Below are 56,432 nucleotides of genomic sequence, written 5' to 3' on the forward strand. Positions count from 1 at the left end.
GTGTTGCGGCGGGTACGCGCACCCGGGCCTGGCGCCGCGGTACAAGGTCGAGTCCCCCCGCCGGGGGGGCCCCCGGGGCCCCGCCCCCCCGGGGGGGGGCGCCCCGCGGCCCGCGCCCCCGCCCGGCGCCGCGCCCATGTCCCCGTCGAGGCCGTACCGCGCGAACAGCTCCGACCGCAGCCGCGTCCAGGGCATCGGGGCCCCCGGCAGCAGCACCGCCACCACCGCACCCATCAGCAGCGCCCGCAGCAGCGGATAGTCCGTGTCCACGTCCTCGGAGCCGTACCGCTCCACCGTGTCGCGCAGCAGGAAGGCGAGGCGCTGCTGCTCCTCGCACCGCACGAAGCCCTCGGCCTGGAGGATGCCCGCCATGTGGGTCCGCATCAGGGTCGGGCGGTCCACCGCGAGCCCCAGGATCGCGTCGATCGCGCGGGCCAGGCGCTCCCGGCCGTCCTCCGTGCGCGGCTCGCGTTCGAGCGCCGCCTCCAGCGTGAGGTGCATCAGCCGGTGCACCGCCGACTGGAGGAGCTGCCGCTTGCCCGGGAAGTAGTACGAGATCAGCCCCCGCGCCGTGCCCGCCCGCTCCGCGATGTCGCCGAGCGTGGTCGCCTCGTAGCCCCGCGTGTCGACCAGCTCCACGGTGGCCTGCAGAATGCGCTCCCGCGACCGGCGCCGGAGCTCTTCATTGACCGATGGGCTACGCGGGGACATGCTGGACTCCTGCGTTGACTGGCTGCCGGCCAATATACTCGGCGCATCCCGTCGGCCTGCCCCCGTGGCGGACCGCCGGGGAGGCCGTCTGTTCTGGGCGACACGGGGGATCGTCCAGAACAGGCGGCTTCATCGTTCTCCGTCCGTTCTGCTCCCCCCGCCCTCGCCGCCGTTCCCGGGGGCGGTCCGCGCCCGGCGCCGCTCGCTCCGGCGGTGCGCGAGGACCGCCACGGACACGCAGAACCAGCCCAGGAGCCAGCCCTCGACGATGTCCGAGGGCCAGTGGACGCCCAGGTAGGCCCGGGTCCAGCCCACCCCGAGCACGGACACGACCGCGGCGCTCGCGAGCGCCGCCCAGCCGCGCCACTCGTCCCGCCAGTGCAGCGCGAGGACCCACAGCAGCAGTCCGCAGACGACCGCCGCCGTCATCGCGTGTCCGGACGGGAAGGCCGCGTAGTGCGCCCGGTCGACCGGATCGGGCCACTGCGGCCGCTCCCGCCCCACCAGGGCCTTCAGTCCCTGCTGGAGGAGCAGGGCCAGGACGCTCGTTCCGGCCACCCACAGGGCGAGCCGCCGTGCCCCCCGCCACCACAGCAGCACCGCCGTGCCGGCGGCCAGGGCGCGCATCGTCAGCGGGTCCCACACCCAGTCGCTCAGGACGCGGTTGACCCGGGTGAGGCCGGGGTGGGCGACGGCGCTGCGGTGCAGCTCCTCGGCGACCGCCCGGTCGAAGGAGAGCAGGGGCGACCACCCGACGGCGACGAGCGCGAGCAGCAGGGCGGACAGGACTCCGGAGACCACGGCGGAGGAGCGCATGGGGCGATCCTGCCCCAGGATCACCGCCGCATGATTCCTCACACGCCCCGCGTACTCCGCGCGCCTCCCGGGGCGCCCCGCGGGTCAGGGGGCTAGCCCAGCGCGCGGAGGGCGGGGACGAAGGCCACGAGCACCGGGACCACCGGCACCAGGGACGCGGCCGCCGTCAGGCGCAGCCGGCGTCCGGCCGTGAGCCGGGGTGCCGCGGTCAGGAGCCGGTTCACCCGCTGGGGCAGGCCCCCGCCCGGGACCGGACCGGGCCCGAACGCCCCGCGGTCCTCGTTCAGTTCGACCAGCGCGAGCGCGATCGTCAGCCGCCCGAACCGGCGCGAGGCCACGTCGTCGGCGGCCAGCTCCACGAGCCGGTGCATCTCCTCGCGGAAGGCCGTGAAGACGGGGACGCCGGGGAAGCCGGCGGCCAGCGCCGCCGAGCAGTGCAGCAGCCAGTCGTGCCGGGCCCGGGCGTGGCCCTGCTCGTGCGCCAGGACCGCGTCGAGCTGACGCCCCTTCAGGCGGCGCAGCGCCGCCGTGGTGATGACCAGCTGGGGCGTGGGTCCCGCCAGCCACCAGGCGTCCGCCCGCTCGCCCTCCAGGACGACCAGGCGCTCGCCGCCCGGCTCCTCCCCGGGCATCAGGGGCGCGCGGACGAGGAGGTCGCAGCGGCGCTGCCGGCGCCGGGCGCGGGCCTGTCCGATCTCCCGCCCCAGCATCGCCCCGGACCACACCCCGCCGGCCGCGAGGGCCACCGCGAGCACCGCGGACCAGGGGCCGCTCGTGCCGAGCTCGTAGGCCTCGATCACGGCGCTCGGCGCGGGCGCGAAGACCTGGCCCCGCACGGCCTGCCAGGCGGCCGACGCGCTGAACGTCATGGAGAGCGCGAAGCTCAGCAGGACGGCGGCCACCGCGCACTGCCACACCCACAGGGCCACCACGGGTTCTCGCTCGGCCCAGTCCGCCCTGGACAGCAGCCGGGGAGCCACGAGGGCGGTCAGGAGACCGAGCAGGAACAGCGCGAGGGAGACCCACATGGCGCCAGCCTATGAGCGGGGTACAGGTCGGGGGTACGGGCGCGGAGAGCAAGTGACGTACGCCACGGTTTCGTTGCCCGCCCGGATGCCCGGATGCCCGGATGCCCGGATGCCCGGAAGCCCGGCCGCACGTACGAGCGCCCGTCCACGGGAGCACCCGCCCGCCCCGCCCCGCCCCCCGTCCCGCTCAGAGCGTCACGAGCATCGCCACCATGCCCAGCGCCATCGACAGACGGCACGCCAGCGTCATCTCCGGCCCGCCCGCCCGGGCCGCCCCGCCTGTCGGTGCGGAGCCGCCCAACGGGCCGCCCGCGGTCGCCGCCACCGGGACGAGCCGCGCCCCCGCGCGCAGCACGTACACCGCGTAGTAGAGGAGGAGCCCGCCCGTGAGCAGGGGTACGCCCCCCGCGCCCGCCGCCGCGTGCCCCGCGTGCGCCCCCGGCGCGCCGGGGGCGGCCATCGCCACCGCCATGTAGACCATGGCGAGCGAGCCCACCAGGTGGTGCAGGTGGTGGGCGCCGTGCCGGACGGCGAGCAGGCCGTGCAGCGCCGTCGCGCCGAACACCGCCGCGTACGCCGCCCAGCTCCACCCCGGCGGCGTCAGGACCGCCGCGGGCAGCGCCATGAACGCCATCCCGAACCCCATCACCGCCTCGCCGCCCGCGGCCCGCCGCTCCCGCCCGGCGCACGCGCGCATCCGCAGCAGGCAGTACACGCCCGTCGCCGCGCACAGGGCGACCAGCAACCACCCGGACAGAGCCGGTCCGTGCACGGCACACCTCCCCCTCGACACCCGTCCCCTCCGGGGAGGGATGCCCTCCGCCCCGGGGCGGTACGCGGGCGCACGGTTGCGCACAGGCGTACGAGGGGGAGCGAAAGGTGCGCGCGTTAGGCTCGGGGCGATCGCGCACGCCGATCGCCGAAGCCCGAGGGGAGCCCCGTACATGGACACCGCCACGTCCCAGGAGACCGGCCGGATCGCCTACCGCGAAGCGGTCCTGGAGGACGTCCCCGTCCTCGTCCCGCTGGTGGAGTCGGCCTACCGGGGCGACGCCAGCCGGGCCGGCTGGACCACGGAGGCGGACATCCTCCAGGGGCAGCGCACCGACCCCGAGGGCGTGGCCGCCGTCATCACCGCCCCCGGCAGCCGCCTCCTGGTCGTCGAGCGGGACGGCGGGACCGTCGCCTGCTGCCAGCTGGAGCACCGCGGGGAGGCCGCCTACTTCGGCATGTTCGCCGTCCGCCCCGAGCTCCAGGGCGCGGGCCTCGGCAAGCTGATCATCGCGGAGGCCGAGCGCCGGGTGCGCGAGCTGTGGGACGTGCGCGAGATGCACATGACGGTGATCTCCGTGCGCGAGGAGCTGATCGCCTGGTACGAGCGGCGCGGCTACCGGCGGACGGGCCGGACGACGCCGTTCCCCTACGGCGACGAGCGCTTCGGCCTGCCCCAGCGCGACGACCTGGAGTTCGAGCTGCTCGTCAAGCCGCTGGTGTGAGCCGCCGGGTCGGGGGCGGACCCGGGACGAAAGCACCCGAATGGCGGAAGCGTGGCCCCACCCCCCGGTGACAGGAAAAACTTCTGTCGACAGGGGGGTCGCGCAGGATAATTTCCCTTGCTCCTCTTGTGGGGGAGAAGCGTCGATGTATACGGTGTCTTGACGCGAGGTTCTCCTGTGGAGGAAGAGGCATGACGGAAATTCTTGTGCAGGACGTGACCGGTGGGGGGATAACCACCGACGCCCGGGTCGTCGACCACCCGGCCTGGCCCGAGCTCAAGAACGCCGTGGAGGAGATCCGCGCCTGGCAGAGCGCGGACGGCTCCGTCGACTTCGACGCCGAGGACGCCCCGGCCCGCTCCCTCGTCGAGCAGACCCTCGACCGGGTCGTCGCCGCGGTCGAGCTGCTCGCCCCCCTCCTCCCGCACGACGCCGCCTACCACCGCGCCCTCGTCTCCGACCTGCGCAAGTGGGCCGCGAGCGGCTTCGCGGTGCCGGACTTCCTGGACGCGCTGCTCGCCTTCCAGCCGGCCGCCGACCGCGCCGACGGGCTCCAGCACCTCGTGCTCTTCCCGATGTACACGCAGAACGGCAACCCGGACCGCAATCTCGAAGCGGTCGTGCTCCGCATGGTCTGGCCCGAGTGGCTCGCCGAGCTGGAGCGCACCCGCTACGACAACCCGCTCTTCTGCGGCATCACCTTCGAGGACTTCACCGCCGGGTACGACACCAACTCGGCCGTCCTCTTCCCGGAGACCATCGCCGTCCGCGAGGCTCCCGAGCGCTTCACCTGGGGCGGCATCTTCTGCGACCGCGAGGCCGCCCGCTTCCGCAAGGTCACCGAGGCCGCCGTCGACACCCTGGGCATCGAGCTGCCCGCCGACATCGCCGCGATGATCGGCGACCAGGAGCGCTGCGAGAAGGCCTTCGTGCTCTGGGACATGGTCCACGACCGCACCCACAGCCACGGCGACCTGCCCTTCGACCCCTTCATGATCAAGCAGCGCCAGCCCTTCTGGATGTACGGCCTGGAGGAGCTCCGCTGCGACCTCACCGCCTTCAAGGAGGCCGTGAAGCTGGAGGCCGAGGGCAACACGCACGGCCGTGACGTGCAGTACGCCGTCCTCTTCGACCGCATGTTCCGCTTCCCGCTCTCCGGCGACCGGAACCGCAACTACGACGGCCTCGGCGGCCAGCTCCTCTTCGCGTACCTCCACAGGCACGACGTGGTGCGCTGGACGGACAACACGCTCAAGATCGACTGGCAGCGGGCCCCCGAGGTCACCAACCAGCTCTGCGCCGAGATCGAGAAGCTCTACCGCGACGGCATCGACCGCCCCAAGCTCGTCCACTGGTTCAAGGCGTACGAGCTGGTCTCCACCTACCTCGCCCCGCACCCGGGCTCGAAGTGGGCCAAGGGTCCCGACGCCCTCGACCTGTCCCTGCCGCCGCGCAAGCTCGTGGACGACGTGCTTCCGGACGAGTTTCCGCTCAGCATGTTCTTCGAGGCCCTCGCCAAGAAGCTGAAGGGCGTGATCGCCGACACCAAGGGGATCACCGCCGCCGGCGCCCCCCGCACCGAGCGGGCCGCCGCGTGAGCGCTCCTGCCGAAGGACCGGGGAACGCCGAGCGCACGGAGGAGACGGTGTCCATGAACGCCGAAGGAAACGGCGGGCCGCTCGACGGCGCCGTCATCGCGGTCGCCGGAGCGGCCGGCCCCGCGGGCCGCGCCACGCTGCTGCGGCTCGCCGAGGCGGGCGCGACCGTGGTCGCGTCCGACGCGGACCCGGCCCGCCTCGCGGAGGCCGTCGACGCGGCCCGCTACGCGCACGGCGGCGCCACGGTCGTCGGCGACACCGTCGACCTGCTCGACCCCGCGGCCACCCGCGACTGGGCCGCGAAGACCGAGGGCGAGTTCGGCCGGATCGACGGCCTGGTCCACCTCGTCGGCGGCTGGCGCGGCAGCCCCTCCTTCACGGAGACCGAGCTCAAGGACTGGGACTTCCTGGAGAAGCTCCTGATCCGCACGGTCCAGCACACCTCGCTCGCCTTCCACGACCCGCTGCTCCGTGCGGGCGGCCGCGGCCGCTACGCCCTGATCAGCCAGGCCGGCGCCCACAAGCCGGTCGCGGGCAACGCCGCGTACAACGCGGGCAAGGCGGCGGCCGAGGCCTGGACCCTCGCCATGGCGGACTCCTTCCGCAAGCTGGGGGGCGACGACGGCCCGCAGGCGGCGGCCGCGATCCTGGTGATCAAGGCGTTGGTGCACGAGGCGATGCGCGCCGAGCGCCCCCACGCGAAGTTCGCGGGCTTCACCGACGTCGACGACCTGGCCGCAGAGATCGCCGGCCTGTGGGACAGGCCCGCCCGGGAAGTGAATGGACAGCGCCTGTGGCTGACCCCCGCGCCGTGACCGCGGCCATCGGCCCCAGGACCGACGCGCGTCGTCACCACGACCCGTCGGTCCGGGGCTTCGCCAGCGACAACTACGCCGGCGTCCACCCCGAGATCCTCGCGGCCCTGGCCCTCGCCAACGAGGGCCACCAGGTCGCCTACGGCGAGGACCAGTACACCGACCACCTCCAGCGGATCGTGCACAGCCACTTCGGGCCGGGCGCCGAGGCGTTCCCGGTCTTCAACGGCACCGGTGCCAACGTGACCGCCCTCCAGGCGCTCACCGACCGCTGGGGCGCCGTCGTCTGCGCCGAGTCGGCCCACATCAACGTGGACGAGGGCGGCGCGCCGGAGCGGATGGGCGGCCTCAAGCTGCTCACCGTGCCGACCCCGGACGGCAAGCTCACCCCCGAGCTGATCGACCGGCAGGCCTGGGGCTGGGACGACGAGCACCGGGCCATGCCCCAGGTCGTCTCGATCACCCAGAACACCGAGCTGGGCACCGTCTACACGGTCGACGAGATCCGCGCGATCGTGGAGCACGCCCACTCCAAGGGCATGAAGGTGCACCTCGACGGGGCCCGGATAGCCAACGCCGCCGCCTCGCTCGACGTGCCCATGCGCGCGTTCACCAACGCGGTGGGCGTGGACGTGCTCTCGTACGGCGGGACCAAGAACGGGATGATCTTCGGCGAGGCCGTGATCGTGCTGAACCCGGACGCGGTCAGCCACATGAAGCACCTGCGCAAGCTGTCCATGCAGCTCGCGTCGAAGATGCGGTTCGTGTCGGTGCAGCTGGAGGCGCTGCTCGCGAAGGACCTCTGGCTGCGCAACGCCCGCCACGCCAACGCGATGGCCCAGCGCCTCGCGGCCGGGGTGCGCGCCCTCGACGGGGTGGAGATCCTCTACCCGGTCCAGGCCAACGCGGTCTTCGCCCGCCTCCCGCACGAGGTGAGCCGCCGGCTCCAGGAGCGCTTCCGCTTCTACTTCTGGGACGAGGCCGCCGGCGACGTGCGCTGGATGTGCGCCTTCGACACCACGGAGGACGACGTGGACGCCTTCCTCCAGGCCCTGAAGGAAGAGCTGGCCCGCTGATCCGGAGTGCATGAATATACGGCCGGACGGAAAGTCATTGACTCCGTCCGGCCGTCTCCCTAGGGTCGTCCCGCATGGAACTCATCCAGCAGGACCCGGACATCGACGCCTACCTCGCCGCGGGCGAGGCCGTCGACCACGAGCACCCGCGCGTGCGGGAGGTGGCGGACCGCCTCTCCGCCGGGCACCCCGGCGCCCGCGGGTACGCCGAGGCGGCCTTCGCGTACGTGCGCGACGCGATCCCGCACTCCATGGACTCCGGCGACCCCCGCGTCACCTGGCGCGCCTCCGACGTCCTGGAGCTGCGCACCGGCATCTGCTACGCCAAGACCGTCGCGTACGCGGCGCTCCTGCGGGCCCGGGGCATCCCGGCCGCCCTCTGCTACCAGCGGCTCGCCGACGACGACGGATCCCACCCCGTGGTGCACGGCCTCACCGCCGTCCTGCTGCCGGGGGAGCGGGCGTGGGCCCGCCAGGACCCGAGGGGCAACCGGCCGGGCGTGGACACCCGGTTCTCCTTGGGCGAGGAGCGGCTCGCCCGGTCCGTACGGCCGGAGCTCGGCGAGGTGGACTACCCGCTGCTCCACGCCGAGCCGCACCCGGCCGTCCTGGCGGCCCTGAGGGCCGCCCGCGACCGGCCGCACCTGGACCGGATCCTTCCCGCCGCGCTGGAGCCGATCGCGCTGGAGCCGATCGGGCCGGAGCCGGTCAGGCTTCCTTGACCTGGGCCGGCGTCGGAGCCGTACCGCCGAGGTGCGCGGGCACCCACCAGGTGTCGCCGGCGTCCTTGGGGCGGACCGGATAGGCGCGCTGCGCGGCCTCCAGGAGCTCCTGCACGCGCTCGCGCAGCCGCCGGGTGATGGCGCCCGCGTACTGGTCGGCGGGGGCCTCCACGGCCTCGCCGACGCGGATCGTCACCGGGATGTGGTTCCGCTTGAAGTTCCGCGGCCGGCCCTTCGTCCAGACCCGCTGGGTGCCCCACAGCGCCATCGGGATCAGCGGGACGCCCGCCTCCTGCGCGAGGCGCGCCGCGCCCGTCTTGAAGCCCTTCAGCGTGAAGGACTGGGAGATGGTCGCCTCGGGGAAGACGCCGACGATCTCGCCGGACCGCAGCGACTCCAGGGCGTGCCTGTAGGCGTGCTCGCCCTGCGAGCGGTCCACCGGGATGTGCTTCATGCCGCGCATGAGCGGTCCGGAGATTTTGTGCCGGAAGACCGAGTCCTTCGCCATGAAGCGCACCAGGCGCTTCTGCGGCAGCGCGGCGAGACCGGTGAAGATGAAGTCCAGGTAGCTGATGTGGTTGCTGACCAGGACGGCTCCGCCGGTCCGCGGGATGTGCTCCGAACCCTGCGTGTCGATCTTCAGGTCCAGCGCCTTGAACATGGTCAGGGCGGCGCCGACGACCGGCCGATAGACGAGTTCTGCCATCGGAGAGGAACCCCTTCTTCCTGCTTGTCCGGGGAGGGTTCTCCCGGCGAAGTTACGCGGCCGTAGGTTTTCGGCTTTGGGCAGATCGTGCCCCATGAGGGACGCTGTGACCAGCCTGAGCGGGCTTGCGAGGGGAGATTCTCGTCACTCGCGGTGGCCGGAACGGGAATCGGATACCCGTCCCGCGGCGCTGTATTCCGTGGCGCGCGCGACGGGCGCGCGCGGACGAAGGGGAACGGAGAGCGATGAGCGAGGTCCTGGGGCCGGAGGCGCTCGGCGCCGAACTGGGGGAGCGGGCCACGCTCGTCCAGTTCTCGACCGCCTTCTGCCAGCCCTGCCGTGCCACCCGCCGCACCCTCGCCGAGGTCGCCGCGATGGTGCCCGGCGTGGGACACGTCGAGATCGACGCCGAGGCGCGGCTCGACCTCGTGCGCGCGCTCGGCATCGCCCGCACCCCCACCGTGCTCGTCCTGGACCGGACCGGGCGCGTCGTCCGCCGGGCCGCCGGGCAGCCCCGCAGGGCGGACGTCATCGCCGCCCTGGGACGGGCGGTCTGACGCGGTGACACCTCCCCCGGCCCGCACGCCCGCACCCCGCCCGCCCCGTGCGGCGGAACCCCTTCCCCCGGGCCTCCGCGCGACGGAGCCCCTTCTCCTTCCCCTCCGCCCCCGCGCGACGCGTCCCCTCCCCCTCCGCGCGGCGGAACCCCTCCCGGTCCGGGCGGTGACGCTCCTCCCACATCGCGGTACGCACTTGACTGCAACCGCCACCGATCGTCACCCTGGCGGAGTGACTCTGGAACTCCTTCTCTACGGCCGGGCCCACGTGGACCTGGCCCGCAACGCGAGCGCGCGCTGTCCGGGCGTCTGACCCACCCCAGGACTCCTCCATGCCGCCCTCGCAGAAGGACAATTCCATGACGGTTTCGCCCGAGCTCCGCACCGTTCCCACGATCGGCGCCCCCCGGCAGGCCTCACCCGATCTGCTCCGCTCCGTCTTCCGCCGGCACGCGGCCGGCGTCGCGGTCGTCACCGCGCACGGCGAGCGCCCCGTGGGATTCACCGCGACCTCGCTCAACTCCGTCGCCGCCGACCCGCCGCTGGTCTCCTTCGGCGTCGGCACCTCGTCCTCCTCCTGGCCGGTGGTCTCCGAGGCCGAGTTCATCGGCGTGCACATACTCGGCGAGCACCAGCAGGACCTGGCCGCCACCTTCGCCCGCAGCGGCGCCGACCGCTTCGGCGAGGGGACGGGCTGGAGCGTCGGCCCCGAGGGCGTGCCCGTGCTCGACGACGTCCTCGCCTGGCTGGTGTGCCGCGTGGTGGCCAGGGTGCCCGCCGGGGACCACCGGATCGTGATCGCGGAGGCGGTAGCGGGCGACCCGGACGGGGCGGGCCGGCCCCTCCTGTACCACCACGGACGCTTCAACGCGCTGCGCGACTGAGAGTTCCCGCGCGCGCCGCTCTCCGCGCGTTGGGAAGGTCACACGGCTGAGCGGTTGCTCAGCGGTAACGAACTGGGTGTACTGGCGAGTAATATTTCGGGCGGGGCGTACGGCGCCCCGACCGGAAACCCGCCCTTCAGGCGCCTATGCTGCGAGCAACAAGGCAGCCCAGTTATGACGATGCAGTAGGAGAGCCGGCGTGAGCTTGAGGATCGTTGTCTGTGTGAAGTACGTGCCCGACGCCACCGGCGACCGGCACTTCGCCGATGACCTGACGGTGGACCGCGACGACGTCGACGGCCTGCTGTCGGAGCTCGACGAGTACGCGGTCGAGCAGGCCCTGCAGATCGCGGAAGAGGCGGACGACGCCGAGGTCACCGTGCTCACGGTCGGTCCCGAGGACGCCAAGGACGCGCTGCGCAAGGCGCTCTCCATGGGCGCCGACAAGGCCGTCCACGTCGAGGACGACGACCTGCACGGCACCGACGTCATGGGCACCTCGCTGGTGCTCGCCAAGGCGATCGAGAAGACCGGCTACGACGTGGTCATCACCGGCATGGCCTCCACCGACGGCGTCATGGGCGTGCTGCCCGCGATCCTGGCCGAGCGCCTGGGCGTCCCGCAGGTCACGCTGCTCTCCGAGGTCAAGATCGAGGACGGCAGGGTCACCGGCCGCCGCGACGGCGACGCCGCCTCCGAGCAGCTGGAGGCCTCCCTGCCGGCCGTCGTCTCCGTGACGGACCAGTCGGGCGAGGCGCGCTACCCGTCCTTCAAGGGCATCATGGCCGCCAAGAAGAAGCCGGTGGAGTCCCTGGACCTCTCCGACCTCGACCTGGAGGCCGAGGAGGTCGGCCTGGAGGGCGCGTGGACCGCGGTCGACTCCGCCACCGAGCGTCCGGCCCGCGCGGCCGGCACGATCGTCAAGGACGAGGGCGAGGGCGGCAAGCAGCTCGCCGAGTTCCTCGCGGGCCAGAAGTTCATCTAAGACTTCAGCCGCGCGAGCCGGACGCGCGTCCGGCGATCCGCGCGAGCCGCCTCAGACCTCCCCCTCACCTTCGCAGGAGATTGAATCCCCATGGCTGAGATCCTCGTCTACGTCGACCACGTCGACGGAGCCGTCCGCAAGCCCACCCTGGAGCTGCTGACGCTCGCCCGCCGTCTGGGCGACCCGGTCGCCGTCGCGCTCGGCAACGGCGCCGCCGACACCGCCCCGGTCCTCGCCGAGCACGGTGCGGTCAAGGTCCTGACCGCCGACGCGCCCGAGTTCGCCGAGTACCTCGTCGTCCCCAAGGTCGACGCCCTCCAGGCCGCCCACGAGGCCGTCTCCCCGGCCGCCGTGCTCGTGCCGTCCTCGGCCGAGGCCAAGGAGATCGCGGCCCGCCTCGCGGTCCGCATCGGCTCCGGCGTCATCACCGACGCCGTGGACCTGGAGGCCGGTGACGAGGGCCCGGTGGCGACGCAGTCCGTGTTCGCCGCATCCTTCACCACCAAGTCCCGCGTCTCCAAGGGCACCCCGGTCATCACGGTGAAGCCGAACTCGGCCCCCGTCGAGGCCGCCCCGGCCGCCGGTGCCGTCGAGGCCCTGTCGGTCTCCTTCGGCCCGCTGGCCACCGGCACCAAGGTCACCTCGCGCACCCCGCGCGAGTCGACCGGTCGCCCGGAGCTGACCGAGGCCGCGATCGTGGTCTCCGGCGGCCGCGGCGTCAACGGCGCCGAGAACTTCGCGATCATCGAGGCCCTCGCCGACTCGCTCGGCGCGGCCGTCGGCGCCTCCCGCGCCGCGGTGGACGCCGGCTGGTACCCGCACGCCAACCAGGTCGGCCAGACCGGCAAGTCGGTCTCGCCGCAGCTGTACATCGCGTCCGGCATCTCCGGCGCGATCCAGCACCGCGCGGGCATGCAGACCTCGAAGACGATCGTCGCGATCAACAAGGACGCCGAGGCGCCGATCTTCGAGCTCGTCGACTACGGCGTGGTGGGCGACCTCTTCGAGGTCGTCCCGCAGCTGACCGAAGAGGTCAAGACCCGCAAGGGCTGACCTGCGGTTCTGTCGGGCCGGGGGCCGCACGGTGAACTCTCACCGTGCGGCCCCCGGCCGTTTCGGACACCCATTGACGCGGGTCCCGGCCGCCCGTTAACTTCGCCATACGGATTGTTGATTCCGTGCAGCGGAAAACAGGAGGGTAGTGGGATGGGTCAGCAGGAGAAGGTGTCGACGAGCCTCGCGGGGACGGTCAGCGAGGGCATCAGTGCCTCCCTCGCCGCCGTGGACGCCGAGCTGGACCGCCGCTACCCGGGGGACCCCGGCACCCGCCAGCCCGTCCACACCGTCTACGTCCCCGGCAACCTCTTCGACGCCGGCACCGTCCGCTCCTGGGGCGACCGGGCCCTCGCCGCCCTCGACGAGCACGCCCCCGACGCCGCATCCTTCGCCGCCGTCCTCGGCCTCCCCGACGACCTCGCCGAGGACGTGTACGGCCGCGTGCGGACCAAGCTGGAGCGCGAGCCGATCGAGGACCTCCGGATCGACTTCGAGGACGGCTACGGCGGCGACGACGAGGACCGGGACGCGGCCCGCGCCGCCCGGCTGGTCTCCGAGGCGTACGCCGGGGGCGCCTCCCGGGCCGCGGGCACCGCCGCCCCGTACACCGGCATCCGGATGAAGTGCATGGAGTCCGCCGTACGCGACCGGGGCATCCGCACCACCGACGTCTTCCTCACCGGCCTCCTGGAGCACGGCGGCCTCCCCGAGGGCCTCGTCCTCACCCTCCCCAAGGTCACCTACCCCGAGCAGGTCACCGCCTTCGTCCGCCTCCTGGAGGCCTTCGAGAAGGCCCACGGCCTCGACGCCGGCCGCCTCGGCTTCGAGATCCAGATCGAGACCAGCCAGGCCATCCTCGCCGCCGACGGCACCGCCGCCGTCGCCCGCATGATCGGGGCCGCCGAGGGCCGCGCCACCGGGCTGCACTACGGCACCTTCGACTACAGCGCCTGCCTCGGCGTCTCCGCCGCCCACCAGGCCAGCGACCACCCGGCCGCCGACCACGCCAAGGCGATCATGCAGGTCGCCGCCGCCGGCACCGGCGTCCGCGTCTCCGACGGCTCCACCAACGTCCTGCCGGTCGGCCCCACCGCGCACGTCCACGAGGCCTGGCGCCTGCACTACGGCCTCACCCGCCGCGCCCTCGCCCGCGCCTACTACCAGGGCTGGGACATGCACCCCGGCCACATCCCCACCCGCTACGCCGCCGTCTTCGCCTTCTACCGCGAGGGCTTCGAGGCCGCCGCCAAGCGCCTCTCCGCCTACGCCAACCACGCGGGCGGCGACGTCATGGACGAGCCGGCCACCGCCAAGGCGCTCAGCTCCTACCTCCTGCGCGGCATCGACTGCGGCGCCCTCGACACCACCGAGGTCGACGCCCTCACCGGCATGACCCGCGCCGACCTGGACCGCTTCGCGGCCCCGCGCCGCGGCGACCTCACGGCCTCCGCCGAGTAGCCGCCCCCGGAGGGCCGGCCGCCCGGCGGGGCGACGGAGGGGACGGCCTTGCCGGTGGTGCGGCCGGTCTCGCCCGGGGCGTGGGCCCGCGCCGCCTCGTCGAGGGGGAACACGCCCTCGACGACCACCCGCGGCCGGTCGCCCCCGACCGGCGCGGCGATCCCGCGCAGCCCCGCGTGATCGGGCTCGACGAGCATGAAGACCGCCCGCGCCCCGGCCCGTTCGGCCTCCTCCGCGGGGAAGGAGCCGTCCGGCGGCAGGAGCGGGACCGGCGCGCCGCCCGACCGCAGCCTCCGGGCCCGGGCGGGGCCGCCGAGGGGGTCCGGGACGACGCCGACGTCACGGACGGCCCCGGCGGTCCGTGACGCGGTGGCCGACCGGCCCGTCGGCGCCCGGCGGGCGCGGCACTCCGTGTTCGGCCGCGCCCGCCGGGCCGATGACGTGCGCGCCCCGGGCCTCGGCGATCCGCACGGTCAGGTGCCCCACGCCGCCGGCGGCCGCGTGGGAGACCGGCCGGGCCGGAGCCGGTACGGGGGTCTCCCCGCGCCGGCACCTCCGCGCCGCCCTCGGGGTCGCGCCCCGGGCCCCGCCGCCGCACGTTCCGCCCGGAGGCCGCGACGACCTGACGCGCGCGGCCGCACGGCGCGCGTGTCCGCGACCGCACGGCGCCCACCGGGCTCCTCCGCCCGCTGTCAGACGGCCGGCGGCGCGATCTCGCCCGACCCCCGGGGGAGGAGCGTCGTGCCGAGGACCACCCGCTCGGGCGCCCCGTCCGCCCCGTCCAGGCGCCGGAACAACCGCTCCGCCGCCGTCCGGCCGAGCGCGGCGGCGTCCTGCGCGACGACCGTGATCCCCAGGAGGTCGGCCAGCTCGATGTCGTCGAAGCCGACCAGGGCGACCGGCCGGTCCTGCCCGGCGAGGGCGCGGACGGCCGTGACGGTGACCCGGTTGTTCCCCGCGAACAGCGCCGTCACCGGCTCCGGCGCGGTTAGCATCCCCCGTACCGCCGCGTCCACCCGCTCCGGGTCGGTCGGGCCCGGCGAGACCCACTCCTCCCGGACCGGGAGGCCCGCGTCCTCCATCGCCGCGCGGTAGCCGCGCAGCCGCTCGGCCGCCGTGTGGATGCACGGGCGGTCGCCGACGAAACCGATCCGGCGGTGGCCGTGCGCGATCAGGTGGGCCGTACCGTCGCGCGCGCCCCCGAAGCTGTCGGAGAGCACCGCGTCGGCGTCGATCCGCCCGGCGGGCCGGTCGACGAAGACCGTGGCGACGCCCGCCCTGATCTCGGGCTCCAGGTACCGGTGGTCGTCGCCGGCCGGGATGACGATGAGGCCGTCGACCCGGCGCGCGCACAGCGCGAGCGCCAACTCCTGCTCCCGCTCGGGGTCCTCGGCGCTCGACCCGTTGATCAGCAGGGCCCCGTGCGCCCGCGCGACCTCCTCGACCGCCCGGCTCAGCGGACCGTAGAAGGGATCGGCGAGGTCCTCCAGGACCAGCCCGACGGTCGCGGTCCTGCCCTTGCGCAGGACCCGCGCGCTGTCGTTGCGCCGGAAGCCGAGGACCTCGATGGCCTCCTGCACCCGCCGCTCGGTGTCGGGGGTGACGCCCGGCTCGCCGTTCACCACCCGGGACACCGTCTTCAGGCCGACGCCCGCCTTGGCGGCGACGTCCTTCATCGTGGGCCGGTTGCCGTAGCGGTGATCGGGGCGGTGGGCGGTGTCGGCCACGGTCTGCGGTTCCTCCGTCGTGTCGGGACCCCGCCGTGGCCGGGCCGTCTTTCGGACTCCGGACGAGCATAGGGCCTGGACAACGTTGTCAGGCCGCGTGAGACCATACGGAACGCCCGACCGTTCCCGGCCGTCACCGGAGGTTCCCCGCCCATGCACACCGACCTCGCCACGGGCCTCGTCGCCGCCCTCGACATCGGGGGCACCAAGATCGCCGGTGCCCTGGTCGACGGCGAGGGGCGCGTCCGGGCCCGGGCCCGGCGGCCCACGCCCGCGCGTGAGGACGGCGAGACGGTGATGGCGGCGGTCGAGGGCGTCCTCGGCGACCTCGCCGCCTCCCCGCTGTGGGAGGCCGCCGACGCCGTCGGCATCGGCAGCGCGGGCCCGGTCGACGCGGCCCGGGGGACCGTCAGCCCCGTCAACGTCCCCGGCTGGCGCGACTACCCGCTCGTCGAACGGGCCCGCCGGGCCGCCGGCGGACGGCCGGTCACCCTCGTCGGCGACGGCGTCGCCATGGCGGCGGCCGAGCACTGGCTCGGAGCCGCCCGGGGCTACGACAACGCCCTCTGCCTGGTGGTCTCCACGGGCGTCGGCGGCGGTCTCGTCCTCGACGGGCGCCTGCGCACGGGCCCCACCGGCAACGCCGGTCACCTCGGGCACATCGTGGTCGACCTGGACGGCGAGCCCTGCGCGTGCGGCGGACGCGGCTGCGTCGAACGCCTCGCCAGCGGCCCGCACCTGGCGCGCCGCGCCCTGGAGAACGGCTGGCGGCCGGGGCCCGACGGCGACGCCTCCGCCGCCGCGGTGGCCGCCTCCGCGCGCGCCGGGGACCCGGTGGCCGTCGCCTCGTTCGAGCGCGCGGCCCAGGCGCTCGCGGCGGGCATCGCCGCCACGGCGGCCCTCGTCGAGATCGACGTCGCGGTCGTCGGCGGCGGGGTGGCGGGCGCGGGCGAGGTCCTCTTCGCCCCGCTCCGGCGCAGCCTCCGCGGCTACGCCGCCCTCTCCTTCGTACGGGACCTGAAGGTCGTCCCGGCCCTCACGGGCACGGACGCGGGCCTCCTCGGCGCGGCGTCGGCCGCCGCGCGGGCGCGGGAACCGGGGGCGCGCGCCGACGCGAACGTGGTTGCCGGCGGCGGTTCCTGAGGCCGTACGGCGTCATGGTGCGGAGGGGCACGACGGTTCTCCGCGGCTTCGGGCCCTTGTGGCCTCGCGCCCTTGCGGCTTCGGTTCCTCGCAGCCTCAGGTCCTCACGGCCTCGCGCCCTTGTGCCTTCGAGTCCCTGTGAATTCGGGCCCTTGTGGCTTTCGGGTCCTTGTGGACCCGGACCCGTGCGACTTCGGGGACCGGCTCCCCCGTACCTCTTCGCTCCCGCGTCCGGGGGGCTACTCCCGCGCCCGCTCGGACCTCCTCTGGCCGATCAGTCCGCCTTCGGCCTTCCTGCGCTCCGGCGGTCTCTGTTCGACGACCACCAGGAACGCGTCGGACTCCAGGTCCATCACGACCCGGGCCGGCACGCCCTCGTCGCGCCGCGCGCCGGCGAACTCCTCGGCGGGCCAGCTGCCCCGCGGGCCGCCGGCCGGAAAACGTTCGAGAACCGTACGACTCATCTCCACACCCCTCGTGCTTGCCGTTCCCAACGACGGTTTCCCCGAAGTGTCACGCGCATGCCGGTCCCGCCGCCGATCCATACGATCGTGGTTTCCGTGGCAGGGTGTTGCGGGCAAGCCACAGGGGGCTACCGAAGAGGGGGAAACGTGATCGTCTGGATCAACGGGGCGTTCGGCGCGGGAAAGTCCAGCACCGCGCGTGAACTGGTCGATCTGATCCCGCACAGCACCCTGTACGACCCCGAGCTCACCGGCGGCGCGGTGCGCCGGCTCCTTCCGGCCAAGCGGCTCGCCGAGGTCGAGGACTACCAGGACCTGCCGATCTGGCGGCGGCTCGTCGTCGACACCGCCGCCGCCCTGCTCGCCGAGGCCGGCGGCGTCCTGGTCGTCCCCATGACCCTGATCCGCCAGGAGTACCGGGACGAGATCTTCGGCGGCCTCGCCGCCCGCCGCATCGAGGTGCGCCACATCCTGCTCACCCCTGAGGAAACGATCCTGCGTCAGCGGATCGACACCCGGGCGGAGTACGGCGATCCCGACGTCGACGCCCGCGTCCGCGAGTGGTGCCACGGGCACGTGGATCCGTACCGCGCCGCCCTCGACTGGCTCGCCGCCGACGCCTACGCCGTCGACAACTCGGCGCTCACCGCGGCCGAGACCGCCCGGACCGTCGCCGACGCGCTCCGGGACGGACGCGCCGCCCCCTGCGGCATCGTCCAGACGCCCGAGCCGACCGGCGAGACCGTCGCCGCCGGCGTGCTGCTCTTCGACGAACGGGACCGCTTCCTGCTCGTGGACCCCACCTACAAGCCCGGCTGGGAGTTCCCCGGCGGTGTCGTGGAGCCGGGCGAGCCCCCGGCGCGGGCCGGGATGCGGGAGGTGGCCGAGGAGGTCGGCCTCGCCCTCGACGCCGTGCCCCGGCTGCTGCTCGTCGACTGGGAGCGGCCCGCGCCGCCCGGCTACGGAGGGCTGCGGCTCCTCTTCGACGGCGGCACGCTCGGGCCGGCCGACACCGAGCGGCTGAGCCTTCCCGGCGCCGAACTGCGGGACTGGCGCTTCGTCACGGAGGAGGAGGCCGCCGAACTGCTGCCGCCCGTCCGCTACCAGCGCCTCCGCTGGGCCCTGCGCGCGCGGGAGCGGGGCACGGTGCTCAACCTGGAGGCCGGGATGCCGGTGGGGTGACCGGCCGGGGCGGGCGGCGACACCCGGGGCGCCCCGGCCGGGGCCGCTCAGGTCGGGACGACCGCCCCGGCCGTCGCCGCCGCCCTCAGCCGGGCCGCCGTGTCCGTGACCACCGGCGCGCCGTGGCCGCAGCACAGCACCGACGGGTCCAGCTCCGCCAGCCTCCGCATCGACTCCAGGGCGAGGGCGCGGTCGACGTGGAACACGCCGAAGGTCACCTCCTGGACCGAGGCCACCGTGTCCCCGGCGAACAGCACGCCGTGGCGGGGGAGGTGCACGGCGATCGAGCCCGGGGTGTGACCGGGGACGTGGACCACCACGGCCCCGTCGCCGAAACCGAGTTCCTCGCCGTCCTCGACCTCCTGGTCCACCCGGGTCGGCGGCGCCTCCGGCACGGTCAGACCGTGCTCGTACAGCGGGAGTTCCCAGTCCAGGAGGTCGGGCTCGGGGACCGGGGCCTCGCCCCGCACCACCGGCGCGTCCAAGCGGTGCGCCACGATCTCGGCCCCGTGGCGCTCCGCCAGCTCCCCGGCCGCACCCACGTGGTCCCGGTGGCAGTGGGTCAGCACGATGCGGCGCAGCCGGTCCGGGTCCAGGCCGGCCGCCCGTACGGCCGCCGCCGTCGCGTCCGCCGTACCCGCCCAGCCCGCGTCGATCAGGGTCAGCTCCTCCTCGTCCCGCCAGAGGTAGGCCTGGCCGACGGAGTGGTCGAGCAGGTGCAGCCGCGGGGTCACCGTGATGGGGTCCATGCGGCGAACCTACGCGTCCGCGCAGGCCCGCCGCCCGGTTCTACGCTCTCGGCGAGCTTCGCCGAACGCTGAACCCGATCGGGAACCGAAGGGGCGTCAGGCCCGCTTCGAGCGCGCGTAGTTGAGGAGGAAGTGCGCCTCGGCCACCGACAGGCGCTCCAGCTCCTCCGGCGACACGGACTCGTTGGGCGCGTGGATCTGCGCCTCCGGCTCGCTCAGGCCGATCAGCAGGATCTCCGCCTCCGGGTACAGCGAGGCCAGCGTGCTGCACAGCGGGATCGAGCCGCCCAGACCGGCCGTCTGCATCTCCTGGCCGGGGTACGCGACCTCCATCGCCTCGGCCATCGAGGCGTACGCCGGGCTCGACGTGTCCGCCTGGAAGGCCTGGCCCTGGCCGACCTGCTCCATGGTCACCCGGGCGTTCCACGGGGTGTGGTTCTCGATGTGGGCGAAGAGCAGCTTCGTCGCCTCGGCCGCGTCCTGGCCCGGCGGCACCCGCAGGCTGATCTGCGCGCGGGCCGTCCTCGGGACGGACGGGGTGGCGCCGGCCACCGGGTGGCAGTCGATGCCGACGACGGTGACGGCGGGGCGCGCCCAGATGCGGTCCGCGACCGTGCCGCCGCCCGGCAGGTCCACGCCCGGCAGCACCTTGGCGTCCTGGCGGAAGTTCTCCTCCGGGTACTGGAGGCCCTCCCACACCCGGTCGCCCGGCAGGCCGTCGACGACGGTCGAACCGTCCGGGCCGCGCAGCGAGTCGAGCACCCGGATCAGCGCGGCGAGCGCGTCCGGGGCGGCGCCGCCGAACTGACCGGAGTGCAGGTTGCCCTCCAGGGTGTCGATCTGCACCCGGATCATCGTCATGCCGCGCAGGGTCGCGGTCACCGTCGGCAGGCCCACCCGGAAGTTGCCCGCGTCGCCGATGACGATCGCGTCGGAGGCCAGCAGCTCGGGGTGCGCCTCGGCGTACCGCTCCAGACCGCCGGTGCCCTGCTCCTCCGAGCCCTCGACGATCACCTTGACCGTCACCGGGACGCCGCCGTTCGCCTTCAGGGCGCGCAGCGCGAGCAGGTGCAGGATCACCCCGCCCTTGCAGTCGGCCGTGCCGCGCCCGTACCAGCGCCCGTCGCGCTCGGTCAGCTCGAACGGCGGGGAGAGCCACGCGGACTCGTCCAGCTTCGGCTGCACGTCGTAGTGCGCGTAGAGCAGGACGGTCGGCGCGCCGGCCGGGCCGGGGAGTATGCCGTACACGGCCTGCGAGCCGTCCGGGGTGTCGAGCAGCGCCACGTCCCGGAAGTCCTCGGCGCGCAGCGCGTCCGCGACCCAGTTCGCCGCGGCCTCGCACTCGCTGCGGGGGGCCACGTTCTCGTCCGCCACCGACTCGAAGGCCACCAGCTCCGTGAGCTCCGCCCTGGCGCGGGGCATCAGGGACCGTACGGTCTCGGCGATCGGATTCGCGGTCATGGGCACGCTCCTGGTGGGTGCGACGTTACGACGGAGAGGACGGCGTCGTCGCGTCTCGTGGCGCGGCGAACGCACCGTCGATCCTACGGCCGGGGCTCCGGCTACCGCGCCGTAGGATGCGTCAGGAGCAGACCCCCGGTCGGATCAGGAGCAGAAGCACATCGTGAGCAGCGAGCACGCAGGGAACGACGGTCCGGAGAACACCGAGCCCGAGGGCGCGGCTCCTGAGGGCACGGGTGCGGAGGCGGCGGAGGGCGGCACCCCGGGCGCGGTGGGCGACGGGGGCGCGGATGACGTCGCGCACCCCGTCGGGGACAGCGGGCCCGCGGACGCGGCGGAGAACGCCCCCGCGGACGCGGTCCCGGCCGTGGACGGCGGGGCGGCCGACCCGGACGTCGAGGCGGACGTCTGGGACGTCGTGGTCGTCGGCGCCGGACCGGCCGGCGCGTCCGCGGCCTACGCGGCGGCGGTGGCCGGGCGCCGGGTGCTCCTCCTGGAGAAGTCCGAGCTGCCCCGGTACAAGACCTGCGGCGGCGGCATCATCGGCCCCTCCCGCGACTCGCTCCCGCCGGGCTTCGAACTGCCCCTCCAGGACCGGGTGCACGCCGTCACCTTCTCCCTCGAAGGGCGCTTCGCCCGCACCCGCCGCTCGCGCCGGATGCTCTTCGGCCTCATCAACCGGCCCGAGTTCGACGCGCAGCTCGTCCAGCACGCGCAGAAGGCCGGCGCCGAGCTGCGGACCGGCGCCACGGTGACCCGGGTGGAGCAGCACGGGCCGGTGGTGCCGGACCGGCGGACCGCCGCCGTCGTCCTCGCCGACGGCGAGACGATCCTGGCGCGCGCGGTCGTCGGCGCCGACGGCAGTGCCAGCCGCATAGGCGCTCACGTCGGGGTGAAGATGGGCCAGGTCGACCTGGGCCTGGAGGCGGAGATCCCCGTGCCGCCGTCCGTGGCCGAGGACTGGAAGGGCCGCGTCCTCATCGACTGGGGCCCGATGCCCGGCAGTTACGGCTGGGTGTTCCCCAAGGGCGACACGCTGACCGTCGGCGTCATCTCGGCGCGCGGCGAGGGGGCCGCCACCAAGCGGTACCTGGAGGACTTCGTGGCCCGGCTCGGCCTGGCCGGGTTCGAGCCCTCGGTCTCCTCCGGCCACCTGACCCGCTGCCGCACCGACGACTCGCCGCTCTCCCGCGGCCGGGTCCTGGTCTGCGGCGACGCGGCCGGCCTCCTGGAGCCGTGGACGCGCGAGGGCATCTCGTACGCGCTGCGCTCGGGCCGCCTCGCGGGCGAGTGGGCGGTGCGGGTCGCCGAGGCGAACGACGCGGTCGACGCCCGCCGCCAGGCGCTGAACTACGCCTTCGCGATCAAGGCGGGCCTCGGCGTGGAGATGGCGGTCGGGCGGCGGATGCTCGCCGTCTTCGAGCGCCGTCCGGGGCTGCTGCACGCCACGCTCACGGGCCTGCGGCCGGCCTGGAACGCCTTCGCCGACATCACCCGGGGCTCGGCCACCCTCGGCGGCATGGTCCGCTCGAACGGTCTGGCCCGGCGGGCGCTCGAACTCCTGGACAAGCGGATGGACACCTCGTCCGGCGTCGGCCCGGCGGGCCGGGGCGTCACGGCGAAGGAGCGGGACGCGTCGGAGCCGGAAGGCGCCGAGGGCGCGGAAGGCTCCGAGGGCGCGGAGGGCGTCGACAGCGCCGGGAGCGCCGGGGGGACGCGGGCGGACGCCTGACCCCGGTCCGCGGCGGTCCGCCGCGGACGCCGGGAACCCCGGTCGACGCGTACGGGCTTCGCCGGCCCGGCCCGTTCACGCGGCCGGGCCGGCGAAGCCCGTCGTCGTGATGCGGAAGACGGGGTGCTTCGGGGCGGCGGCGCGCAGTTCGGCGTCGGAGGAGTCCGGGCCGACCCCGTCGAAGAAGACGCCGACCTCCGCCTTCCAGCGCTTGAGGTAGGCGCGGAGCAGCGGGGGCTTGGCGTCGTCGGCGACCTCGACGGCGGTGAACTCCTGCACGTGCTTGCCGAGGTGCAGCTCTCCGCCCCCGGCCGCCCGCATGTTGTGGGTCCACTGGACGTGGCCGCGGGGGGCCACGAGGTACTGGGCGCCGTCCACCGTCAGGAGGTTGACGGGGGTGCGGCGCCATGCGCCGCTCTTGCGGCCCCGGACGGCGAGCACGCGGGACCCCCAGACGCTGATGCCCCGGCGGGTCGTCCAGGCGACCAGGCGGTTGAGGACGTTCACGGTGAACCAGCCGGGCTTGAGGACGTGGGCGGCGGCGGAACCGGTGGCGGGGGAGGGGCCGGAGGCGGGAGGGCCGGCAGGGGAGGAGCCGGTGGGGTCGGCGGGCTGGGCGGACATGGCTGCCTCCTGGGGGCTTCCGTCGGCGAGCGGAGCGGATGGAGCGGGTGGGCGAACAATTCGAGAGCGGTGCTCTCTCTTGGGATCAGTGTGCACGGTTCGGCGTTCGCAAGCAAGAGCGGTGCTCTCGTTTTTATGTGATGCTCTCGTTCCGGTGCGGCGCTCTTGTTTCGATGCGCTGCTCCGGAAGTGGCACACTGCTCTCCATGACGCCCGTTCAAGGAGCCCGCGCCCGCGCCCGCATCGAGATCACCGCCGCCATCAAGGACGAGGCCCGCGCCCAGCTCGCGGCGGAGGGCGCCGCCAAGCTGTCCCTGCGGGCGGTCGCCCGCGAGCTGGGCATGGTGTCCTCCGCGCTCTACCGCTACTTCCCGAGCCGCGACGACCTCCTCACCGCCCTGATCGTCGACGCCTACGACGCCGTCGGAGCCGCCGCCGAGCGGGCCGCCGCCGACTCCGCCGGGCAGCGCCCCCTCGACCGCTGGACCGCCGTCTGCCGGGCGGTCCGCGCCTGGGCGGTCGCCCACCCCCACGAGTACGCCCTGATCTACGGCTCCCCGGTCCCCGGCTACGCCGCTCCCCAGGACACGATCGCCCCTGCCGCCCGCGTCGGCCTCGCCCTCGTCGGGATCCTCCGCCTGGCCCACACCGGCGAGGGCCTCGCCCTCCCCCCGCTCCCGGACGCCCTGCGCCCCGAGGCCGAGCGGATCGCCGCCGACATCGCCCCGGACCTCCCCCCGGCCCTCGCCGCCGCGCTCGTCGCCGCCTGGTCGCAGCTCTTCGGTCTCGTCTCCTTCGAGGTCTTCGGCCAGTTCCACCGCGTCGTCGAGGACCGCGACGCCTTCTTCACCGCCTCGGCCCGCCGCCTGGGCCAGGACGTGGGCCTGCTCCCGCGCGGCTGAACCCGCGGGGCGACCCGGGACGGCGCGGGCCGGGGACGTCCGGGCGCGGCCGCCCGTCGCCGAAGCGCCGGACGGCCGCGTCCCCCGTTCCCCCGTGTTCCCCCGTTTCCCTCCGGACGGTCAGTCGCGGAGGGCGACCTTCGCCGGGACCTCCCCGGGGGCCGGGGCGTCGGCGGCGGTGTCGCCCGCCGGCGCGTCCCCGGCGACCGGGCCGGTGTCCGGGGAGCGTGCGACCACGACCGACCCGGTCGCCGCGCCCCGCGGCCTCCGCAGACCCGGCAGGGTGACGAGCAGTCCGGCGAGGGCGATGACCGCGATCACGGCCAGGCCCGGGCGGAAGCCGTCCAGGACCGCCTGCGGGGAGGCGTCCCCGCCGTCTCCGCCGCCCGCGGTGACGACGGCGGTGGTCACGGCGAGGAAGAACGCGCCGCCGACCTGGATCGAGGTGTTGAGCAGGCCCGAGACCATGCCCTGCTCGCGGTCGGCCACGCCGTTGGTGGCCTGGATGTTGAGCGAGGGGAACACCAGGGCGCAGGCCGCGCCGATGAGCAGCATCGACGGCAGGACGACGGCCGCGTACTGCGGGACGAGCGAGACGCGCAGGAAGAGCGCGTACCCGACGACGAGCAGGGTGAAGCCGGTCGCGATCACCCGGGGCGTGCCGAACCGGTCCACGATCCCGCCGATCTTCGTGGACGAGAGGGCCACCAGCACGCCGGCCGGGAGGAAGGCGAGCGCCGTCTGGAGCGCGGACCAGCCGAGCAGCGACTGCATGTACTGGGTCACGATGAACTGGAAGGCGACGTACGAGCCGAAGAACGCCGCCGCGCCGAGCTGGGCCCGGACCTGCGAGCCGGAGCGCAGCACCCCGAGCCGCACCAGCGGGCTCGGGCTGCGCCGTTCGATCAGGACGAAGGCGACGAGCAGGGCGGCGGCCGCGAGGAAGGAGAGCAGGGTGCGGGCGGAGGCCCAGCCCGCCTCGGGCGCCTCGACGACGGTGAGGACGAGCAGCAGCATCGCGGCCGTGCCGGTGACGGCGCCCGGCAGGTCGTAGCCGCCGGAGGAGTCGTCGCGGGCGCTGTGCGGGATGAGGCGCAGCGCGAAGACGAGGGCGATCAGGGCGACGGGGGCGGGGAGCAGCATGGTCCAGCGCCAGCTCAGCTCCGTGAGCAGCCCGGACAGGACGAGGCCCATGGAGAAGCCGGTGGCGGCGCAGGTGGTGTAGAGGGACAGGGCCCGGTTGCGCTGCGGGCCCTCCTCGAAGGTGGTCGTGATGATCGACAGGCCGGCGGGGGCGGTGAAGGCGGCGCTGAGCCCCTTGACGAACCGGCTGGCGATGAGCAGCGGCCCCGAGTCGACGAGCCCGCCGAGCAGCGAGGCGACCGCGAAGACGGCGAGCGCGACCAGGAAGACCCGGCGCCGGCCGAGCAGGTCGGCGGCGCGGCCGCCGAGGAGCAGCAGCCCTCCGTAGCCGAGGATGTAGCCGCTCACGATCCACTGGAGGGTGGCGGTGGACAGGTCGAGGTCGGCGGCGATCGAGGGCAGGGCGACGCCGACCATGGAGACGTCGAGGGCGTCGAGGAACATCGCGGCGCAGAGCACGAGCAGGGTGCCCCAGAGGCGCGGACTCCAGCGTTCCTGCGCGGACTTGGGGACGTCGGTGAGCGGAGAGGTCATGGACGGAGACAGTACATGCACATGCATTGAATGCAAGTGCATTTAATTCTCGTGCAACAAAAGGGGTCGTCTCTGCTAACGTGCGGCCATGGCAGCGAACAAGTCCGAACGCGCGCTCGTGGAGGAGTGGCGTGACGTCCTCGCCCTGCACGCCCGCACGACCTGTGAGCTCGACCGGGCCCTCCATCCGTACGGACTCGGCGCCAGCGACTTCGAGGTCCTCGACGTCCTCGCCGAGGGCGCGTCCGGGGACGGCCCGGCGGCCTGGCGGGTCCAGGAACTCTCCGGCCGCGTCCACCTCAGCCAGAGCGCGCTGTCCCGGCTCGTCGCCCGCCTGGAGAAGGACGGCCTGGTCGCCCGGGGGATGTGCCCCGAGGACCGGCGCGGCGTCCAGGTGAAGCTCACGGAGAAGGGCCTCGACCGCCACGCCGAGGCGAAGCCCCTCCAGCGCGAGGTCCTGACCCGGATGCTGGACGGGGACGCCTGAGGCGTACGGGGAAGCCGGGGGTTCCCGGGGCGTACGGGGAAAGGGGGACGGGGCCGGCCGGCCCGCACGGCCGCGGCGTTCCTCCGTGCGTTCGCGGTGTTCTCCGCGCGACCACGGTGTTCCTCCGCGCGGCTAGGGCGTTCTCCCGCGCGACCACGGCGTTCTCCCGCGCGACCGCAGCCGGATCACGCCTGTTCACGCGCCTCCGCCGAAGGGTTCACGGCGGCGGGGACACCCGGCGCCGAGCCGTGGCGAGCGGACTTGACGGACCCTCAAACGGGCCGTTGACGCTGTCCCCGGGCGCTGCCCAAGATTCCTGTCCGGAAAGCAAACTCGTCGACGCAGTGCGGAATCCGGCCCGGAGGGCGAGTGATGAACCCAAGCAGAAGAACCGGCCGCTGGATCGAGCACTGGGACCCGGAGAACGAGCACTTATGGGCGACCCGGGGCAGACGCGTCGCCCGCCGCAACCTCGCCCTCTCCATCGCCTCCGAGCACATCGGCTTCTCCGTCTGGAGCATGTGGTCGGTCCTCGTGCTCTTCATGTCCCCCCGCATCGGGCTGCCGTTCACGCCCGACGAGAAGTTCCTGCTCGTCGTCACCCCCACCCTCGTCGGAGCCGCGCTCCGCATCCCGTACAGCCACGCCGTCCTCCGCTTCGGCGGCCGGAACTGGACCGTCTTCGCGACCGCCGTCCTCCTCGTGCCCGCCTGTGCCGCCACCCACTTCGTGCAGCGGCCGGGCACCCCGCTCTGGGTCTTCCTGCTGATCGCCGCGCTCGGCGGCGTCGGCGGCGGCAACTTCGCCTCCTCGATGACCAACATCACCGCCTTCTACCCGCAGCGCCTCCAGGGCTGGGCCCTCGGCCTCAACGCGGGCGGCGGCAACCTCGGCGTCGCCGTCGTCCAGCTCCTCGGCCTGCTCGTCATCGCCGTCGCGGGCGACACCCACCCGTCGTACGTGGCCGCCTGCTACCTCCCGCTGATCGTCGCCGTCTCCCTGCTGTGCGCCCTGCGCATGGACAACCTGGCGCCGGTGCGCGCCGAGAAGGGCGCCCAGCGCGCGGCCCTGCGCTCCGCGCACACCTGGTGGATCTCGCTGCTCTACGTCGGCACGTTCGGCTCGTTCATCGGCTACGGCTTCGCCTTCGGGCTCGTGCTCCAGACCCAGTTCGGCGCCTCCCCGCTCCAGGCCGCCTCGTACACCTTCCTCGGCCCGCTGCTGGGCTCGCTCTCCCGCCCCTTCGGCGGGCGGCTCGCGGACCGGTGGGGCGGCGCCCGGGTGACCGCGTGGACGTTCGCGGGCATGGCGGCGGGAACGGGCGGACTGCTGCTCGCCTCGCGGGCCGGTTCGTACGGGCTGTTCATCGCGGCCTTCACGGTCCTCTTCGTGCTCACCGGGATCGGCAACGGCTCCACGTACAAGATGATCCCGGCCGTCTTCGCCGAAGAGGCCGGCCGCGAGGTCACCGCGGGCCGCGACGCGGGCGAGGCCTTCGCCCGGGCCCGGCGGCGCTCGGGCGCCGTGATCGGGATCGCGGGCGCCGTCGGCGCGCTCGGCGGGGTCGCGGTGAACCTCGCCTTCCGGGCCGCGTACGGCTCCGAGGGCGGCAGCGGCACCCCCGCCTTCCTCGGCTTCCTCTGCTTCTACGTGGTGTGCGTGGTGGTCGTCCGGACGGTCTACCTGCGGCCCGCGCCCGACGACGGCGACCCGCTCGGACCGTCGCGGGTCCGGCGCCGCGGGGCCAGTCGTGTCTGACGCCCGCGCCGAGGAAACCGCCCGCGCCGACGGCACGGACCACGCCGGCGCCGGCCGCCGCCCCGACGGCACGGACCGCCCCGGCGGCACGGACCGCGCCGGCACCGGCACCGGGCGGACCGTCCTCACCCACTGCCCGTACTGCGCGCTCCAGTGCGGTACGGAACTCACCTCCGCCGGCGACCGGGTGACCGTCGCGCCCGCCGTCCTCGCCGGCACCGGGAAGCGGGGCGGCCTGTGCCAGAAGGGCTGGACCGCGCCCGAGGTCCTGACCACCGCCGACAGGCTGCGCACACCGCTCGTGCGGGGCGCCGACGGACGGCTCGCCCCGGCGACCTGGGACGAGGCGCTCGACCTGGTCGCCGGACGGCTGAGGGAGCTGCGGGACGCCCACGGCCCGGACGTCGTCGGGGTGTTCGGCGGCGGCGGCCTCACCAACGAGAAGGCCTACCTGCTCGGCAAGTTCGCCCGGGTCGCCCTCGGCACCAGCCGCATCGACTACAACGGCCGCTTCTGCATGTCCTCGGCCGCCGTGGCGGGCAACGCCGCCTTCGGCGTCGACCGCGGACTGCCCTTCCCCGTCACGGACCTCGAGGGGGCCGACGTCGTGCTGCTCGCCGGGGCCAACCCGGCCGAGACGATGCCGCCGCTCGTGCGCCACCTCGACCGGGCCGGCGCGCTCGTCGTCGTCGACCCGCGCCGCACGGCCACCGCCGAACGGGCCGCGCTGCACCTGCGGCCCGCGCCCGGCACCGACCTCGCCCTGGCGCTCGGCCTGTTGCAGCTCACCGTGGTCGACGGACACCTCGACCGGGCCTACGTGGAGGAGCGGACCGGCGGCTTCGAGGAGACCTGGCGCCGGGCCCTCGCCTGGACCCCGGAGCGCACGGAGCGCACCACCGGCGTCCCGGTCGCCGCCCAGCGCGAGGCGGTCCGCCTCCTGGCGGGCGCCCGGCGGGCGTACGTCCTGACCGGTCGCGGCGCCGAGCAGCACAGCAAGGGCACCGACACGGTCTCCGCCTTCATCAACCTCGCCCTCGCCCTCGGACTGCCGGGCCGGGAGGGCAGCGGATACGGCTGCCTCACCGGCCAGGGGAACGGACAGGGCGGACGCGAACTCGGCCAGAAGTCCGACCAGTTGCCCGGCTACCGGCTCATCACCGACCCGGCGGCCCGCGCGCACGTGGCGGGGGTGTGGGGCGTCGACCCGGAGCGCCTGCCCGGCCCCGGCCCGAGCGCGTACGAACTGCTCGACTCGCTCGGCACGGAGCACGGGCCGCGCGCCCTGCTCGTCTTCGGCTCGAACCCGGTGGTCTCCGCCCCGCACGCCGGCCACGTCACCGAGCGCCTCGCCGCGCTCGACCTGCTGGTCGTCGCCGACTTCGTGCCCTCCGAGACCGCCCGCCTCGCGGACGTGGTCCTGCCCGTCACGCAGTGGGCCGAGGAGGAGGGCACCCTGACCAGCCTGGAGGGGCGGGTGCTGCGCCGGCGCGGGCTGCTCGACCCGCCGCCGGGGGTCCGCAGCGACCTGGAGGTGCTGCGCGGGCTCGCCGTACGGCTCGGAGAACCGGCCGAGCGGTGGCCCGACCGGCCGGGCGAGGTCTTCGACGAGCTGCGCCGGGCGACGGCGGGCGGCCGGGCCGACTACTCCGGCGTGAGCTACGAGCGGCTCGACGCGGGCGAGGTCCTGCACTGGCCCTGCCCGGCGCCGGGCCACCCCGGCACCCCGCGGCTCTTCCTCGACTCCTTCGGCCACCCCGACGGCCGGGCCCGCTTCGTCCCGGTCGAGCACCGGGACGCGGCCGAGCAGCCCGGGGGGTCGTTCGACCTGTACGGGACGACCGGGCGGGTCCTGGCCCACTACCAGTCCGGCGCGCAGACCCGGCGGGTCGAGCAGCTCGCGGAGGCCGTCCCCGAGGCGTACGTGGAGATCCACCCCGACACGGCCCGGCGGGCCGGAGTGGTGCAGGGCGGGCTCGCGCGCGTGGTGTCGGCGCGGGGCGCGGTGGTGGCCCGGGTGCGGACGGTGGAGAGCCTGCGCACGGACACGGTGTTCCTGCCGTTCCACTTCCCGGGCGAGGGGCGGGCGAACCTGCTCACGAGCGGGGCGCTCGATCCGCGCAGCGGGATGCCGGAGTTCAAGGTGAGCGCGGTCCGCGTGGAACCGGTGGACGAGGAAGAACAGACGACGGGGACGGGGGACGGGACGTGAACGGGACGGCACACCGGAGAAGAGGTACGGGCCGGAGCGCGTGCGGCGCCGACGACCGCGTCGTGGTCGTCGGCAACGGCATCGCCGCGCACCGGCTCACCGAGAGGCTCGCCGCCCTCGGCCACGGCGGCCCCGTCACCGTCCTCGGTGCCGAGCCCCACCCCGCGTACCAGCGCACCCTGCTCGGATCGGTCCTCGACGGCAGCCTGTCGCCGGAGGCGGTGACCCTGCCCGCGCCACCGCGCGGGACCAGGGTGCTGCCCGGGGTCCGGATCACCCGGATCGACCGGGCCCGCCGGCTCGTGCACGGGCGGACGGCGGCCGGGGAGAGCGTGGCGGAACCGTACGGCACCCTCGTCCTGGCCACCGGGGCCCGGCCGGTCGCCCCCGGGCGCGGCTTCCACTCGCTCGACGACAGCCTGCGGCCGGTGCACGGCCGGGTGGCCGTGGTCGGCGCCGGCGTCCTCGGCGTGGAGACGGCGACGGCGCTGCGGCGGCGCGGCCACCAGGTGGTCCTCGCCCACGCCGGCCCGTACCCGATGCACCGTCACCTCGACGCGACGGCGGGCGCGCTGGTGGTGGCGGCCCTGGAGGACTGGGGCGTCGAACTGCGGCTCGACAAGAGGGTCGAGGAGGACGAGATCCTCGACGCCGACACCGTCGTGTGGTGCGTCGGCAGCGTCCCCGAGACCTCCCTCGCCCGCGGGGCGGGCCTGCGGGTGCGGCACGGCGTCGTCGTCGACGGGCGGCTGCGCACCAGCGACCCCGCCGTCCGGGCGATCGGCGCCTGCACGGGCGCGCCCGGCCTGGTGGGGGCCCTGGGCCAGGCGGAGACCCTGGCCGCCGACCTGACCGGCGGACCGGCCTGGTACACGGCCCCCTCGCCGATCCTGCGGCCCCGGGTGCCCGGCCTCGACGTGGCCTGCCTGGGCTTCCCGGGCTTCCCCGTCGAACGGACCGTGACCCTGCACGACCCCGCCCTCGGCCGGTACGCGCGCCTCGAACTCGTCCGGGACCGGATCGCGCGGGCCGTCCTGGTCGGCCTCCCCGAGGGGATCGCGGCGGTCGGCCAGCTCTACGACCGGGGGGCGCCCGTGCCCGCCGACCCGCTGGCGCTGCTGCTCGGCACCGCGGGGAAAGCGCCCGACGAGTCCGTGGTGTGCCACTGCAACGGCGTCGACCGGGAGGCCGTCGAACGCGCCTGGCGCGACGGCGCGCGGTCCGTCGGGGCGGTCGTGGAGGCGACCCGCGCGACCACCGGCTGCGGAGGGTGCTCCGACACCCTCCGGGCGGTGTGCGCGGCGCTGGGCCCCGCCCGGGAGGCGAGGTGAGGACCCTCGTCGTCGCCGGGTACGGCCCGTCCGGACACCGGCTGGTCCAGGAGCTGCGCGCCCTGGACACCGCCGGTACGTGGCGGATCGTGGTGCTCGCCGAGGAGCCGCGGCCCGCCTACAACCGGATCGCGCTCTCCACCCTGGCCTCCGGGCGCGACCCCGCCGAACTCGCCCTCCCCGGCGTGCCGCCGGACGCGTCCGTCGACGTGCGCCTGTCGACCACCGCGACCGGGATCGACCGCGCGGGCCGGACCGTGCGCTGCTCGGACGGCACCCGGGTGCCCTACGACGCGCTCGTCCTGGCCACCGGCTCGCGGCCGTTCGTCCCGCCCGTGCCCGGGCACGACCTGCCGCACTGCTTCGCCTACCGCAGGGTCGAGGACGTCGACGCGATCCGGGCCGCCGCCCGCCCCGGCCGGCCGGCGGTGGTGATCGGCGGCGGGCTGCTCGGCCTGGAGGCGGCGGACGCGGTGCGCAGGCTCGGGATGCGCACCCGCGTCGTGGAGACCGCGCCCCATCTGATGCCGCTCCAGGTCGACGCGGACGGCGGCCGGCTCCTGGGGGAGCTGGTCCGTGACCTCGGCATCGAGGTGCACTGCGGGGCGAGGACGGTCTCGGTCGGGCCGGAGGCGGTGCGCTTCGCCGACGGCACCGAACTCGCGGCCGACCTCGTCGTGTTCTCCGCCGGGATCCGGCCCCGGGACGAACTCGCCGCCACGGCGGGCCTGGCGACCGGGGAGCGCGGCGGCTTCCTCGTCGACGCCCGGCTCCGCACGGCCGACGAACGGATCTGGGCGATCGGCGAGTGCGCGGCCGTCGAGGGCCGCTGCCACGGCCTGGTGGCCCCCGGCCGCCGCATGGCCGGCCTGGTGGCCCGCCGGCTCATGGACCTGGAGGCGCCCCCGTACGCGGACACGGCCCAGCCGACCCGGCTGAAGGTCCTCGGCCTCGGGGTCACCGGCTTCGGGGACATCCACGCCCGGACCGAGGGGGCGATCGAGCTGCGCGAGACGGACCACGCCACGGGCGCCTACCGCAAGCGCGTCCTCGCGGCCGACGGCGAGACCCTGCTCGGCCGGGTGGAGGTCTCCGCGACGCCCCGGTGAGGGCAGGGGGTCGCGCGCTCTTCACCCCCGGTTCGTCCGGCGGGGCGAGACTGTCCGGCGGAAGGGGGCGGTCCGGCCCGCGGACCGGAGTCCTCCGAGGTCAGCGTGTGATGGCGGCGTGATGCGGACGTGACATTATCGGCCTGGACATGCCTGGGGAAAACAGCGATTTGAGTATGCTTCATGGCCATGACCGCAGTCATCGACGCCTGGTTCGATTTCGGATGTCCCTTCAGCATGTTGACCCGGCGTCTGCTGGCCGCGGAGCTCGAGGACTTCGGTCCGGCCGTCCGCTGGTACCCCCACGAGGCCCCGGGCGGGGCCCGGAACAGGCTGCCGGCGGCCCGCGTCTGGGAGCGCGGGGTGCGCCCGCTCGCCGACCGCCTCGGGGTGCCGGTCCACCGGGAGCCCCCGCCGCCCGCCCCCACCCGGCTCGCCCTCCAGGGCTACCACTACGCGGTGGACCGGGGCCGCGGGTCCGCCTACTCGGACCAGGTCTTCGACGCGTACTTCCGGGAGCGGCTCGACATAGCGGACCCCGGGGTGCTGGCCGGGGCGGCCGGGCGCGCGGGGCTCGATCCGGAGCGGTTCCTCGCCGCGGTGGACTCGCCCCGGTACGCGCAGCGGCACCGCACGGCGGTGGCCCGCTGGCCCTCGGTGCGGACGACGCCGACCGTGGTGTCCGGCGGCTACCGGGTCGAGGGCGTCCCCAACGCCGTGCAACTGGCCCGGATCGTGGCCCTGTCGGGAAGACGCCCCCCGGGGCCCGCCCGGCGGGTCATGGCCGGGGCCGCGGCGCCCGGCACGGCACCTTGCCGCGTCGCCGAAACGCCCCCCTAGTCCCGCCGCGGGCCGCCGCACCGGACGCCCGTCCTCCCCAGCCCCGGTCCGCCGGACGGCCCTAGTGCAGGCGGGGCTTCGTCCGCCGGTCGAGGTGGACGAGGGCGGTCGCGAGGAGGTCGTCGAGCCGCTCGGCGAGCCCGTCCGGCAGCCGGTCGAGCAGCTCCGCGTGCGCCGCCGTGGCCGAGACGAGCACCGAGCAGGCCAGGGCCTCGCCCTCCGCGGTGAGCTGCACCCAGGTGCTCCGGGCGTCGTTGGCGTTGGCCTCCCGGGTGACGTAACCGGCCTGCACCAGGCGGAGGGTCACGTTGCTGGTGCCGCCGGAGGACAGCTCGCACAGGGCGGACAGGGCGGTCGGGCGGAGCCGGTTGTCCTCGGAGCGGTACAGCGCGAGCAGCACGTCGGTGTCGGCCTGGGTGAGGCCGGCGTCGGCCGACGAGGCCCGGGTGGCCGCGTTCACCAGCTGGGCCAGCCGGTTCGCGTGGCGGGCCAGCCGGTCCAGGGGGATCGCCCCGGCCGGGGCTTGGTTGTTCATGCATCTCCTCGTCGTGCGGCGGGCCGCTCGTCTGCCCGTGGTGCCGTCCTGACGCACCTATCCCATTTTTGCGGCACGCGGGCAAGCCCCGCGCACCGGGGGCGGTTGATGGACCTCCGCCCGGAGGCTACTCTCTCAGGAGAAAGCTTTAATAAAAGCTATCGGCTGGGAGGGGAGAGGCCGCATGACCTCCTTAGGGGAATTACGGGGGCTCGACGGGCACGCGCAGGCCCGGCTCGTCCGTGACGGGGAGCTGACGGAGGCCGAACTGATCGCCGCCGCCGTCGACCGGATCGAGCGGTACGACGGCCCGATCGGCTCCGTCGCCGTCACCGCCTTCGGGCAGGCGCTCGCCGAGGCCGAGAAGGAGCCGCGGGAACCGCTCGGGGGAGCGCCGCCCCACGGACCGCCGTCCCGGGAGTCACCGCTCCGGGGAGTGCCGTTCCTCCTCAAGGACCTCGGCCCCACCGTCGCCGGCATCGAGGCGACCATGGGCTCGCGCTTCCTCGCCGGCTTCGTGCCCGACCGGGGCAGCGAGCTCGGCGACCGGTTCCGCGCCGCCGGCCTGCGGGTCCTCGGCAAGGCCAAGACCGCCGAGTTCGGGGTGCTGCCCACCACCGAACCCCGCCACCAGGGACCCACCCGCAACCCCTGGGACCCCGCGCGCAGCGCCGGCGGCTCCAGCGGGGGCTCCGCCGCGGCCGTCGCCGCCGGCCTGGTCCCCGTCGCGCACGCCAACGACGCCGGCGGCTCCATCCGCATCCCCGCCTCCAACTGCGGGGTCTTCGGCCTCAAGCCCACCCGGGCCCGCACCCCGCTCGGACCCGCCGTCGGCGACCTCATGAACGGACTCGCCTCCGAGCACGTGGTCAGCCGCTCGGTCCGGGACAGCGCCGCCGTGCTCGACGCCGTCGCGGGCCCCGCCCCCGGCGACCCCTACTGGGCGCCGCCCGCCCCCGCCGGCTCGTTCCTCCGGGCCGTCCTCGAAGCCCCCCGCCTGCGGCCCCTGCGCATCGCCTTCACCCTCAGGACCGGCAGCGGCGGCCGGCTCGACCCCGCCTGCGCGGAGGCCGTCCGCGAGGCCGCCGGGCTCTGCGCCGACCTGGGCCACGACGTGACCGAGGCCGAACCCGCCGTCGCCTTCGCCGACCTGGTCGAACCGTTCCTGGCGCTCTGGGCCGCCGGAGTGTCCTCCGCCATCACCTCGTACGCGCTGCTCAGCGGCCGGACCCCGGAGCCGGACGGCTTCGAGGAGCTCACCTGGGACCTGTACGAGCGGGGCCGGAGCCTGAGCGCCGCCGACTACCTGCTCGCCGTCACCGCCCTCCAGCGGGCCGCGCGCGGACTCGCCGCCTTCCACGAGGAGCACGACGTGCTGCTCGGCCCGGTCACCGCCGAACCGGCCCCGCCGCTCGGCACCTTCGCCACCGGCTCCCCCCGCCGGCAGCTCCTGCGGGCCGTCGAGTTCTGCCACGAGACCCCGCTGGCCAACCTCACCGGGCAGCCCGCCATGTCCGTCCCGCTGCACCGGACCGCCGCCGGACTCCCCGTGGGCGTCCACGCGACCGGACGCTTCGGCGAGGAGGCGACCCTGTTCGCCCTCGCCGCCCAGCTCGAACAGATCCGTCCCTGGGCGCACCGTCTGCCCGACCCCGAGCACTCGCGAGCGGAGACACGGACGTGCTGAAGATATCCCTGGCCCTGCGGGACACCGACGGCTGGCACCGGGCCGGCGAACTCGCCCGCACCACCTACGCCGAGACCCACGCCGCCGACGTCAAGCCCGACCCGGACGCGTTCGTCCTGGCCGTCCCCTCCGAGCGCGACCCGGTGCCCGGCGGGACCGTCCTGGCCTGCGCCGGGTGTACGTACGCCGCCCCGGACCGGCCCTTCTTCTCCGAGCGCTACCTCGGCACCCGCATCGAGGAGGCCATCGCGGCCCGCACCGGCACCCCCGTCGACCGCGACCGGATCATCGAGATCGGGGCGCTCGCGGGACCCGGCGGGGCGGGACGCGAACTGATCCGGGTCATCCCGATCATCGCCTGGACGATGGGCATGGAGCACATCCTGTGCACCGTCACCAGGCAGCTCCGCGACCTGCTCGCCCGCCTCGACATCAACTACACCGTGCTCGGCGAGGCCGACCCGGACCACCTGACGCCGGAGGAGCGGGCCGCCTGGGGCACGTACTACGACCAGCGTCCGACCGTCGGCTTCATCGACCTCGCCCGGCTCGCCGGCCTGTTCGCCGGGGCGACCGGCCGGTACGCCTTCTTCGCGCCCGTCGTCGAACTCCTCACCGACGCCACCACGCCCCGGGAGGTGGTCGGCCGTGCGGGCCGTTGAGAACGCGCTGCGCCGCCACGCCGAGACCGACCGGCCCCTCGTCCGGGTCCTCGACGGCCGGGGCGGCGTCGCCGCCGCCCACGGCTACCGGGAGATCACCCGGGCCGCCCGGGCGCTCGCCGACGGGATCGGCGCCGGAGCCGGCCGGATCGGCGTCCTGTGCGGCAACACGCCGGAGTTCGTCGTCGCGGACCTCGCCCTGCTCGCGCTGCGCGCCACCGAGGTCCCCGTACCGCTGGCCTTCTCGCGCGAACAGGCCGCCGGGCTCCTGGAGGAGGCCGACGTCTGCCTGGTGGACGCGCAGGGCGCCGCGCGGCTCGCCGAGTGGGGGCCGGTGCTGCCCGAGGGCTGCCGGGTCGTCGAGGTCTCCCTCGCCGCGCTCGCGGGCGGCACCGCACCGTACGCCGTGCCCGACGGCGACGAGGACTGGATCTGCAAGATCATCCACACCTCGGGGACCACCTCGCGCCCCAAGGGCGTACGGATCCGGGCCCACGGCGTCGGCGCCCTCATCGACTCCCTGCACGGGGCGATGCCCGCCGAGGCCTTCACCGGCTACCTCTCCTTCGTCCCCTTCAGCCTCCTCATCGAGCAGGTCACCGGCCTGTACCTGGTGCTGCTCGACGGCGGCTGCCTGACCCTGCTGCCGCCCGGCACGCCGCTCGTCGGCACCAGCGGCGGCGCCGTCGAGGCCGCGCTGCCGCAGCTCGCCGCCGCCCGCCCCACCGCCCTCGTCGCCACCCCCGCGCTCGCCAACGCCCTCCTCGACGCCGCCCGCCGGGCCGCCGCCGACGGACTGGACGTCGCCCCCGCCCTGTTCGGCACCGAACGGGCCCCCCTGATCTGCTGCGGCGGCGCCCCCGTCCACCCGGAGACGCTGCGCGCACTCGACGCGTTCGGGATCGCCGTGTACGAGGGCTACGGACTCTCCGAGAACAGCTCCGTCGTCAGCTGGAACACCCCCGGCGCCCGCCGCATCGGCACCGTGGGCCGCCCGCTCCCGCACGTCCGGGTCCGGCTGGACGAGGAGGGCGAACTGCTCGTCTCCAGCTCCTCCCTCTTCGACGGCTACACCCGCGAGGACCCCTCCAGCTGCGCCGTCGTCGACGGCTGGCTGCACACCGGGGACCTCGCCCGCGTCGACGAGGACGGCTACCTCACCATCACCGGACGCAGGAAGAACGTCATCATCACCTCGGCGGGCCGCAACGTGGCGCCCGAGTGGGTGGAGGCCCAGTACGCGCGGCTGCCCTTCGTCCGCGCCGTCGCCGTCGTCGGCAACGACCTGCCCGCCCTGCACGGCCTGTTCGTGATCGACCCCGCCGCCGACCGGACCGAGGCGGAGCGCGCGCTCGCCGCGTTCGGCGCCGAACACCTCTCCGAGGTCGAACGGGTCGAGACCGTCCACCTGATGGGCGCCGACGACGAGGCGTACCGCAGGCTCTTCACCGTCACCGGACGCCCCATGCGCAAGGCCGTCGTCGAGCACCTCCTCACTCACCGATCGCGATGACAACCGCGAAGAACGAGAGGTCAACATGTCTGTGAGCCGGCCGGAGATCACGCCCCTCGGCACGGGCACCGGAAAGCTCGTCACGCCCGGCGCCGACGGGGCGTCCCTCGGCGACCTGGACCCGCGCGCCGTCGTGCGGCTGCTCGCCGAGGCCGGGCACGTCGTCCTGCGCGGATTCCGCCCCTCCGTCGAGGAGTTCTCCCTCTTCGTCAAGAACCACTCCGACCGCGTGACCCTCGACCCCGCCCGCTCCTTCCACGGCGGCGATGTGGCGCAGAAGGTCGACGCCGGCACCGACGCCGTCGGCCTCCACCTGGAGAACGGCAACAGCCCCTTCGGGCCCGACCTGACCTGGTTCCTCTGCGAGAAGGCCGCCTCCCACGGCTCGCAGACCACCGTGTGCGACGGCTACCGCGTGTGGGACGCCGCCGAGGAGGCCGACCGGGCCGCCTTCGCGCAGGACATCACGTACGCGCGCCGGGTCGAGGAAGCCAAGTGGAAGCAGTTCGTCCTGCACCAGACCGGCGGCGCCAAGCCCCTGGAGGACATCACCTTCGAGGACTTCCGCGCCCTGGTCGAGAGCGCCCCGGACGGCCGCGCGTCCACCACGCTCGTCCAGCTGGAGGACGGCTCCGCCCACTACACGTACCGCACGGGCGCCGCCCACGCCACGCTCTTCGGCGAGCGGCTCTCCTGGGCCAACAGCGTCTTCGGCCCGTCCTACAACTACGAGAAGCCGGTCATCTCCTTCGCCGACGGCAGCCCGCTGGGCGAGGAGCTGACCGCCCGCATGAAGCGGCTCACCGACCGCCTCACCGAGGACATCGAGTGGCAGGACGGCGACGTCGCGCTCATCGACAACACCCGGGTGATGCACGGCCGCCGGGCCATCACCGACACCCGCCGGACCATCTACAACGCCCAGAGCTACGTCCGCCGCGACCTGCTCGCGTCCCTCTGAGAGCGGGAGACCCGCCATGACCGTCCAGTCCGCCGCCCCGGGCCCCGCGGGGCTCGACGACCCCGCCGTCCGCGCCGTCCTGAACCGGCTGTACTCCCAGGCCGAGCGGGACGACAAGGAGGTGATGGAGCGCGCCCACGCCAACGCCGCCCGGCTGGCCGCCCCGCCCACCCCCGCCGAGGCCAGCGCGCTCTGCGCCGACGCGCTGCTCCCCGTCGACCCGCACACCGGGCGGCTGCTGTACACCCTGGTCCGCATGCTGCGGCCCCGGCTCGTCGTGGAGTTCGGCACCTCCTTCGGCACCTCGGCCGTGCAGATCGCGGCGGGCCTGCGGGAGAACGGCCGCGGCCGGCTCGTCACCACCGAGCTCGACGGGAGCAAGGTGCGCCGGGCCCGGGCCAACCTCGACGAGGCCGGGCTCGCCGACCTCGTCGACGTGCGGGAGGGCGACGCGCTGGAGCTGCTGCGCGCCTTCGACGCGCCCGTCGACCTCGTCCTCCTCGACGGCTGGAAGGAGCTGTACCTGCCGGTCCTGGAGGTCCTGGAACCCGTCCTCGCGCCCGGAGCCGTGATCGTCTCCGACAACCTCTCGATGCTGCCCCCCGCGTATCTGGAGCGGATCCGTGACCGGGACCGGGGCTACGTCTCGCTCGACCTGCCGCTCGGCGACGGCATCGAGCTCACCACCTGGACCGGAGCGGCCGGGGCCGCGGACGCCCGGCCCGGAAACGCCTGAACCGCCGGACTTCCGAAGCACCCTACGGAGAGAGACCCATGCCAACCCTGTACGACCCGCTCACCGCCGGCGCCCTGACCCTGCCCAACCGCGTCGTCATGGCCCCCATGACCCGCAACCGCGCCGGCGCCGACGGCGTGCCCGGCCCGCTGGTGGCCCGGTACTACGCCCAGCGGGCCTCCGCCGGGCTGATCGTCACCGAGGGCGTGCGGATCAGCCCGGCCGCCGCCGGCCCGGTCGGCCAGCCCGGACTGCACACCCCCGAGCAGATCGCCGGCTGGGCCGAGGTCACCGGCGCGGTGCACCGGGCGGGCGGGCGCATCGTGGCGCAGCTCTCCCACCACGGCCGCATCGCCCACCCCGACCTGCTGCCCGAGGGCTTACGGCCGCTCGCGCCGTCCGCCGTGACCGCGCTCGGCGACGCCCGCACCCCGAAGGGGCTCGTGCCGACCGTGGAGCCGCGCGCGATGACCGCCGAGGACATCGCCACGACCCTGGCGGACTTCGCGGCGGCCGCCGCCGCGGCGGTCGAGGCCGGCTTCGACGGGGTCGAACTCCAGGGCGCCAACGGGTACTTGATCCACCAGTTCCTCTGCGACAACACCAACCTCCGCGAGGACGGCTACGGCGGCGACCCCGCCGCCCGGATCCGCTTCGCCGTCGAGGCCGTCCGCACCGTCTCCGACGCGATCGGCGCGGACCGGGTGGCGCTGCGGATCTCGCCCGCCAGCGGCTACAACGACACCGTCGAGCAGGACCCCGCGGTGGTCTACGGGCTGCTCGCGGACGCTCTCGACGCCGGACGGCTCGCCTATCTGCACCTGGTGGAGAGCGCGGACGAGCGGCTGAACCGGCTGGTGCGCGAGCGCTGGGCGGGCACCCTGCTCACCAACCCGTTCACCGGGGACGACCCGACCGACCCGGAGACCGGCGCGCGGCGGCTCGCCGCCGGGGCCGCCGACGCCGTGGCCTTCGCGCGGTACTTCTCCGCCAACCCCGACCTGCCCGAGCGGATCCGCCGGGGCCTCCCGCTGACCGAGCCCGACGAGGACACCTTCCACGAGGGCGGGGCCACCGGCTACACCGACTTCGCCCCCCATCCGGCGGGCGCGCCCGCCGAGGGCGAGCAGCAGGACCAGTACGCGGGGATCGGCGACCGGTACTCGGACTTCAAGGACACCGCCCCGCTCGCCGGGCCCGAGCAGCACAACGTCCTCAAGCAGCTCGGCGACCCGACCGGCCTGCGGGTCCTCGACCTGGCCTGCGGGCACGGCCACTACACCCGTCTGATCAAGGCCGCCGGCGCCGCCGAGGCCGTCGGCGTCGACCTCTCCCCGGTCATGGTCGAACTGGCCCGCGCGACCGAGCGGGAACACCCGCTCGGCATCACGTACCACGTCGGCGACGCCGTCGCGCTGCCCAGGCTGGGCGTCTTCGACCTGGTGAGCGCCGTGTGGCTGCTCAACTACGCCACCACCAAGGCGGAACTGACCGCCATGCTGCGCGGCATCCACGACAACCTGGCCCCGGGCGGGCGGTTCGTCGCGCTCACCGTACGGCCGGAGTTCGAACCCTTCGGGCCGAAGTGGGACGCGTACGGGCTGCGGGTGGTCTCGGAGACCCCTGACGGGGACCGGGGCGTCCTGGTCACCGACCTCATCGGCACCGAGACCTCCACCATCACCACCTCGCGCTGGAGCCACGAGGCCTTCGCCGAGTGCCTCGCGGCGGCCGGGTTCGAGGACTACGCGTGGGAGGTGCCCGAGGTGCCGGCCGAGTCCGTGGAGCGGTTCGGCGACGCGTTCTGGGACAACTACCGGGCCAACCCGATCCCCGGCCTCCTCGTCGGCACCCGCCCGGTGCCCGGCGCGGACCGGGTGCGGACCGCCGCGCGGACGCTCGCGGAGGACCTGGCCGGCGGGCGCTGGACCCCGACCGCCCTCGAAAGGTCCCTCGCGGGCAAGCTCCTGACCTCCGCCCCGGACGGCTCGTTCCTCACCGCCCGCGCGGTCCGGGACGTCTTCTGGGAGGGCTCGGAGGCCTTCACCCGGGAGAACGGCGGCCGGCTCGCGGCGCTGCTCGCGGACGCCACGCCGCTCCTGGAGGCGGAGCCGGGGTCGGAGCCGGCCGGCGAGGAGGCCGACGCGGCGGCCCGGGAGGTCGTCGCGCTGCTCCGCGCACTCGACTGAACGACCGGGCGTTCGAACGTTTTCAGGGACGCGTAAGGGGTGGGCAACCGTGCGAAGCGCACGGTTGCCCACCGCGCGTACGAGGAGGAAGAGAGCCGTGAACACTGTCAGGGCCGGGGCGTTCCCGGGCGCCGGGGAAGAGCCCGAGCCGTCGCGGGCGCCCCTGCTCACCGCCGTGCACCTCGTGCCCGTCGCCGCGCTGCAACCCGCCGACTCGCCCCGGGCCCGCGCCGAGCACCCGGAGCACCTGCGGATCCTCGCCGCGGCGGAGGGCGAGCTGCCGCCGATCGTCGTGCACCGGGAATCGATGCGGGTGGTCGACGGCACGCACCGGCTGCGGGCCGCCGTGCTGCGCGGCCGGACCGAGGTCGAGGTCCGGTTCTTCGACGGCGGGGCCGAGGACGCCTTCGTGTACGCCGTCGAGGCCAACACCCGGCACGGGCTGCCGCTCTCGCTGGCCGAGCGCCAGGCGGCGGCGGCGCGGATCCTGGCCTCCCACCCGCACTGGGCGGACCGGGCCATCGCCTCCGTGTCCGGCCTGTCCGCGCACACCGTGGCCGCGCTGCGGCGCAGCGCCCCCGGGCCGGACGCCCCGGCCGGGCGGCTCGGCAGGGACGGCCGGGTGCGCCCGCTGTCCACCGCCCAGGGCCGCCGCGAGGCCGGACGCCTGCTCGCCGCGTCCCCGGACGTCTCGCTGCGGGAGATCGCCAAGCGGACGGGCCTGTCGCCGGCGACGGTGCGGGACGTGCGCGACCGGGTGCGGCGCGGCGACGACCCCGTGCCGGAGCGGCTGCGGGGCGGCGACGGCGGGCGGCCGCAGGAGCCGTGGCGGGCGGCGGGACCGCCCGTGCGCGCGGTTCCGGAGCCGCTCCCGGCATCGGTTCCGTCCCCGGCTCCGGAGGAGGAGCTGGCCGCGGCCTACCAGAACCTGTGCCGCGACCCCGCCCTGCGCCACACCGAGAGCGGTCGCGTCCTGCTCCGCCTGCTGAGCGCGCTGACCCTTCCCCCCGCGCAGTGGCAGAACCTCGCCGACGGCGTCCCCGTCCACCGGGCCAACGCCGTCGCGGAGCTGGCCTCCGAGTACGCCCGCGTCTGGCAGGAGTTCGCCGAACGCGCCCGGCGCGGCGAGGAGCGGTCCCGCAGGGGCCCTCAGTAGCGCACCTTCCTGATCCGGGGTCCGTACGGGGCCGCGTCCAGCCAGCGGCCCGCGCGGGGCCACAGCGGGGCGGCGGCCGCGGCGGACCGCTGGAGCAGGCGCAGGCCGGGGCGGGGGGCGAGCAGGTGGTCGAGCGCGGCACCGGCCGCGCGGACGTTGCGCTCGGCCGCCGTCCGCCGCTCGCGGGCGTACGCCTCCACCGCGTCGTCCCGCACGGCCCGGGCCGCGGCCACGGCGTCGCCGACGCCGGAGTTCATCCCGCGCGCGCCGAAGGGCGGCAGCAGATGGGCGGCCTCGCCCGCGAGCAGCACCCGCCCGGTGGCGTCGGCGAAGCGGGCGGCGACCCGGAGCTGGAAGCGGTAGACCGAGGACCAGGTGACCTCGGGACCGGGCACCTGGGGGAGCACCGCGGGCAGCCACTCCCGGGCGGTCGCCGCGAGGTGCCGGGCGTCGTCGTCCGGGCGGCACTGCACGTCGACGCGCCAGCCGCCCCGGAAGGGCACGAGGAGCACGTGGCGCCCGCCGGCCGCCGGGTGCCGGTAGTGGAAGACCCGCTCGGGACGGGCGGGCCGCTCCCCGTCGGCCACGTCGACGACCACGAACTCGGTGGCCGACGTGCTGCCGTCCAGTCCGATGCCCACGGCCTCGCGCACCGCCGAGCGGGCGCCGTCCGCCGCGATGACGTGGCGGGCCCGGTGGACGGCGCCGGACGCCGTGCGCAGCCGCACCCCGTCGGAGGACGGCACCGCCTCCCGTACGGGGTCGCCCCAGAGGGTCCGGACGCCCGCCTCGTCGCAGGCCCGGCGCAGCAGGTCCTCGACGACGGTCTGCGGGAGGCTGGTGAAGGGGGCCGTCGCCGGGTCGGCGGGGTACGTGCGGAGGTGGACCTGACGGCCCGCCCACAGGGTGCGTTTGGTGTCCCACACCAGGCCCCGGGCGGCGATCTCCGTCCCGAGCCCGGGCCGGACGGCGTCGAGCCGGTCGAGGGTGGCGCGGTGCACGAAGACGGCGCGGCTGCCGGGCCGTTCGGCCGTGCGCGCACGGGCTTCGAGGAGGAGCGGGCGGAGGCCCAGGGCGTGCGCGGCCAGCGCGGCGGAGAGGCCGACCGGCCCGGCGCCGACCACGACCAGCGGGTCCGGGGCGCTCACGGGGCCCGCTCCGGCGGGACGACGGAGGGGTGGAAGGTCTCCCGGACGTACAGCGGGGCCTCGTCGGCCAGCTGGAGCAGGTAGCCGCGCGACACGGCGGACGGTCCGCCGCCCGGGCCCCGCCAGGGGGCGAGACCGACGCTCAGCGGGGTGCGCCGCTGCGGGACGCCGTACGCGGCCAGGGAACGGCCGAGGGGGGCGGAGCGGCTGGTGACGGCGGAGACCAGTTCCCCGTCGCGCGGCAGCCGGCCGAGCACCAGGTTGCGGGAGACCACCGTGCCGTCCGGGGCGACGAGTTCGGTGCGGCGGACGAGGCGGAGCGCGCCGGACGCGCCGCCGGTCAGGGTCTGCCCGAGGAGCCGCAGTCGCAGCCGGTGGCGGACGCGGCGTTCGAGGAGCTCCGTGGTCGGGCCGGGGTGGCGGAGCAGCGTCCGGGTGAAGACGTCGGTGAAGCCCCGTGCCGGGGCGCGGGGCGTGAGGCCGGGACGCTCCTCGGGGAGCGCGGCCGGAGAGGGGGCGGGCATGGCGGCGGTCTCTCGGTCCGCCGCGCCCTTCGGGGCGCGGCGCCGTGCCCGCCCGGGGGCGGACACGGCGGACGGTGCCCGGGTCAGGCGGAGGGGGTGTAGTTGCCCGGGGTGAGCCGCTGCGGGATCGCGACCCGGTTGTAGCTGTTGATCACCACGATGATCCACAGCAGGGCGGCGAGCTGCTCCTCGCCGAAGACCTTCACCGCGCGCTCGTGCACCTCGTCGCGGACGTGTCCGTCGTGGATGAGGGTGACGGCCTCGGTGAACTCCAGGGCGGCCCGCTCCCGCTCGCTGAAGAACGGGGTCTCCTCCCAGGCGGTGAGGGCGTAGAGGCGCTGCTCGCTCTCGCCGGCGTGCCGGGCGTCGAGGGTGTGCATGTCGATGCAGAAGGCGCAGCCGTTGATCTGCGAGGCGCGGATGCGGACGAGCTCGATGAGCGGCTGCTCGAGGCCGGCCTCGGTGGCGGCCTGGGCGGCCTGACCGGCCAGCTTGTGCATGGCTGAGTACGTGCGCGCGGACAGGGTGTTCAGGTCCAGGCGCTGGGTGTTTCCAGAGGTCATGGTGGTGATGGTAGGAGCGCTCCGGACGGCTGGCCAGGTGGGCGATCCGGCAGTTGAACAGTCCGCCCCGCCGACTCGCTCGTCTGCTCGAGTCCCGCTTGACAGCCAAGGTGCCTCACGGGAAAGGTAAATTCCCATCAGGGCGGCATGGCTCGAACTTCCCTTCAGCATCGCACCGTTGTGCCGATCTCGCCCGGGGTCCGCCCCGGGCCGTTGAGCCGATCTACCCACGGACGGACGAACATGACTCTGCAGGACCATCTGCGCGCCACCCTCGACTGGCACTTCGACCCCGCCACCGGCTCTCCGTTCTGGCTGCGCAGGGCGAAGACGCTCGACTTCGACCCGCGCACGGACATCGCCTCGGTCGCCGACCTGCGGCGCTTCCCGGACGTCAGCGGCGAGCTGCGGACCGTGCCCGTGGAGGACCTGGTGCCCGCCGGTGCCGCCGGACAGCCCTTCGAGGTCTTCGAGTCGGGCGGCACCGTCGGCGCCCCCAAGCGGGTCGTCGACGCGCACGCCCGCTCCCGGAACGTCGAATGGGTCAGCGAGGTGCTCGCCGCCCACGGCTTCCCCGGCCGCGGCCACTGGCTCCACGTCGGCCCCACCGGCCCGCACGTCGTCGGCCGCACCGTCCGGCACCTGGCGCAGCTCCGCGGCTCGATGTGCTTCACCCTGGACTTCGACCCGCGCTGGGTGAAGCGGCTCATCGGCTCCGGCCGGCCCGAACTGGCCGCCGAGTACCGCGAGTACCTGATCGAGCAGATCGAACTCGTCGTCAACACCCAGAACGTGAGCGTGCTCTTCATCACGCCCCCGGTCCTGGAGGCCGTCTGCGCCCGCCCCGGCCTGTACGAGCGGCTCGCCGACTCCCTCGAAGCCATCCTGTGGGCCGGCACCAGCATCAGCCCCGAGTCGCTGCGGCAGATCGAGGAGACCTTCTTCCCGAACGCCAGGGTCGCCGCGATCTACGGCAACACCCTGATGGGCATCGCCCCGCAGCGCCCGCGCGAGGCCGGCGACCGCCACCCGTGCGTCTTCGTCCCGTACCACCCGCAGTCCCTCGTCGAACTGCTCGACCCGGAGACCGGCGGCCCCGTCGCGTACGGGGAACGCGGCCAGGTCCTCGTCCACCAGCTCAGCCGGGACATGTTCCTGCCCAACGTCCTGGAGCGGGACACCGCCATCCGCGTCGAGCCGGCCGCCGGGTCGGACCTCGACGGCCTCGCCGACATCGCGCCCCTCAAGGCCAAGGACGCCCCGGCCGTGATCGAGGGGGTCTACTGATGGCCGCCCCGTCCCTGCCCGTCGTCAATCCGGTCATCGGGGGCCAGGACGTCGACAGCCGCGACCGCGCCGAACTCGCCGCCCTCGACGGCACCCCGCTCGTCTCCGTCGGCCTGGCCCCCCGGCTGCTCGCCCAGGCCGCCCTCAACCGGCTCAGGGCCGCGAAGCCCGGCCCCGCCCCCGGCCCCGAGCTCTTCGCGAAGGCCGGCGAACTCTTCGCCACCGCCGAACTGGAGGGGGAGACCCCCGAGGAGTACCGCCGCCGGGTCGTCCTGGCCACCGGCACCCCCGGCGCCGCCGTCACCCGGGCGATCGAGGGCGTCCGCGGCTCCCTCGGCATCATCGAGCGCATCAACCGGGCCGAGTACCCGGAGCCCTTCGAGGCCCCCGGCTACCGCACCGTCTGGGTGCCGCGCGGCGCCCTGCTCGCCGCCGTCGTGCCCAACAACCACCCCGAGCCCAACGTCACCTGGGTCCGCGCCCTCGCCCTGGGCGCCCGGGTCCTCGTCCGCCCCGGCAGCAGGGACCCGTTCACCCCGCGCCGCCTCTTCGCCGCCCTGCTCGCCGCCGGGATCGACCCGGACACCCTGGCCTTCCTGCCCGGCGACCACGAGGTCGGCGAACACCTCCTCGCCCAGGCCGACCTGGGCCTGGTCTACGGCGGACCGGCCGCCGCCGAGCGGTTCGGACACCGGAGCGACGTGCTCGTGCGCGGCCCCGGCCGCAGCAAGGTCCTCGTCGGGGCGGGTGCTGAGGACGACAAGGAGGTCCTCGACGACCTCGTGGACTGGATCGCCGAGGACGGCGGGGTGCGCTGCAACAACATCTCCCTCGTCCTGACCGCCGGAGAGGCCGCCCCGCTCGCCGACGCCCTCGCCGCCCGGCTCGCCGACCTGCCCGTCCACCCCGTCCTCGACGAGCGCGCCACCCTGCCGGCCTTCGGCGCCGAGACCGCCGACGCCCTGGCCGACCACCTGCGCCGCCTCACCGCGGGCGCCACCGACCACAGCACCCGCCGCTACGGCGGCTCGCTGCTCGCCGACCCCGGCGACGGCACCACCGTGCTGCGCCCGCTCGTCGTCTCCGTCGACCGGCCCGACGACCCGGTCGCCGGTACGGAACTGGGCTTCCCGTTCGTCGTGGTGGCGCCCTGGCGCCCCGCCGACGGCACCCGCCCGCTGCGCGACTCCCTCGTCGTCAGCCTGCTCGGCGAACACGCCGGCCTCGCCGAACAGGTGCTCCGCGAGCCCTCCGTGCGCAAGGTCGTCACCGGCCGCGTCCGCCCCTGGGCGGGCGTGCCCGAGACCCCGCACGACGGCAGCCTGGCCCAGTTCCTCCTGGAGCCCAAGGGACTGGTCACCGCCGACCCCGAAGGCTGACCGACCGGCACGGAACCATTCCCCTCGTACGGACGGAAGAGAGAAGCCGTGACCCTCGCCGATTCCCCGCCGACCGTTGCGGCCGACGCCCTGCCGCCGCTCGCCCTCACCGAGTGGCGCAACCTTCCGGCCGACCAGCAGCCCCGGTGGCCCGACGCCTCCCGGGCGGCCCGGGTGCAGGACCAACTGGCCCTCGCCCCCGCCCTCACCGCCCCCGCCGACGTGCGCCGGCTCGCCTCCGGCCTCGCCCACGCGGGCGCGGGCCGCGCCTTCCTGCTCCAGGCGGGCGACTGCGCCGAGCCCGTCGGCGCCGCCGGGGTCGCCGCCGTGCGCGGCAAGCACCGCGTCATCGGACGCATGGCCGAGATCATCAGCGGCCGCACCCGGCTGCCCGCGATCACCGTCGGCCGGCTCGCCGGCCAGTACGCCAAGCCCCGCTCCCGGCCCGAGGAGACCGTCGACGGCCTGACCCTGCCGGTCTACCGCGGCGACCTCGTCAACGGACACGCCGCCGACCCGGCCGCCCGCGTCCCCGACCCGCGCCGCATGCTCGCCGGCTACGCCACCGCCCGCGCGGTCCTCAACGAACTGCACCTGATCGCCCACGAGTCCGCCTCCGCGTTGCTGCCCCCGGACGGCTCGTACACCACGGGGGGCAACGGCCTGCCCACCCGCGCCTGGGACGGCAGCCTGCGCTCGATCCTCAAGGACTACGGGCAGACCGCCACCCACCGCGACGGCGCCTGGCACCACACCGGACTGTGGACCAGCCACGAGGCCCTGGTCCTCGACTACGAGCAGGCCCTGGTCCGCCGCGACGGCCACACCGGGGAGGACTACCTGCTCTCCACCCACCTGCCGTGGATCGGCGAACGCACCCGCCGCCTCGACGGCGCCCACATCGCCTTCCTCGCCCGGCTCGCCAACCCCGTCGCCTGCAAGATCGGACCGGGCACCGGCCCCGAGACCCTGACCGCCCTGTGCGCCCGGCTCGACCCGCACCGCAGGCCCGGCCGCCTCACCCTGATCGGCCGCTTCGGCGCCGGCCGGGTCCGCGCCGAACTGCCCGCCCTGGTCGAGGCCGTCCGCGCGGCCGGGCACGACGTGCTGTGGGTCTGCGACCCCATGCACGGCAACACCGTCACCACCGCGACCGGGGTCAAGACCCGGCACATGAGCGCCGTGCTCGACGAGATCACCGGCTTCTTCGAGGCCATGCACCGGGCGGACGCGTGGCCCGGCGGCGTGCACCTGGAGATCGCCGGCGACGACGTGACCGAGTGCCTCGGCACCGGCGGCCCGGCCCGCGAGGACGGCCTCGGCCGCGCCTACCGCACGCTCTGCGACCCGCGCCTCAACGACGACCAGGCACTGCTGGCCGCTTCGGCCGTCTCCGAGCTGATCGCCAAGGGCTGACCCGAGGGACCCGCAGGACCGAGGACCCGAGACACCGAAGGACCGCAGGTACCGAAGGGCCCGCAGGACCGACCCGAGGCCGCCTCCCGAGAAAGCCGTGTGATGAGAACCCTGCTGATCGACAACCACGACTCGTACACCTACAACCTGTTCCAGCTCCTCGCCGAGGTCAACGGGGTCGAGCCCGTCGTCGTGACCAACGACGCCCCGGGCGCCGCCGAACTCGACCTGACGGCCTTCGACAACGTCGTCATCTCGCCCGGACCCGGCCACCCGGCCCGCCCCCGCGACTTCGGCGTCTCCGCGCACGTCCTGCGCACCGCGACCGTTCCCGTCCTCGGCGTCTGCCTGGGCCACCAGGGCATCGGACTGGGCGAGGGCGCCGAGATCAGGCCCGCCCCCGAGCCGCGGCACGGCTTCCTCAGCCGGATCGGCCACGACGGGCGGGACGTCTTCGCCGGCCTGCCGCAGGACTTCACCGTGGTGCGCTACCACTCGCTCGGCGTCGCCGAGCCGCTGCCCGACACCCTGGAGGTGACCGCCCGGTCGGAGGACGGGGTCGTCATGGGCCTGCGGCACCGCACCCGGCCGATCTGGGGCGTGCAGTTCCACCCGGAGTCCGTCTCCACCGAGCACGGCCGCCGCATGATGGCCAACTTCCGCGACCTCACCCGCGCCCACCGGGAGCGGCACCCGCGCCCCGAGACCGCGGCCCCGCCCGCCGTCCTCGCCGGACAGCCGTACGCCGTCGCCTTACCCGGGGCGGTGATGCCCGCCGAACCCGCCGCCGGATACCGCGTCCACCTGCGCACCGTCGAGACCGCCGTCGACACCGAGGCCGCCTTCACCCACCTGTACGCGGACTCCGCAGCGAACGCCTTCTGGCTGGACAGCGCCCACGTGGAACCCGGCCGCTCCCGCTTCTCCTTCCTCGGCGACGCCTCGGGGCCGCTCGCCGAAACGGTTCGCTACCGCCTGACCGAGGGCGAGACCGAGGTCGAGCGCACCGGCGAACCGCCCCGCCGCATCCCCTGCACGGTCTTCGACTACCTCCAGGCGCAGCTGCGCCGGCGCCGACTCGACGTCCCCGACCTGCCGTTCGGCTTCACCGGCGGGTACGTCGGCTACTTCGGCTACGAGCTCAAGGGCGACCTCGGCTCGGTCAACAAGCACGTCTCGCCCACCCCGGACGCCGCCTGGATCTTCGCCGACCGGGTGGTGGTGGTCGACCACCAGGAGGGCAGCACGTACCTGCTCGCCCTCAGCGACACCACCCCCGGCACCGAGGCGGCCGCCGTCCGCTGGCTCGACACCACGAGCGCCGCCCTCCTCTCCCTCCGCCCGGCCGAACCCGCCGGGGCCACCGGTCCGGACGAGGCCGTCGACGCCGAGAAGTGGCTCACCCACGGCCGGGAGGCCTACCGGGCCCGGATCGACGAGATCCAGCGGAACCTGCGGGCGGGGGAGAGCTACGAGGTCTGCCTCACCACCTCCGCCTGGCTCCCCGGCGAGGACGACGGCTACGCCTACTACCGGGCCCTGCGCCGCGCCAACCCGGCGCCGTACGCGTCCTACCTGCGGCTCGGCGACGTCGAGGTCGCCAGCTCCTCGCCCGAGCGCTTCCTCTCCATCGACCGCTCCGGCGTCGTCGAGACCAAGCCCATCAAGGGCACCGTGCCGCGCGGCGCGGACCCGGAGGAGGACGAGGCCCTGCGCGCCTCGCTCGCCGCCAGCGCCAAGACCCGGGCCGAGAACCTGATGATCGTCGACCTGCTCCGCAACGACCTCGGACGGGTCTGCGAGGTGGGCAGCGTCCACGTGCCCCGGCTCATGACCACCGAGAGCTACACCACCGTCCACCAGCTCGTCTCCACGATCCGCGGCCGGGTGCGCACCGGGCTCGACGCGATCGACGTGGTGCGCGCCTGCTTCCCCGGCGGCTCGATGACCGGGGCGCCCAAGCTGCGCACCATGGAGATCATCGACGAACTGGAGGACGAGGCCCGCGGGGTGTACTCCGGCTCGATCGGCTGGCTCTCCACCAACGGCACCGCCGACCTCAACATCGTCATCCGCACCGCCGTCAGGGTCGGCGACCAGTGGCGGATCGGCGCGGGCGGCGCGGTCGTCCTGGACTCCGACGCCGACGACGAGTTCGACGAGATGGTCCTCAAGGCCTCCGCCCCGCTGCGCGCCTTCCGCGTCGGAAAGCCCCTCGTCACGGGCTCCTGAGCCGCGGGGCCGTGACCGACGGCCCCCGCTCCGGAGACCACCGTCCCGAAGGCCCCGGTCCGAGGGCCTCGACCCGAAGGCCGCCCGTCCCGGGCCCCCGGGGCCCGGCCGCCCGAGCCACCGCAAGACCCCGCCCGCCCACGAGCCGACCCACCGGGAGCCCCACGCCATGAACGTCGCCGCAGCGCTCGGGGACGCCGCCGCCGAGCGGAACTGGACCGACCGCGCCGCCTACCACGAGGGCGACCTGACCCTCACCCACGGCCGGCTGCACGACCTCGCCGCCCGCGCCGCGACCGTGCTCGCCGAGCACGGGGCCGGACCCGGCCGGGGAGTCCTCCTCGCCCTGCCCGACGGCATCGCCTGGGTCGTCGGCTTCCTCGCCGCCGCCCGCCTCGGCGCCGTCGCCGTCCTCGCCAACCCCGGCCTCACGGCCGAACGGCACGGCTACGTCGCCAAGGACAGCGGCGCGGTCGCGGTCCTCGCCGAGGACTCCCTCGCCGACCGGTTCGCCGGCCTCGCCCGCCTCACCGGCGAGCGGCTGCTCGGCCTGGCGGCCGGAGCGGAGCCCGCCCCGGCCGCCCCGGTCGGCGACGACCACCCGCTCTACCTCCAGTACACCTCCGGAACGACCGGGCTCCCCAAGGGAGTCGTCCACCGCCACGCCGACCTGCCGGTCTACTACACGGGCGCCGGCGCACGGGTCCTCGGCTTCGGTCCGGACGACACCGCCCTGTCGGTGTCCAAGCTGTTCTTCGCCTACGGGCTCGGCAACGCCCTCGCCTTCCCGCTGTACTCGGGCGGCTCCGCGGTCCTGGAGCCGGGCCCGCCCCGCCCCGCCCGGATCGCCGAGCTGGTCGCCCGGCACCGGGTCACGTACCTGTTCGCCGTGCCCTCCGCGTACGCCAACCTCGTCGCCGAGACCGACCCGGCGCACTTCGCGAGCGTCCGGGCCGCCGTCTCGGCGGGGGAGCGGCTCACCGACGAACTGCGCGAGCGCGCGAGCGCCTTCCTCGGCGCCCCGCTCTACGACCAGCTCGGCTCGACCGAGGCCGGGCACGCCATCGCCACCAACGGCGTCGTCCACCACGTGCCCGGCACGGTGGGCCGGCCCGCGCCCGGCTTCACGGCGGAGGTGCGCGACAAGCACGGGCGGCCCGTGCCGGACGGCACGCCCGGCGAGCTGTGGGTGACCGGCCCGACGGTCACCCGCGGCTACCACGACCTGCCCGAGGAGACCGCCCGGACCCTCGTCGACGGCTGGCTGAACACCCGCGACCTGGTGGTGCGCAACCCCGACGGCACCCTCGCCCACCGGGGCCGCACCGACGACCTGGAGATGGTCGGCGGGATCACCTTCTCACCGGTCGAGATCGAGCAGGTGCTCGCCCGCCACCCGGCCGTGCACGACATCGCGGTGGCCTGCGTCCGCAACGAGCGGGGCGCGTCCAAGCTGCGCGCCTTCGTCGTCCCGCGCCCCTCCCACCCCGCCGCCGCGGACCCCTCCGCCCTCGAGGCCGAGCTGATCGCCCTGGCCCGGTCCCGCATGGAGCCGTACAAGGTGCCGCGCGCCGTCGAGGTCGTCGCCGCCCTGCCGCGCACCGCCACCGGCAAGCTCCAGCGCTTCCTCATCCGGCAGGGCGCCTGGTGACCCCCGGCCCCGCCCCCGTCCCGTCCGCCCGACCCGTCCCCCGTTCCCTCCGCTCCCTCCGCAGAGAAAGCAGTCGCCCCATGCTCTCCACGCTCGCCAGGAAACTGCCGGAGAAGGCCTTCTACCTCGGTCTGCTGTGGGAGCAGGCCGCCGCGAAGTTCCCCGGCACGCCGGTCACCCTCGACCAGCCGCTCGCGACCTTCCCCGACCTCGGCACCGGCTTCACGTACGCCTCCCTCGCCGACGTCGTCGACGACCTCGCCGCCCGCCTGTGGCACACCGGCGTCCGGCCCACCGAGCGCGTCGCCGTCCACAAGTCCGACAACTTCGACATCTCGCTGATCGCCGCCGCCGTCGCCCGCGTCGGCGCCGTGCCGGTGATGATCTCCTCCGCGCTGCCCGGCGAGATCGTCGGCAAGCTCCTCGGCCGCCTGGACAAGCCCTGGCTGGTCACCGACGCCGCCAAGCTGACGGGCCCCCTCGACGGCGTCCCCGTCCGGGAGCTCACCCACGAGACCCTGCTGGCCGGCACGGACGCGCACGGCGGACTGCGCCTGCTCTCCGAGCTGAACGGGCTGCCCCGGCGCCCCGCCGTCAAGCTCCACCCCTCCCAGCCGGCCCTGATCACCCACACCTCGGGCACCACCGGCGTCTCCAAGCTGATGGTCCACAACGCGCGGGCCCTGTTCCACCGCCTGCTGCCGCAGCAGATGATCGCCTGGCCGATCCGGAAGAAGGAGACCGTCGCGCTGTGCATGTCCTTCGTGCACTCGCGCTTCTTCCACTCCCTCGGCGTCTTCCTCAACTACGGGAACCCGCTGCTGGTCCTGAACGACCTCGACCCGGACAAGATCGCCCCGGTCTTCGTCCGGCACCGGCCCGGCCTGGTCGAGACCCACCCCAACAACTTCGTGCAGTGGGAGGACCTGGCCGACGCGCCCGGCGCCCCGCTGTCCAGCATCCGCTACTACAGCAGCACCTTCGACGCCATCCACCCGCGCACCATCCAGCGCCTCCTCGCCGCCTCCGCGCGCCCCCGCCCGCTCCTGATCCAGCTCTACGGGCAGAGCGAGACCGGCCCCATCTCCGGCGCCTGGTACACCGAGAAGAGCGCGGAGCGCAACGACGGCCGCGACGTCGGCTACGTCCTGCCCGGCTTCATCAAGCTGCGGGTCGTCGACGACCAGGGCCGCCCGGTCCCCAAGGGGCAGCCCGGCAACCTCGAACTGCGCGGCCGCGGCCGCATCATGACGTACCTCGGCGAGCACCAGCGCTACCTGGACAACTTCAACGACGGCTGGTGGAAGCTCGGCGACATGGGCACCCTCGGCCGCTTCGGCCGGCTCCACCTGATCGACCGCGAGATCGACCAGATCGACACCATCGACTCCAACCTCGAACTCGAGGACATCCTCCTGAAGCGCCTGGAGGAGCTCCTCGAAGTGATCATCGTCACCGGCCCCGAGGGCGAGCCCGTCCCCGTCGTCTGCACCCGCCGCGACGCCCCGCTCGACCAGGGGCGCTGGGACCGCGCCACCGCCGACCTGCCCGCCCTCGCCGCACCCCTGCACTGGCCGTTCAACGAGGTGCCCCGCACCTCCACCTGGAAGGTCCAGCGGGTGGAGATCACCCGGATGCTCCGCGAGAACACCGCGCCGGCCGCCCCCGCCGCCGACTGAGGAGCCGTCATGACCCCCAACAGCCACCAGCCCGGCCGGGCGCCGGTCCTGGTCGTCGGCGCGGGACCGGTCGGTCTCACCGCCGCCCTGGCCCTGCGCAGCCACGGCCTGCCGGTCACCCTCCTGGAGGCCGAGCCGGAGGACCGGACGCGCCCCGGCAGCCGGGCCCTGTTCGTGCACCGCGAGTCGCTGAAGCTGCTCGGCCGGATCAGCCCGGGACTGGACCGCACCCTGGTCTCCCACGGAGTGGTGTGGCCCACCCGCCGCACCGTCTACCGCTCCCGGGAGGTCTTCGCCCGCAGCTACCCGCCCCAGCCGCAGCACGAGGACCTCGTGCCGCCGTTCACCAGCCTGCGGCAGATCGAGACCGAGCGGCACCTGATGGCGGCCTGCCGCGAGGCGGGCGTCGTGTTCCGCTGGGGCGCCGCCGTCACCGACGTGGAGACCTCGGAGCGGTCGGCCCGGCTGACCACCGAGGACGGCACGGTGTGGGAGGCCGAGTACGTGATCGGGGCGGACGGCGCCCGCTCCCGGGTGCGCCGCTCCCAGTCCATCGAGATGCTGGGGGAGCGCTCCGAGGCCTTCCACGTCGTCGTCGACGTCGAGGAGGACCCCGCGGACCCGCTGCCGCTGGAGCGCGTGTTCGTCTACGAGCACCCGGCGCTCGGCGGCCGCAGCGTGATGCGGGTGCCCTTCGCCGGCGGCTTCCAGCTCGACCTCCAGTGCAAGGACGACGACGACCCGGCGGAGTGGGCCGACGAGGCGGCGGCGGCCCGCTGGGTGGCCGAGGTCGTCGGGGAGAAGTACGCGAAGCGGCTCCTCTGGGTGTCCCGGTACAAGTTCCTGCACGTGGTCGCCGAGTCCTTCACCGACCCGCACCACCGGGTGCTCCTCGTCGGCGAGGCCTCCCACCTCTTCCCGCCGTTCGGCGCCCGCGGCATGAACAGCGGCATCGCCGACTCCGTCGCCGCCGCCGACGCCGTGGCCGAGGCCCTCGCGGCGCCGGAGCGGCGGGCCGGAGCCGTCGGCGCGTTCGCCGTCGAACGCCGGCAGGCCGCCGGGTTCAACAGCGAGGCCGCCCGCACCGCCCTCGCCCACCTCCGTCCCAGGAGCCGCGTCACCCGGCTCCGGCAGGCGGTCGGCGCTGCCCTCTCCCCGGTCGTGCCCTCCTTCGGCGAATGGCTCGAACGCGCCCCCTACGGGCCCCGTACGGGAGCGCCGACCAACAAGGGCAAGGGACGGTACTGACCCGATGAACCCGCCCAACGGTCCGGCCGTCGCGGAGGCCCGGCTCGCCTGGGACGAGGCCCGGGGCCTCGTCCCGGGAGCCCCCGCCCCGGACGTCCTGCTCGCCGCCGACTCCTGGCTGGTCGAGGACGGCCGGGTCCGGGACGTCGAGGGCCACCGGGCGCGGTTCGCCCGGGCCTGCCGCGACAGCGGCCGGGACGCCTCCGACGTGGAGCGCTTCTGGCGGGACGCCCTCGCCGCGCTGCCCCGCACGGGAGCCTGGTTCCCGCGCGTCGAGCTGCACGGGGACGGCGTCCTCGCGCTCTGGCCGCGCCGCGCGCCGGAACTGCTCGGGCCCGTCCGCGTCCTGCCCTGGCCGGACGCCGATCCCCGCACCGCGCCCCACCGCAAGGGCCCCGACCTCGCCCTCCTCGCGCGCGTCAAGGCCGAGGCGGGGGAGGCGGGCGCGGACGACGCGCTGCTCACCACCGCGAGCGGGGAGGCCGCCGAGTCCACCACGGCCAGCCTGCTGTGGTGGGAGGACGACGAGCTGTGCCTGCCCGAGCCCGGACCGCACCTGC

50 protein-coding genes and 2 pseudogenes (1 of these 52 cut by a window edge) are annotated in these 56,432 nt (G+C 74.9%); 35 read left to right on the top strand and 17 right to left on the bottom strand.

Annotated features, from left to right (window positions below; genetic code table 11):
- Nucleotides 1–60: 60 nt before the first annotated feature.
- From ACIQKA_RS03205 to ACIQKA_RS03220, 4 genes and pseudogenes are all read right to left on the bottom strand, one after another.
- Nucleotides 61–711: pseudogene (locus ACIQKA_RS03205) on the bottom strand (TetR/AcrR family transcriptional regulator); the annotation flags it as partial.
- Nucleotides 712–840: 129 nt separating this feature from the next.
- Nucleotides 841–1,527: a phosphatase PAP2 family protein gene (locus tag ACIQKA_RS03210; protein WP_383438305.1), complete on the bottom strand. Its 687-nt coding sequence runs from the start codon at nt 1,525–1,527 to the stop codon at nt 841–843.
- 92 nt (nt 1,528–1,619) lie between these two features.
- The gene (locus ACIQKA_RS03215; protein WP_391093854.1) at nt 1,620–2,555 is read right to left on the bottom strand and encodes a M48 family metalloprotease; all 936 of its coding nucleotides are present in this window, start codon (nt 2,553–2,555) and stop codon (nt 1,620–1,622) included.
- Nucleotides 2,556–2,742: 187 nt separating this feature from the next.
- Nucleotides 2,743–3,327, bottom strand: coding sequence for a DUF5134 domain-containing protein (locus ACIQKA_RS03220; protein ID WP_383159693.1), 585 nt, complete (start codon nt 3,325–3,327; stop codon nt 2,743–2,745).
- 172 nt (nt 3,328–3,499) lie between these two features.
- Between ACIQKA_RS03220 and ACIQKA_RS03225 the strand changes: the two genes are divergently transcribed.
- The 5 genes from ACIQKA_RS03225 to ACIQKA_RS03245 all read left to right on the top strand — a co-directional run bounded on the left by ACIQKA_RS03225 (nt 3,500) and on the right by ACIQKA_RS03245 (nt 8,262).
- Nucleotides 3,500–4,051, top strand: coding sequence for a GNAT family N-acetyltransferase (locus ACIQKA_RS03225; RefSeq protein WP_383159690.1), 552 nt, complete (start codon nt 3,500–3,502; stop codon nt 4,049–4,051).
- 191 nt (nt 4,052–4,242) lie between these two features.
- Nucleotides 4,243–5,649, top strand: a complete 1,407-nt coding sequence (locus ACIQKA_RS03230; RefSeq protein WP_383159687.1) for a DUF6421 family protein — start codon at nt 4,243–4,245, stop codon at nt 5,647–5,649.
- A gap of 53 nt (nt 5,650–5,702) precedes the next feature.
- Nucleotides 5,703–6,464 (top strand): SDR family NAD(P)-dependent oxidoreductase, encoded by a 762-nt coding sequence (locus tag ACIQKA_RS03235; protein ID WP_383438313.1) that lies wholly within the window; start codon nt 5,703–5,705, stop codon nt 6,462–6,464.
- Entirely contained in the window at nt 6,461–7,540 is a 1,080-nt protein-coding gene (locus ACIQKA_RS03240; protein WP_383315736.1) for a threonine aldolase family protein, read from the top strand. The genes ACIQKA_RS03235 and ACIQKA_RS03240 overlap by 4 nt, the downstream gene beginning before the upstream one ends.
- 74 nt (nt 7,541–7,614) lie before the next feature.
- Entirely contained in the window at nt 7,615–8,262 is a 648-nt protein-coding gene (locus ACIQKA_RS03245) for a transglutaminase family protein (protein WP_402539802.1), read from the top strand.
- On the opposite strand, the gene ACIQKA_RS03250 is transcribed toward ACIQKA_RS03245, so the two are convergent.
- Nucleotides 8,249–8,968: a lysophospholipid acyltransferase family protein gene (locus ACIQKA_RS03250; protein ID WP_383159680.1), complete on the bottom strand. Its 720-nt coding sequence runs from the start codon at nt 8,966–8,968 to the stop codon at nt 8,249–8,251. The genes ACIQKA_RS03245 and ACIQKA_RS03250 overlap by 14 nt on opposite strands.
- Nucleotides 8,969–9,213: 245 nt before the next feature.
- Here ACIQKA_RS03250 and ACIQKA_RS03255 point away from each other — a divergent pair, with 245 nt between their 5' ends.
- The 5 genes from ACIQKA_RS03255 to ACIQKA_RS03275 all read left to right on the top strand — a co-directional run bounded on the left by ACIQKA_RS03255 (nt 9,214) and on the right by ACIQKA_RS03275 (nt 13,908).
- Nucleotides 9,214–9,525, top strand: coding sequence for a thioredoxin family protein (locus ACIQKA_RS03255; protein WP_366372635.1), 312 nt, complete (start codon nt 9,214–9,216; stop codon nt 9,523–9,525).
- A gap of 359 nt (nt 9,526–9,884) precedes the next feature.
- Nucleotides 9,885–10,409, top strand: coding sequence for a flavin reductase family protein (locus ACIQKA_RS03260; protein WP_386371486.1), 525 nt, complete (start codon nt 9,885–9,887; stop codon nt 10,407–10,409).
- Nucleotides 10,410–10,608: 199 nt separating this feature from the next.
- On the top strand, nt 10,609–11,394 hold the full coding sequence (locus tag ACIQKA_RS03265) for an electron transfer flavoprotein subunit beta/FixA family protein (RefSeq protein ID WP_402539804.1): 786 nt from the start codon (nt 10,609–10,611) through the stop codon (nt 11,392–11,394).
- Between the two features lie 90 nt (nt 11,395–11,484).
- Nucleotides 11,485–12,447, top strand: coding sequence for an electron transfer flavoprotein subunit alpha/FixB family protein (locus ACIQKA_RS03270; RefSeq protein WP_383159673.1), 963 nt, complete (start codon nt 11,485–11,487; stop codon nt 12,445–12,447).
- Nucleotides 12,448–12,600: 153 nt separating this feature from the next.
- Entirely contained in the window at nt 12,601–13,908 is a 1,308-nt protein-coding gene (locus tag ACIQKA_RS03275) for a DUF6986 family protein (protein WP_390106907.1), read from the top strand.
- Between the two features lie 101 nt (nt 13,909–14,009).
- Here the strand turns inward: ACIQKA_RS03275 and ACIQKA_RS03280 are convergent.
- The 3 genes and pseudogenes from ACIQKA_RS03280 to ACIQKA_RS03290 all read right to left on the bottom strand — a co-directional run.
- Nucleotides 14,010–14,198 (bottom strand): annotated as a pseudogene (locus ACIQKA_RS03280) (NADP-dependent oxidoreductase); the annotation flags it as partial.
- 49 nt (nt 14,199–14,247) lie between these two features.
- Nucleotides 14,248–14,394, bottom strand: a complete 147-nt coding sequence (locus ACIQKA_RS03285; protein WP_402539806.1) for a hypothetical protein — start codon at nt 14,392–14,394, stop codon at nt 14,248–14,250.
- A gap of 206 nt (nt 14,395–14,600) precedes the next feature.
- On the bottom strand, nt 14,601–15,584 hold the full coding sequence (locus ACIQKA_RS03290) for a LacI family DNA-binding transcriptional regulator (protein WP_402540242.1): 984 nt from the start codon (nt 15,582–15,584) through the stop codon (nt 14,601–14,603).
- A gap of 204 nt (nt 15,585–15,788) precedes the next feature.
- Between ACIQKA_RS03290 and ACIQKA_RS03295 the strand changes: the two genes are divergently transcribed.
- On the top strand, nt 15,789–16,778 hold the full coding sequence (locus ACIQKA_RS03295) for an ROK family protein (RefSeq protein ID WP_402539807.1): 990 nt from the start codon (nt 15,789–15,791) through the stop codon (nt 16,776–16,778).
- Nucleotides 16,779–17,017: 239 nt separating this feature from the next.
- On the opposite strand, the gene ACIQKA_RS03300 is transcribed toward ACIQKA_RS03295, so the two are convergent.
- Nucleotides 17,018–17,242, bottom strand: coding sequence for a hypothetical protein (locus ACIQKA_RS03300; protein ID WP_383160232.1), 225 nt, complete (start codon nt 17,240–17,242; stop codon nt 17,018–17,020).
- A gap of 147 nt (nt 17,243–17,389) precedes the next feature.
- Here ACIQKA_RS03300 and ACIQKA_RS03305 point away from each other — a divergent pair, with 147 nt between their 5' ends.
- Nucleotides 17,390–18,424, top strand: coding sequence for an NUDIX domain-containing protein (locus ACIQKA_RS03305; RefSeq protein WP_383160235.1), 1,035 nt, complete (start codon nt 17,390–17,392; stop codon nt 18,422–18,424).
- A gap of 47 nt (nt 18,425–18,471) precedes the next feature.
- Here the strand turns inward: ACIQKA_RS03305 and ACIQKA_RS03310 are convergent, their stop codons facing one another.
- Both ACIQKA_RS03310 and ACIQKA_RS03315 read right to left on the bottom strand, forming a co-directional pair.
- Nucleotides 18,472–19,173, bottom strand: coding sequence for an MBL fold metallo-hydrolase (locus ACIQKA_RS03310; protein ID WP_402539810.1), 702 nt, complete (start codon nt 19,171–19,173; stop codon nt 18,472–18,474).
- 96 nt (nt 19,174–19,269) lie between these two features.
- Nucleotides 19,270–20,634, bottom strand: a complete 1,365-nt coding sequence (locus tag ACIQKA_RS03315; RefSeq protein ID WP_383438582.1) for a dipeptidase — start codon at nt 20,632–20,634, stop codon at nt 19,270–19,272.
- A 163-nt stretch (nt 20,635–20,797) separates the two neighbouring features.
- Here ACIQKA_RS03315 and ACIQKA_RS03320 point away from each other — a divergent pair, with 163 nt between their 5' ends.
- Nucleotides 20,798–22,366, top strand: coding sequence for a geranylgeranyl reductase family protein (locus ACIQKA_RS03320; RefSeq protein WP_402539811.1), 1,569 nt, complete (start codon nt 20,798–20,800; stop codon nt 22,364–22,366).
- 75 nt (nt 22,367–22,441) lie between these two features.
- On the opposite strand, the gene ACIQKA_RS03325 is transcribed toward ACIQKA_RS03320, so the two are convergent.
- Complete coding sequence (locus ACIQKA_RS03325; protein ID WP_402539812.1) at nt 22,442–22,990, bottom strand: nitroreductase family deazaflavin-dependent oxidoreductase; 549 nt, start codon at nt 22,988–22,990, stop codon at nt 22,442–22,444.
- 206 nt (nt 22,991–23,196) lie between these two features.
- Between ACIQKA_RS03325 and ACIQKA_RS03330 the strand changes: the two genes are divergently transcribed.
- Entirely contained in the window at nt 23,197–23,892 is a 696-nt protein-coding gene (locus ACIQKA_RS03330; RefSeq protein WP_383435887.1) for a TetR/AcrR family transcriptional regulator, read from the top strand.
- A gap of 120 nt (nt 23,893–24,012) precedes the next feature.
- On the opposite strand, the gene ACIQKA_RS03335 is transcribed toward ACIQKA_RS03330, so the two are convergent.
- On the bottom strand, nt 24,013–25,569 hold the full coding sequence (locus ACIQKA_RS03335; RefSeq protein ID WP_402539814.1) for an MFS transporter: 1,557 nt from the start codon (nt 25,567–25,569) through the stop codon (nt 24,013–24,015).
- Nucleotides 25,570–25,657: 88 nt separating this feature from the next.
- Here ACIQKA_RS03335 and ACIQKA_RS03340 point away from each other — a divergent pair, with 88 nt between their 5' ends.
- The 6 genes from ACIQKA_RS03340 (at nt 25,658) to ACIQKA_RS03365 (ending at nt 33,306) form a co-directional block, all read left to right on the top strand.
- The gene (locus tag ACIQKA_RS03340; RefSeq protein ID WP_383156364.1) at nt 25,658–26,056 is read left to right on the top strand and encodes a MarR family winged helix-turn-helix transcriptional regulator; all 399 of its coding nucleotides are present in this window, start codon (nt 25,658–25,660) and stop codon (nt 26,054–26,056) included.
- Nucleotides 26,057–26,428: 372 nt separating this feature from the next.
- Nucleotides 26,429–27,814, top strand: a complete 1,386-nt coding sequence (locus ACIQKA_RS03345) for a nitrate/nitrite transporter (RefSeq protein WP_383156362.1) — start codon at nt 26,429–26,431, stop codon at nt 27,812–27,814.
- On the top strand, nt 27,807–30,026 hold the full coding sequence (locus ACIQKA_RS03350; RefSeq protein WP_402539816.1) for a molybdopterin oxidoreductase family protein: 2,220 nt from the start codon (nt 27,807–27,809) through the stop codon (nt 30,024–30,026). The genes ACIQKA_RS03345 and ACIQKA_RS03350 overlap by 8 nt, the downstream gene beginning before the upstream one ends.
- Nucleotides 30,023–31,357 (top strand): FAD-dependent oxidoreductase, encoded by a 1,335-nt coding sequence (locus tag ACIQKA_RS03355; protein ID WP_391093830.1) that lies wholly within the window; start codon nt 30,023–30,025, stop codon nt 31,355–31,357. The genes ACIQKA_RS03350 and ACIQKA_RS03355 overlap by 4 nt, the downstream gene beginning before the upstream one ends.
- Entirely contained in the window at nt 31,354–32,466 is a 1,113-nt protein-coding gene (locus tag ACIQKA_RS03360; protein WP_383156355.1) for an NAD(P)/FAD-dependent oxidoreductase, read from the top strand. Before ACIQKA_RS03355 ends, ACIQKA_RS03360 begins: the two co-directional genes overlap by 4 nt.
- A gap of 189 nt (nt 32,467–32,655) precedes the next feature.
- A complete protein-coding gene (locus ACIQKA_RS03365) occupies nt 32,656–33,306 on the top strand; it encodes a DsbA family protein (protein ID WP_383156353.1) in 651 nt (216 codons plus the stop codon).
- Nucleotides 33,307–33,367: 61 nt separating this feature from the next.
- Here the strand turns inward: ACIQKA_RS03365 and ACIQKA_RS03370 are convergent, their stop codons facing one another.
- Nucleotides 33,368–33,841 carry a MarR family winged helix-turn-helix transcriptional regulator gene (locus ACIQKA_RS03370; RefSeq protein WP_383156350.1) on the bottom strand — a complete coding sequence of 158 codons (474 nt, stop codon included), beginning with the start codon at nt 33,839–33,841 and terminating at the stop codon, nt 33,368–33,370.
- A 184-nt stretch (nt 33,842–34,025) separates the two neighbouring features.
- On the opposite strand from ACIQKA_RS03370, the gene ACIQKA_RS03375 reads away from it, so the two are divergent.
- From ACIQKA_RS03375 to ACIQKA_RS03405, 7 genes are all read left to right on the top strand, one after another.
- A complete protein-coding gene (locus ACIQKA_RS03375; RefSeq protein ID WP_383156348.1) occupies nt 34,026–35,528 on the top strand; it encodes an amidase in 1,503 nt (500 codons plus the stop codon).
- Entirely contained in the window at nt 35,522–36,190 is a 669-nt protein-coding gene (locus tag ACIQKA_RS03380; RefSeq protein WP_383156346.1) for a thermostable hemolysin, read from the top strand. The genes ACIQKA_RS03375 and ACIQKA_RS03380 overlap by 7 nt, the downstream gene beginning before the upstream one ends.
- On the top strand, nt 36,177–37,703 hold the full coding sequence (locus ACIQKA_RS03385; protein WP_383435865.1) for an AMP-binding protein: 1,527 nt from the start codon (nt 36,177–36,179) through the stop codon (nt 37,701–37,703). Before ACIQKA_RS03380 ends, ACIQKA_RS03385 begins: the two co-directional genes overlap by 14 nt.
- Before the next feature lie 25 nt (nt 37,704–37,728).
- Nucleotides 37,729–38,664, top strand: coding sequence for a TauD/TfdA family dioxygenase (locus ACIQKA_RS03390; RefSeq protein WP_383156342.1), 936 nt, complete (start codon nt 37,729–37,731; stop codon nt 38,662–38,664).
- Between the two features lie 16 nt (nt 38,665–38,680).
- Nucleotides 38,681–39,400 (top strand): class I SAM-dependent methyltransferase, encoded by a 720-nt coding sequence (locus ACIQKA_RS03395; RefSeq protein WP_391093827.1) that lies wholly within the window; start codon nt 38,681–38,683, stop codon nt 39,398–39,400.
- Between the two features lie 38 nt (nt 39,401–39,438).
- Nucleotides 39,439–41,589: a methyltransferase domain-containing protein gene (locus tag ACIQKA_RS03400; protein WP_383156338.1), complete on the top strand. Its 2,151-nt coding sequence runs from the start codon at nt 39,439–39,441 to the stop codon at nt 41,587–41,589.
- A 97-nt stretch (nt 41,590–41,686) separates the two neighbouring features.
- Nucleotides 41,687–42,745 carry a ParB/RepB/Spo0J family partition protein gene (locus tag ACIQKA_RS03405; RefSeq protein ID WP_402539818.1) on the top strand — a complete coding sequence of 353 codons (1,059 nt, stop codon included), beginning with the start codon at nt 41,687–41,689 and terminating at the stop codon, nt 42,743–42,745.
- On the opposite strand, the gene ACIQKA_RS03410 is transcribed toward ACIQKA_RS03405, so the two are convergent.
- The 3 genes from ACIQKA_RS03410 to ACIQKA_RS03420 form a co-directional block, all read right to left on the bottom strand.
- Nucleotides 42,739–43,893, bottom strand: coding sequence for an FAD-dependent monooxygenase (locus tag ACIQKA_RS03410; RefSeq protein WP_383435857.1), 1,155 nt, complete (start codon nt 43,891–43,893; stop codon nt 42,739–42,741). The two genes, ACIQKA_RS03405 and ACIQKA_RS03410, sit on opposite strands and share 7 nt — an antisense overlap.
- On the bottom strand, nt 43,890–44,417 hold the full coding sequence (locus ACIQKA_RS03415) for a hypothetical protein (RefSeq protein ID WP_383435854.1): 528 nt from the start codon (nt 44,415–44,417) through the stop codon (nt 43,890–43,892). Before ACIQKA_RS03415 ends, ACIQKA_RS03410 begins: the two co-directional genes overlap by 4 nt.
- A gap of 83 nt (nt 44,418–44,500) precedes the next feature.
- Nucleotides 44,501–44,980 (bottom strand): carboxymuconolactone decarboxylase family protein, encoded by a 480-nt coding sequence (locus tag ACIQKA_RS03420; protein WP_383156329.1) that lies wholly within the window; start codon nt 44,978–44,980, stop codon nt 44,501–44,503.
- A gap of 243 nt (nt 44,981–45,223) precedes the next feature.
- Between ACIQKA_RS03420 and ACIQKA_RS03425 the strand changes: the two genes are divergently transcribed.
- The 8 genes from ACIQKA_RS03425 to ACIQKA_RS03460 form a co-directional block, all read left to right on the top strand.
- Entirely contained in the window at nt 45,224–46,267 is a 1,044-nt protein-coding gene (locus ACIQKA_RS03425; protein ID WP_383156327.1) for an AMP-binding protein, read from the top strand.
- Complete coding sequence (locus tag ACIQKA_RS03430; protein ID WP_383435851.1) at nt 46,267–47,646, top strand: aldehyde dehydrogenase family protein; 1,380 nt, start codon at nt 46,267–46,269, stop codon at nt 47,644–47,646. The genes ACIQKA_RS03425 and ACIQKA_RS03430 overlap by 1 nt, the downstream gene beginning before the upstream one ends.
- 48 nt (nt 47,647–47,694) lie before the next feature.
- Complete coding sequence (locus tag ACIQKA_RS03435; protein ID WP_383156322.1) at nt 47,695–49,062, top strand: 3-deoxy-7-phosphoheptulonate synthase; 1,368 nt, start codon at nt 47,695–47,697, stop codon at nt 49,060–49,062.
- Nucleotides 49,063–49,164: 102 nt separating this feature from the next.
- Entirely contained in the window at nt 49,165–51,294 is a 2,130-nt protein-coding gene (gene pabB / locus ACIQKA_RS03440; RefSeq protein ID WP_402539822.1) for an aminodeoxychorismate synthase, read from the top strand.
- 169 nt (nt 51,295–51,463) lie between these two features.
- Entirely contained in the window at nt 51,464–52,945 is a 1,482-nt protein-coding gene (locus ACIQKA_RS03445; RefSeq protein ID WP_390106882.1) for an AMP-binding protein, read from the top strand.
- Between the two features lie 80 nt (nt 52,946–53,025).
- Entirely contained in the window at nt 53,026–54,624 is a 1,599-nt protein-coding gene (locus ACIQKA_RS03450) for an AMP-binding protein (protein WP_383156316.1), read from the top strand.
- 9 nt (nt 54,625–54,633) lie between these two features.
- Nucleotides 54,634–55,872: an FAD-dependent monooxygenase gene (locus tag ACIQKA_RS03455; RefSeq protein WP_402539824.1), complete on the top strand. Its 1,239-nt coding sequence runs from the start codon at nt 54,634–54,636 to the stop codon at nt 55,870–55,872.
- Between the two features lie 4 nt (nt 55,873–55,876).
- Nucleotides 55,877–56,432, top strand: partial view of an aminotransferase class IV gene (locus tag ACIQKA_RS03460; RefSeq protein ID WP_391093818.1) — the 5' portion only. It continues 257 nt past the right edge of the window; the window shows 556 of its 813 coding nt (coding positions 1–556); its start codon is at nt 55,877–55,879; the stop codon falls past the right edge of the window.

It is taken from the genome of Streptomyces sp. NPDC092045, from assembly GCF_044756005.1.
Taxonomy (GTDB): domain Bacteria; phylum Actinomycetota; class Actinomycetes; order Streptomycetales; family Streptomycetaceae; genus Streptomyces.

Bases quoted from the DNA above. Each gene is read 5' to 3' on its own strand.
- ACIQKA_RS03210 (WP_383438305.1), bottom strand. From the start codon at position 1,527: ATGCGCTCCTCCGCCGTGGTCTCCGGAGTCCTGTCCGCCCTGCTGCTC.
- ACIQKA_RS03215 (WP_391093854.1), bottom strand. From the start codon at position 2,555: ATGTGGGTCTCCCTCGCGCTGTTCCTGCTCGGTCTCCTGACCGCCCTC.
- ACIQKA_RS03225 (WP_383159690.1), top strand. From the start codon at position 3,500: ATGGACACCGCCACGTCCCAGGAGACCGGCCGGATCGCCTACCGCGAA.
- ACIQKA_RS03230 (WP_383159687.1), top strand. From the start codon at position 4,243: ATGACGGAAATTCTTGTGCAGGACGTGACCGGTGGGGGGATAACCACC.
- ACIQKA_RS03235 (WP_383438313.1), top strand. From the start codon at position 5,703: ATGAACGCCGAAGGAAACGGCGGGCCGCTCGACGGCGCCGTCATCGCG.
- ACIQKA_RS03245 (WP_402539802.1), top strand. From the start codon at position 7,615: ATGGAACTCATCCAGCAGGACCCGGACATCGACGCCTACCTCGCCGCG.
- ACIQKA_RS03250 (WP_383159680.1), bottom strand. From the start codon at position 8,968: ATGGCAGAACTCGTCTATCGGCCGGTCGTCGGCGCCGCCCTGACCATG.
- ACIQKA_RS03255 (WP_366372635.1), top strand. From the start codon at position 9,214: ATGAGCGAGGTCCTGGGGCCGGAGGCGCTCGGCGCCGAACTGGGGGAG.
- ACIQKA_RS03260 (WP_386371486.1), top strand. From the start codon at position 9,885: ATGACGGTTTCGCCCGAGCTCCGCACCGTTCCCACGATCGGCGCCCCC.
- ACIQKA_RS03270 (WP_383159673.1), top strand. From the start codon at position 11,485: ATGGCTGAGATCCTCGTCTACGTCGACCACGTCGACGGAGCCGTCCGC.
- ACIQKA_RS03275 (WP_390106907.1), top strand. From the start codon at position 12,601: ATGGGTCAGCAGGAGAAGGTGTCGACGAGCCTCGCGGGGACGGTCAGC.
- ACIQKA_RS03290 (WP_402540242.1), bottom strand. From the start codon at position 15,584: ATGAAGGACGTCGCCGCCAAGGCGGGCGTCGGCCTGAAGACGGTGTCC.
- ACIQKA_RS03295 (WP_402539807.1), top strand. From the start codon at position 15,789: ATGCACACCGACCTCGCCACGGGCCTCGTCGCCGCCCTCGACATCGGG.
- ACIQKA_RS03300 (WP_383160232.1), bottom strand. From the start codon at position 17,242: ATGAGTCGTACGGTTCTCGAACGTTTTCCGGCCGGCGGCCCGCGGGGC.
- ACIQKA_RS03310 (WP_402539810.1), bottom strand. From the start codon at position 19,173: ATGGACCCCATCACGGTGACCCCGCGGCTGCACCTGCTCGACCACTCC.
- ACIQKA_RS03315 (WP_383438582.1), bottom strand. From the start codon at position 20,634: ATGACCGCGAATCCGATCGCCGAGACCGTACGGTCCCTGATGCCCCGC.
- ACIQKA_RS03325 (WP_402539812.1), bottom strand. From the start codon at position 22,990: ATGTCCGCCCAGCCCGCCGACCCCACCGGCTCCTCCCCTGCCGGCCCT.
- ACIQKA_RS03330 (WP_383435887.1), top strand. From the start codon at position 23,197: ATGACGCCCGTTCAAGGAGCCCGCGCCCGCGCCCGCATCGAGATCACC.
- ACIQKA_RS03335 (WP_402539814.1), bottom strand. From the start codon at position 25,569: ATGACCTCTCCGCTCACCGACGTCCCCAAGTCCGCGCAGGAACGCTGG.
- ACIQKA_RS03340 (WP_383156364.1), top strand. From the start codon at position 25,658: ATGGCAGCGAACAAGTCCGAACGCGCGCTCGTGGAGGAGTGGCGTGAC.
- ACIQKA_RS03345 (WP_383156362.1), top strand. From the start codon at position 26,429: ATGAACCCAAGCAGAAGAACCGGCCGCTGGATCGAGCACTGGGACCCG.
- ACIQKA_RS03365 (WP_383156353.1), top strand. From the start codon at position 32,656: ATGACCGCAGTCATCGACGCCTGGTTCGATTTCGGATGTCCCTTCAGC.
- ACIQKA_RS03370 (WP_383156350.1), bottom strand. From the start codon at position 33,841: ATGAACAACCAAGCCCCGGCCGGGGCGATCCCCCTGGACCGGCTGGCC.
- ACIQKA_RS03375 (WP_383156348.1), top strand. From the start codon at position 34,026: ATGACCTCCTTAGGGGAATTACGGGGGCTCGACGGGCACGCGCAGGCC.
- ACIQKA_RS03390 (WP_383156342.1), top strand. From the start codon at position 37,729: ATGTCTGTGAGCCGGCCGGAGATCACGCCCCTCGGCACGGGCACCGGA.
- ACIQKA_RS03395 (WP_391093827.1), top strand. From the start codon at position 38,681: ATGACCGTCCAGTCCGCCGCCCCGGGCCCCGCGGGGCTCGACGACCCC.
- ACIQKA_RS03400 (WP_383156338.1), top strand. From the start codon at position 39,439: ATGCCAACCCTGTACGACCCGCTCACCGCCGGCGCCCTGACCCTGCCC.
- ACIQKA_RS03415 (WP_383435854.1), bottom strand. From the start codon at position 44,417: ATGCCCGCCCCCTCTCCGGCCGCGCTCCCCGAGGAGCGTCCCGGCCTC.
- ACIQKA_RS03420 (WP_383156329.1), bottom strand. From the start codon at position 44,980: ATGACCTCTGGAAACACCCAGCGCCTGGACCTGAACACCCTGTCCGCG.
- ACIQKA_RS03425 (WP_383156327.1), top strand. From the start codon at position 45,224: ATGACTCTGCAGGACCATCTGCGCGCCACCCTCGACTGGCACTTCGAC.
- ACIQKA_RS03430 (WP_383435851.1), top strand. From the start codon at position 46,267: ATGGCCGCCCCGTCCCTGCCCGTCGTCAATCCGGTCATCGGGGGCCAG.
- pabB (WP_402539822.1), top strand. From the start codon at position 49,165: ATGAGAACCCTGCTGATCGACAACCACGACTCGTACACCTACAACCTG.
- ACIQKA_RS03445 (WP_390106882.1), top strand. From the start codon at position 51,464: ATGAACGTCGCCGCAGCGCTCGGGGACGCCGCCGCCGAGCGGAACTGG.
- ACIQKA_RS03450 (WP_383156316.1), top strand. From the start codon at position 53,026: ATGCTCTCCACGCTCGCCAGGAAACTGCCGGAGAAGGCCTTCTACCTC.
- ACIQKA_RS03455 (WP_402539824.1), top strand. From the start codon at position 54,634: ATGACCCCCAACAGCCACCAGCCCGGCCGGGCGCCGGTCCTGGTCGTC.